Genomic DNA, 46631 nt, shown 5'->3' on the forward strand with positions numbered 1-46631 from the left:
ACCGGACGGCAACGTGACATTGACGGCCTCCAGCACCTCCACCGGCGCCCCCGCCGCACGGGCGGCGGCATCCAGCGCCACATGGAGACGGAAACTGGCCCGCTGATGGCGCAGCCCCGGGGCGGGGGACATCAGGAGCGACTCAGCCGGCAGTTCGTCGTCAGGCCCTCCGGTCGGGGACCGGTGGCCCGTCCGCCGCGCGGGTCGCCGCCACGTAGGCCTGCGACAGTGCCTCGAACTCGGCGGCCGGTTCCCGAAACGGCACGCAGTCCTCGTCCAGCGCGAACGTCCACACCGCGCAGGCCCAGGGCGGACCGTCCGCCGGAGCGGATCGTCCTCGCTCCGGCCTGCGTGCTCCTGACATCCACCACCCCCGAGGAGGCGACCTCGTCGATCGCCTCCTCCTCGCTCGGTACGCCTCCTCGACGGGCCGGCTTCCGCAAGCGCCCGGCAGGCACGATGGCCGCTCCCACGTCCGAGGGCGTCCGGTCGACGCCTCGACGTAGGGGACAACGACGGGGCTCAGCGGGGGGTCACCCGACGTACCGGTGCCTGTCCTTCAGGTCGCCTGGTGGCGGGCGTGGACGGTGAGGCGGCGGTGACGGCGGGTGGCGTCGAGGAGGGCGGCGAAGCCGGCGGCCGAGAAGGCCGCACCGGCTGCGATGTCGGAGGACGCGTCGTCCTCGGGGTCAGCGGTGGTCGGCTGGGTGCGGTCGTCGGCGGCGATCGAGACGACCTCGTCGCGCCAGACCCGGCCGATGACCGGGTCCCCGTCGTGCAGCCGCCGCAGCACGGGCCCGTCACCGTGGAAGTGGACGCGGCCGCCCCCGCCGGTGGTGCCTTCGAGGCGGGCGGAGAACTCCTTGCCCCCGCCGCCGTCGCCGATGCGGACGTCCCGGGCGCGGAACAGCGCCTGGTGGATGCATTCGGGGAGTTGCGGGTCCGGGACGGGGCTCCACAGGTACCGCATCTCGGGCTCGGGCGCCGCCGCGGCGTCGGCATCCGCACACTCGGGGGCGGCCCGGTAGGCGCGGGCCGCGGCGCGGTCGACGGGGGCCTGGGTGAAGGCCACCACGGCGAAGAGGGCGGCCACGGGTATGGCGAAGAGGTATGCGATCACCAGCCGGCGGTCGCGGCGACGGAGCAGGCGCGTGCGGCGGGCGGCCTCCCGGAGCTGCTGCGCCGTCGCGAAGCGGGCCCGGCGGGCGTGCCGGTCGCGTGCGGCGTGCAGCCGGCGGCGCCGGGCGGCAGCGGCCGGGGTCTGACGGTGGATCTGCGGCACGGTTCCCCCAGGTGGCGGGCAGGCGTCAGCTGCTTGCCGACCAGGCTTCCCGGCACACCGGGTGGGAGCGTAACGGGCCCCGGCCCCGGGCACCCAAGGGTTTCCCCGGCGCGCCGGGCAGCACCGCCGGCCGCAGGCCCTCCCCCACGGCGGCTTACCGGGACGGCACCCGAAGGAGTCGCCCATGGCCCCGGTCTACAGGTCGGAGTACGGCGGAATCACGCGGACGGCGGCGATCAGGCCCAGGCGCGGGAGCGGCAGGGCGTAGAACCAGCCGTCCTCGAGGAGAGGGATGCGCCGGACCCCGCCCGGGACTCCCTTGCGACCGCCCTCACCGATGTCGGTGACATCGACGCCCACGTCGGCCAGGGCGACGAGCTCGTGGGCGAGCCGTTCGACCTCGGCCGTGACATGGGCGGGCAGGCCCTTGATGACCTCATCGGCGTTGGGGTCGTACTCCCAGCGCCAGCTCGTCACCGGGCTCCGCCGGTGGGGATGCCGGCCTCGGCCGCGGCCTTGTCGATGATGTGCCCGATCTCCGCGGCGATGGCCCTGGCCTCGTCCGCGGCCGTCGTGTGGGCGGCCCGCTCCTCCAGTACGCGCAGGCGGGCGGCCTGGTCGGGGTGGCGCTCGATGGCGACGTACACGGCCCACTGCCGCAGGAAGCGGCGCATGGGCGCCGAGCTCACCTGCTCCCTGGCGCGGGCCACTGCGGTGGCCCGTTCGGCGTCGAAGGTCGGTACCGCATCGGGGGCGATGCGGGTGAGGGCGGCCCTCAGATCCTCGGCGGTGGCGGGAGGCTGCGGTCCACGGGCACCGTCGGACGGGTTTTCGGGCGCGGTGCTCATGCCGGCCCCGCCGCGTCTCCGGCCGGGCCGCGGTGGTACGCGGCGGGGCGGGCAGGCCGGGCGGGTGCGGTCATGACCACCACACTGCCGCACCCGTCACCGTGGTCGCAACCGTGCTGGACACCGGTGTCGCGCTCGGCCTGCCGGGTCCCCCCGCTCTGCCCCGGAGCACCCCCTCACCCCGTCCGCCGCAACCAGATCGCCCCCAGCGGCGGCAGGGTGAGTTCCAGCGTGGGCGGGGTGCCCTCGGCTACCAGGGGGCCCGGGTTGGTGTGGGCGGTGCCGCCGTAGGTGGGGGCGTCGGTGTTGAGGAGTTCGGTCCAGGTGCCGGGGGTGGGGACCGGCAGGCGGTAGCCGGGGCGGGGGGTGGGCTGGAAGTTGTAGACGCAGACGAGGGTGGAGCCGTCGGCGGCGGTGCGGGTGAAGGAGTAGAGGTTCTCGGCGGCCGCGTCCGCCTCGATCCAGCGGAAGCCGGCCGGGTCGCTGTCGCGGCTCCACAGCGCGGGAGTGTGCTGGTAGGTCAGGTTGAGGTCCCGGACCAGGTCGCGGACGCCCTGGTGGGGGGCGTCCTGGAGGAGGGCCCAGTCGGGGCCCCGGTCGTGGGACCACTCGGTGTCCTGGGCGAACTCCTGGCCCATGAAGAGGAGCTGCTTGCCGGGGAAGGCCCACATGAAGGCCAGGTACGCGCGCAGGTTGGCGAACCGCGCGGCGCGGTCGCCGGGCATCTTGCCCAGCAGCGAGCCCTTGCCGTGCACGACCTCGTCGTGGCTGATGGGCAGCAGGTAGTGCTCGCTGTACGCGTAGACCAGCGGGAAGGTCAGGGCGTGGTGGTGGTACTGCCGGTGCACCGGGTCCTGGGAGATGTACGACAGCGAGTCGTGCATCCAGCCCATGTTCCACTTCATGGCGAAGCCGAGGCCGCCCTCGTCGGTGGAGCGGGTGACCCCGTCCCAGGCGGTGGACTCCTCGGCGACGGTGATCGTGCCGGGGCAGCGGCGGGCGACGGTGGCGTTCATCTCCTGGAGCAGCGCGACCGCGTCCAGGTTCTCCCGGCCGCCGTGGGCGTTGGGCAGCCACTGGCCGTCGGGGCGGGAGTAGTCGAGGTAGAGCATGGAGGCGACGGCGTCCACCCGCAGGCCGTCGACGTGGAACTCCTCGCACCAGTGGACGGCGTTGGCGACGAGGAAGTTGCGGACCTCGGGGCGGCCGAAGTCGAAGACCAGGGTGCCCCAGTCCGGGTGTTCGCCGCGGCGCGGGTCGGGGTGCTCGTACTGGGCGGTGCCGTCGAAGCGGGCCAGCGCCCAGTCGTCCTTGGGGAAGTGCGCGGGCACCCAGTCGACGATCACGCCGATGCCGGCCCGGTGCAGGGCGTCGACCAGGTGGCGGAAGTCGTCGGGGTCGCCGAGGGCGGCCATCGGGGCGTAGTACGAGGAGACCTGGTAGCCCCAGGAGCCGCCGAAGGGGTGCTCGGCCACCGGCAGGAACTCGACGTGGGTGAAGCCGAGGGCCTTGAGGTAGCCGGGCAGTTCGCGGGCCAGGTCGCGGTAGCCGAGGCCGGGCCGCCAGGAGCCCAGGTGCATCTCGTACACGCTCATGGGCGCTTCCTCGGGGCGGCGGGCCGCGCGCCCCTCGAGCCAGGTGCGGTCGGTCCAGGTGTGCCGGGAGGTGAAGACCAGGGAGGCAGTGCCGGGGGCCGGTTCGGCGCAGGCGGCGAGCGGGTCGGCCTTCTGCCGCCAGTGGCCCTCGCGGGTGAGGATCTCGTACTTGTAGCGGCAGCCGTCGCCGACGCCGGGGACGAACAGCTCCCAGACGCCGCAGTCGCCCAGCGAGCGCATGGGGTGGGCGGCGCCGTCCCAGTGGTTGAAGTCGCCGACCAGGCGGACCGCGCGGGCGCCGGGGGCCCAGACGGCGAAGGAGGTGCCGCGGACGGTGCGGCCGTCCCGGGCCAGGTCGCGGACGTGGGCGCCGAGCACCCGCCACAGCTCCTCGTGGCGGCCCTCCCGGATCAGGTGCCGGTCCAGCTCGCCGACGGTGGGCTCGAAGCGGTACGGGTCGTCGTAGGCGAAGGTGTGCGGGGCCGGGTCGGCGTAGTCCACCTCGACCCGGTAGTCGGGCCGCCCGGCGCTGGCCAGCAGCCCGCTGAACAGGCCCCCGCCGACCGGGTCCAGCGCGGCGAGCGGGCTCCCGTCGGGGCGGACCAGCCGGACGGCCCGGGCCCCGGGGCGCAGCACCCGCACGGTGGTGCCGCCCGGGCCCGGGTGCGGTCCGAGCAGGGCGTGCGGGTCGACGATCTCGCCCGAGGCGGGCAGCGCGGGACGCGCCGGCGCGGCTGGTCCGGCGGCGGGCCGGGCCACCGGCAGCGGCGCGGGGCGGGCGGGGGCGGTGGTCACGGCCGGGCCTTCCTGTCCGTGGGGAGTTTGGTGCCGGTGAGGATGTGGGCGACGTCTTCGCGGGGGTCCAGGCGGACGTAGTTGTCGCGGCCCCAGCGGTAGCTCTCGCCGGAGAGGGCGTCGTGCACCTCGAAGGTCTCGGACCATTCGCGGCCCAGCTCCGGCAGGTCGAGGCTGACGGTGGCCTCGCGGACGGAGTGCGGGTCGAGGTTGAGGACGACCAGCACCCAGTCGTCGGTGCCGTCCTCGGCGACGGCGCGTTTGGAGAAGCAGACCACGGCGTCGTTGTCGGTGCGGTGCAGGCGCAGGTTGCGCAGCCGGTGCAGGGCCGGGTGGGCGCGGCGCAGTTCGTTGAGGGCGGTGATGAGCGGGGCGAGGGAGTTGCCGGCGGCCTCCTCGGCGACCCAGTCGCGGGGCCGGTACTGGTACTTCTCGGAGTCCAGGTACTCCTCGCTGCCGGGGCCGAGGGCGACGTTCTCGTACAGCTCGAAGCCGGCGTAGACGCCCCAGGAGGGGGCGGTGAGGGCGGCGAGCACGGCGCGGACGGCGAAGGCGGGCCGGCCGCCGTACTGGAGGTAGGCGTGCAGGATGTCGGGGGTGTTCACGAAGAAGTTGGGGCGCAGGTAGGCGGCGCTCTCCTGGCCGTCGAGGCCGGCGAGTTCGGCGAGGTAGTCCTCGACCTCGTCCTTGGAGTTGCGCCAGGTGAAGTACGTGTACGACTGGTGGAAGCCGGCCCGGGCCAGGGCGTGCAGCATGGCGGGGCGGGTGAAGGCCTCGGCGAGCAGCAGGACGTCGGGGTCCTCGGCGTGCAGGGCCTCGATGAGGCGTTCCCAGAAGGCCAGCGGCTTGGTGTGCGGGTTGTCGACGCGGAAGATCCGCACGCCGTGGGCCATCCAGTGGCGCAGCACGCGCAGGCATTCGTCGAGCAGGCCCTCGGGGTCGGTGTCGAAGTCGATCGGGTAGATGTCCTGGTACTTCTTGGGCGGGTTCTCGGCGTAGGCGATGGTGCCGTCGGGGCGGTGCCGGAACCATTCGGGGTGCTCGGTGGCCCAGGGGTGGTCCGGTGAGCACTGGAGGGCGAAGTCCAGGGCCACTTCCATGCCGAGGGCGCGGGCGCGGGCGACGAAGTGGTCGAAGTCCTCGATCGTGCCGAGGTCGGGGTGGACGGCGTCGTGGCCGCCGTCGGCGGAGCCGATGGCCCAGGGGGAGCCGGGGTCGTGGGGGCCGGCGGTGAGGGTGTTGTTGGCGCCCTTGCGGTGGGTGGTGCCGATGGGGTGGATCGGCGGGAGGTAGACCACGTCGAAGCCCATGGCGGCGACGGCGTCCAGGCGTGCGGCGGCGGTGCGCAGGGTGCCCGAGCGCGGGGGGTCGAGGAGGCCGTCGGCGTCGGGGGCGGGCAGGCGGGCGCCCTCGGAGCGGGGGAAGAGTTCGTACCAGGAGCCGTAGAGGGCGCGTTCGCGGTCCACCCGCAGCGGGAGTTCGGCGGAGCGGGTGACCAGGTCGCGCAGCGGGCGGGCGGTGAGCAGGGCGGCGACGCCCGGTTCGGTGGCGGCGGCGAGCCGGCCGGGTCCGGGGCGGCCGGTGTCGCGCAGGGCGTCGGCGGCGCGGAGCAGGGGGGCGCCCTCGCGGGGGGTGAAGGCGTCGGCGGCGCGTTCCAGGAGGCGGGCGCCCTCTTCGAGGACGGTCTCGGTGTCGAGGCCGGCGGGGACCTTGATGCCGGCGGTGTGCCGCCAGGTGGCCCAGGGGTCGCTCCAGGCCTCGACGCGGTAGGTCCAGTCGCCCTCGCGGTCGGGGGTGACCTCGGCGGCGTAGCGGTCGGTGCCGGGGGCGAGCAGCCGCATGGGGACGGGGTCGCGCTCCGCGCCGTCGGGGCCGGTGAGGACGACGTGCGCGGCGACGCCGTCGTGGCCCTCGCGGAAGACGGTGGCGGAGACCTCGAAGCCCTCGCCGGGGACGGCCCGGGCGGGCCGGCGGCCCTCTTCGACGCGGGGGCGGACGTCGACGACGGGGATGCGGCCGAAGACGGGGGTGAAGGCGCCCGGCGGGGCCGGTTCGGGGTCCGGCAGCGGCCGGGGGCGCGGTGAGGGGTGCGCGGTCGTGGCCCCGGCCGTGGCGGGGCGGGCGGGGGCGTCCTGCCACGTGCTGCTCTGCTGCATGGTGCCCTGCTGCATGATGCTGTCCTCCTCGCACCGGGGGTGCGGTCGCTGGAAGGGGGGCCGGGCGGGTCAGCGGCGCAGTCCGGTGGTGCCGCGGCTGATGGCGCCGATGATCCGGCGGTAGCCGGCCACCAGGGGGTGGTGCGGGTAGGCGGTGGTCAGCAGCCGTTCGCCGGCCAGGGCCGCCATCTGCGGGGCGTAGGGCAGGACCGCGGTCAGCGGGGCGTCGTACGCCGTCTCCAGATCGGTGCGCAGCCGGTCGGGGAGGGTGCCGTCGGGGACCATGTTGACCGCGAGGCTGAGCCGGCCGCAGCCCAGGCGGCGGGCGAGGGAGACGGTCTCCTGGGCGCCGGCGAGATCGAGCCGGTCGGCGCGGGTCAGGACGATCAGGCTGTCGGCGCCCGCCATGGCGGTGACGGTCTCGTTGTTGAAGCCTGCGTGGGTGTCGAGCAGCAGCACGTCCAGGGCGAGGGTGTCGATGAGCCGGTCGAAGCCCTCGCGCAGCAGGCCCACGTCGTAGCCGCGGCCCATGAGTTCGTTGCCGGCGCCGGTGCGGGTGCGGGCCGGGACCAGGAAGAAGCCGTCGTGGCCCTGGCCGGTGTCGGCGGGGGCGGCCGCGTCCTCGATCTCGCAGCGGCCGATGAGGTAGTCGGTGAGCGAGCGGTGCGCCGGGGCTCCGGGGAAGAGGACGTGCAGGGCGGGGGTGTGGATGTCGGTGTCCACGAGGGCGACCCGGCGGCCCGCGGAGGCCAGCAGCAGGGCGAGGTTCGCGGCCGTGCTCGACTTGCCCGTGCCGCCGCGGTAGGAGTGCACGGTGACGATCTGTGACATGGTCCCATCCGGTCGGTACGGGCGCCCCGGTGCACGGCGCGGGGGTGGCGGCGTCAGGCGGGGGTGGGCCCGCCGGTGGGACGCCAGTGGACGGCCAGCATGGTGATGTCGTCGGACTGTTCGGCGGGTCCGACGAACTCGCTGAGCGCGCCGTCCATGTGGTCCAGGAGTTCGGAGCCGGTGACGCCGGCCTCGCCCAGGCGGCGGATCATCTGCTCGTCGCCGAAGAACTCCCCGGAGACCGAGCGGGCCTCGGGCACCCCGTCGGTGTAGATGTAGAGGGTGTCGCCGGGGCTGATCTGGGCGTAGCCGAGGGAGAAGGCGACGTCCGGGATCACGCCGACGGCCGGTCCCGTGGGTTCCAGGAGGACCGGCTCGGCTCCGCTGCCGCTGACCAGGACGGGCGGGTTGTGGCCGCCGTTGATGTAGACGAGGCTGCCGGTCATCGGGTCCAGGACGCCGAAGAACATGGTGGCGAAGTAGCCCTGCCTGATGTGGTTGCGGGTCAGGTAGTTGTTGGTGCCGACGACGGCGTTGAGCAGCGGGGTGGCGCCGACGACCGGGATGGCGCGGCTCTGTTCGTGCCAGCCGGCGTCGGGGCCGCCGTCGGGGCCGCCGAGCAGGTCGGCGGCGATGAGGTTCTGCAGTCCGCTGTGTTCGGCGGTGTGCCGCAGCAGGCTGCGGATGAGGGCCATGAAGAGGGCGGCGCCGACGCCCTTGTCGCAGACGTCGGCGACGACCAGGGCGATGCGGCGCCGGTTGACCAGTTCGAAGACGTCGTAGAAGTCGCCGGCGACGGTGCGGGCGGGCCGGAAGCGGACGTGGATCTCCCAGTCGTCGGGGCTGGGCAGGGTGTCCGGCAGGAAGCCCATCTGGATCTCGCGGCCGATCTCCAGTTCGCGTTCGTAGCTGAGGAGTTCCGCGTGGGCGGCGACGTCCTCCATGGTGCGGCCGAGTTCGGCCCGGTCGTGGCAGTCGCGCAGCCGGGCCCGGATCAGCTCGGGGTAGAACGGCGGCACCAGGTAGTCGGAGCCGGCGTGCACGTGGCTGCCGAGCAGGTGCAGGTCGCGTTCGGCGAACGCGACGACGGTGGGCCGGGGGCCCTCGTCGTCGAGGCGGCGGGCCACCGAGCGGACCGTGTGGGGGCTGAGCCCGGCGTACGCGAGGAGCACGGTCGCCTCGGGCAGCCGGCCCGGTTCGGCGCCCAGGACCTCGCCGGGGGTGCGCACGTGGACCTCGGCGCCGACCTCGTCGAGCGCCTTGAGCAGGTCCGGGGGCACGCTGTGGTGCTCGTCCAGGACCAGCACCTTCGTCTGCGCCATCTCTTGGCCTCGTCTATTCCGCTGCCGGCCGACGCATCCCGAGGGTGCACACGTTGCGTCCGGCAGCCAGCTCGTATTCGAAGGTGTCCACGGCCGTCAGGGCGAGGTAGACGCCCAGTCCGCCCAGCGGCCGCTCGGCGAGCGGGGTCTCCAGGTCGGGGGGCCGCATGCCCGCGCGGGGGTCGAAGGGCGGGGCGGTGTCGGTGAAGCGCACCCACACCCGGTCCGGTGCGGCGCCCGCGTCGACCGTGATCTCGCCGGGTGCGCCGCGGTAGCCGTGCACGACGATGTTGGTGGCCAGTTCGTCGGCGGCGAGCCGGAGCCGGTAGAGCGCCTCCTCGCCCAGGCCGGCCCGGGCGCCGTGGCACAGGACGAACTCGGCGACGGCGTCGAGGCGGTCGAGGGTGGCCGGCACCCGGAGTGCGGGTGTGCCGGCGAGCCCTCCGGGGGCGGCGGCCTCCAGGTCGGATGTCATGGCGCTCCCGGCCCCTCAGGCGTCGACGAGGTCGATGCTGCGGTCGAACCCGGCCATCCGGATGGTGCGGGCGACCGGCTCGGCGGCGCCGACGAAGGCGATGCGCACGTCGTCGCCCATCTTCTGGCGGGCGAAGACCAGGGAGCGCAGGCCGGCGCTGGAGAGGTAGCCGAGCTGTTCGGCGCGGATGACGAGTTCGAGGGCGCCGGAGCGGGCGGCCTCGTCGATGACGTCGTGGAAGCGGGTGGCGGTGGAGGCGTCGAGTTCGCCCTGGAGCACGAGGGTGGCGGTCTTGTCGTTGACCCTGAGCTTCACGTCGAAGGACACGGCATTCTCCTTGGTGGTCGCGGGGTGGTGACGGACGGGCCGGGCGGGTCAGGGGCGGTGCGGGCCGGTGGGGCGGCCGGGGCTGCCGGTGGGGCGGCCGACCAGGACGACCACCGCGTGCGGGCCCAGGTGGTAGCGGCCCGGGTGGTGCAGGGGCGGTTCGGCGCCCAGCGGGTGGGCGGCGTCGGCGGTGGTGTCGGCGAACAGGTGCCAGGCCTCGCCCTCGGGGAGGGTGGGCAGTTCCAGGTCGTGGGCTTCCCAGTGGGCGTTGACGGCGACGTAGACGTGGTCGTCGGGGGTGGTGCCGCCCTTGGCGTGCCGGCCGCAGCGCATGACGCCGAGCAGGCGGCTGTGCGGGGCCCAGTCGGGGTGCCAGGCGCGGACCCCGTGCCAGCTGATCTCGGGGAAGCCGCTGCCGACCCGGTCGGTGCCGTGCGGGTGCTCGGCGGTGCGCAGGACGGGGTGGGCGTGCCGGAAGGCGATCAGCGCGCGGGTGAAGGCGTGCAGGTCGGCGTTGTCCTCGAGGAGGGTCCAGTCGAACCAGGAGAGGGCGTTGTCCTGGCAGTAGGTGTTGTTGTTGCCGTGCTGGGTGCGGCCGGCCTCGTCGCCGGCCAGCAGCATGGGCACGCCCTGGCTGGTGAGCAGGAGGGCGAGCAGGTTCTTGGCCTGGCGGCGGCGCAGGTCGCGGACGTACGCCAGGGTGGTGGGGCCCTCGGCGCCGCAGTTCCAGCTGTGGTTGTCGTCGCCGCCGTCGTGGTTGTCCTCGCCGTTGGCGTGGTTGTGCTTGTCGTTGTACGAGACGAGGTCGGCGAGGGTGAAGCCGTCGTGGGCGGTGACGAAGTTGACGGAGGCGGTGGCGGTGCGGCCCTGGTAGAGGTCGGGGGAGCCGGCCAGCCGGGTGGCGAGTTCGCCGGCCAGGCCGCTCTCGCCCTTGATGAAGCGGCGCAGCGTGTCGCGGTACTTGCCGTTCCATTCGGACCAGCGGCCGTAGTTGGGGAAGTGGCCGACCTGGTAGAGGCCGGCCGCGTCCCAGGCCTCGGCGATGAGCTTGGTGTGCCGCAGCACGGGGTCGTGGGCGAGCTGTTCGAGCAGCGGCGGGTTGGGCAGCGGGGTGCCGTCGGGGGCCCGGTCGAGGATGGCGGCGAGGTCGAAGCGGAAGCCGTCGATGTGGTACTCGGAGACCCAGTAGCGCAGGCAGGAGAGCACGAAGTCGCGCACCACGGGGTGGTTGCAGTTGACGGTGTTCCCGGTGCCGCTGAAGTTGTAGTACTCGCCGCGCGGCGTGAGCATGTAGTACGTGGCGTTGTCCAGGCCCCGGAAGCTGATGGTGGGGCCCTGCTCGTTGCCTTCGGCGGTGTGGTTGAAGACCACGTCGAGGACGACCTCGATGCCGGCCCGGTGCAGGTCGCGCACGAGCGTCTTGAACTCGTCGGCCTGCATGCCGAAGCGGCCGGTGGCGGCGTAGCCGGCCTTGGGGGCGAAGAAGGAGACGGTGTTGTAGCCCCAGTAGTTGTGCAGCCGCTCGCCGGTGGCCGGGTCGGTGCGCGGGTTGTCGAGCTCGTCGAACTCGAAGACCGGCAGCAGTTCGACGCAGTTGACCCCGAGGTCCTTCAGGTAGGGGATCTTCTCGCGCAGGCCGGCGTAGGTGCCGGGGGCGGTGACCCCCGAGGAGGGGTGCCGGGTGAAGCCGCGCACGTGCGTCTCGTACAGGACGAGGTCTTCGAAGGGGATCCGCAGCTGGGTGTCGTCGCCCCAGTCGAAGTCCTCGCTCAGGACCTGGGCGCGGTACTGGTAGGCGGCGTTCCAGTCGGGTTCGGCGCCCCAGACGTCGCGGCCGGAGACCTGCCGGGCGTAGGGGTCGCTGAGGATGGCGCGGGCGTCGAAGCGGTGGCCGGCGGCGGGGTCGAAGGGGCCGTCGGCGCGGAAGCCGTACTCCAGGTTCTCCTCGTCGAGGCCGAAGACGGTCATGGCGTAGACGCTGCCGGTGCGGAACTCGGGCGGGAACTCCAGTTCGGCGGTGGGCCGGGCGGCGCCGCGTTCGAAGAGCACCAGGCTCATGGCGGTGGCGCGGTCGGAGTACACGGAGAAGTTGACGCCGCCGGGGACCGGGGTGGCCCCGTACGGGAAGGGCCGCCCGGCCCGTACCCGGTAGGGGCCGATCCGGCGGGTGGGGAACGCGTCCACGCGTTCGCGGGTCTCCGGGGCGGCGGTCATCGGGGGGCGCGCCCCAGTCCGGCGTCGACGGTCTCGGCGATCCGGAAGAAGTCGAGGAAGCCGGTGGCCGACATGACGAAGGTGACCTCGTCGGACAGGCCCGCCAGGGTGATGCGGGTGTCCATCTGCTGGGCGTGCCGGTGCACGATCAGCAGGGTGCGCAGGCCCGCGCTGGAGATGTAGGAGACGCCGGTGAGGTCGATCAGGACCTCGGTGGTGTCGCCGATCCGGGGCAGCAGCTGGGCCTGGAGGCCGCCGGAGGTGGTGGAGTTGATCTCGCCTTCGAGGGCGATGACGGTGACCTCGCCGACGGTGCGGGAGCCGAGTTTGACGGTCATCGGCCGGCCTCCGTGCGGTCGTCGGCGGCGACGGGGGCGAGGGTGACCCGCACCTTGACCCGGCCGTCGGCCTCGGGCAGGTGCACGGTCAGGGCGGCCGCGTCGTAGTCGGTGTGCTGCTGGCCGTCGATCTCGACCGCGGTGATGCGCACGGCGCCTGCGGGCAGCAGGTCCGGGGAGACGCGCAGGGTGCGGCCCGGCAGGTCGGCGGGGTCGGGCTTGAACCAGAAGTCCATCGCCTTGCCGCCGATCAGGAGGTTGTTGTAGACGGCGGCGAGGTAGCACAGCTCGGCCGAGTGGTACATCGACATGGAGTGGCTGCCCTTGAGCCGTTCGACGCCCAGCAGGTAGGGCAGGCCGTTGGCGAGGGTGTTGAAGTAGACGGCTCCCTCGTCGTGGTCGAGGAAGAAGGCGTTGTAGAAGGACTGGGCGTCGCGGGCCTCGGTGCGGAAGTCCGGGCGGCCGGTGATGCCGTGCAGGATCAGGTACGCGAGGATCGCCTGCTCCTGCTGCCACCAGGCCTTGCGGTCGTGCCAGGCGAAGCGGTGCCGGTCCTCGCCGTCGGCCTTGAGGCGTTCGACCACGTCGTACCAGCCGCCGCGCTGCCGGTCGCCGCCGACCTCGGGCATGGTCTCGCCCAGGGAGACGGCGGTGGCCAGGTACTCCTCCTTGGGGCGCAGGGAGTGCATCCGCATCAGGTTCCAGGCGATCTTCAGGTTGTGGCCGACCACCGCCCGGTTCTGCTGCCAGCCGTGCGTGGTGTCGTGCGACCAGTCCCGGTGGAAACGTTCCTGCACGAAGGGGCTGTGCTTGGGGTCAGGGAAGCGCTCCACGATGGTGTCGAAGGTGTACTCCAGCATGTCGGCGTAGGCCTGCTCGCCGGTGGCCAGGTACAGGTTGATCAGGTAGGCGGGGGCGTGGTCGCCGACCGAGTTCCAGTTCTTGCGGGCCCGGTTGGGGCCCAGCGACTCGTGGTCCGCGGAGAGCAGGATCGGGTCGATGTGCGAGTAGTAGCCGCCCTGCTCGGGGTCGAGGTAGTGGCGCTCGAACAGGCGCAGGGTGGCGTCCGCGTCCTGCTTGATGCGGGGGTCGCCGGTGATCCGGTACGTCTGGACCGGGCCGGCCAGGGCGTAGATCTGCTCGTAGGCCGGCAGGGCGTCGTAGTCGTCGGAGAACTCCGAGGTGAAGAGCTTGCTCTCGGTCTCACCGTCGACCTTGAGGCCGTGGTACCAGTAGACGAGGTCCTCGTCGGCGTCGGCGAAGCGCAGGTGCTCGCGCAGGTACTCGGTACCGCGTTCGGCGACCTCGAGGTAGCGCTCCTCGCCGGTGAGGAGGAAGGCCGAGGCCATGCCGTAGACCAGCCGGGAGATGGTGTCGGTCTCCTGGACGTGGCTGGCGGTCTTCTCGCCGCCGAGCCGGATCTCGGTCCGGTACTCGGTGAAGTCCACCGGCCCGTCGCCGAACTGCGCCTTGAGGTAGAAGGCGGCGATCTCCTCGATCTGCCTGACCCACCAGGTGCGTTCCTCGAAGCGGTGGTCCTCGGGGCCGCGGCCGACGAAGACGATCCGCTTGGCCTCGAAGCGCAGGCCGCCCCGCTGCGGGTAGAAGACGCCGTGCACCAGGACGAAGCGGCCGTTCTCCAGCAGGTCGTCGATGTGGCCGGAGGCGTCCTGGTAGGGCTCGCCGAGGTTGTGCAGCAGCTCGGCGGCGGGCCCGCCGGTCAGGTCCACGGCGAAGAGCCGGCCGTCGGCGGTGGCCAGGGTGAAGGAGCGGGCGTCGGCGTCGAAGCCGGTGATCCGCCCGGCCAGGGTGTCGGAGAAGGTGAAGTCCACGGTGTCGTGGGTGGCAGCGGCCATCGGGGTCACACCCTTCGGAGCACGAGCTGGTCGATGAGGGTCCGGGCGAAGAGGTGGCAGTGGTCGCCGGTGCGGGCGGTGACCAGGTCGCCGTCCACGACCACGTCCTGGTCGACGTAGTTGGCGCCCATGTTGCGGACGTCGCCGATCAGGTTGTTGTGGCAGACGACCTTGCGGCCGCGGACCGCGTACGGGATGGAGGAGGCCAGCCACATGCCGTGGCAGATGATCCCCTTGAGCACCGACGGGCGGGCGAAGGCCCGGCGCAGCAGGTCGGTGGCGGGGGCCAGGTCGTCGACGTCCTCGGTGTAGCGCAGCCGGTCGGCGACCATGCCCGAGGGCACGATCAGCGCGTCGTAGGCGCGCAGCCGGCGGTCGTCGAGCTCGGCGAGGTCGCGGGTGACGGTCAGCGGGGCGCGGTGCTCGTGCCCGGTGAAGGTCAGTTCCCTGTTGCCCCACAGGCGGGTGAAGAGGTGCACCTCGGCGCCCTCCTCGGCGAACCGCCGGGGGTAGTAGGCCATCTCGGGCTCGTAGTAGTCGCTCTCGGCGAGGACCGCGATCCGGGCCCCGGACAGGGCCCCGTCGCGGGCCGGCGTGTCAGTCACGGCCGTCGCCTCCTTCGGCGGTGCGCAGGTCGATGAGGAAGGGGCGGTCGTCGGCGAGCATCGCCTTGACCGCGTCGGCGGCCTGCTCCGGGGCGTCCACCCGCAGCGCCTCGACGCCGAAGCCCCGGGCCAGGTCGGTGAAGCCGAGGGCCGGGTGGGACAGGTCGAAGGGGCTGGGGTAGGCGTGCGCCGGGACGTCCCGCTCGCGCCAGTACTGCTCGATGTTGAGGTCGAGCAGCTTGTAGCTCTGGTTGTTGCAGACGACGAACTTGGCGCCGATGCCGTACCGGACGGCCGTGTAGAGGGCCTGGAAGGTGTACATGGAGCCGCCGTCGCCGGTGAAGCCGATGACGGTCTTGTCCGGGTGGGCGAGCTTGATGCCCAGCGCGCCGGGGATGCCGACGCCCAGGGAGCCGCCGCGGGTGGAGAACCAGTGGCCGGGCAGCCGGCCCGGCAGGTGGGCGTTGACGTGACCGGCCGCGGTCAGGGCCTCGTCGAAGACCATCAGGTCCTCGGGGGCCTGGGCCGCGACCTCGCGCAGGAAGGCGGCGAGGGTCGAGCCGTCGTCGGCCGGGTGCTCGGGCTGGGCGATGCGGCGGGCGGCCAGGTGGGCGGCGGCCCGCTTGCGGTCCCGGTCGGTCAGCCGGCGCTCGATCTCGGGGGCCAGGGCCGCGAGGGTGGCCTTGGGGTCGGCCACCAGGCCCAGGGAGACCGGGTGGTTCTTGGCGATCTCCCAGCCGTCGAGGTCGACGTGGACGATCCTGGCGTCGGGCCGGAAGGGCGAGGCCAGTTCGGGGAAGACCTCGGGGAAGACGTAGGTGCCGACGATCAGCACGGCGTCGGCCTCGCGCACGACCCCCGCGCTGACGTGGCCGAACATGTGGCCGAGCTGGCCGCGGTAGAGCGGGTGCCGGGCGTCGAGGTTGACCTCGGAGAAGTCCACCCCCCACACGTCGGCGCCCAGTTGCTCGGCCAGGGCGGCCAGCTCCTGCTGGCCGCCGGAGGCCGAGACGCCGTCGCCCACCAGGACCAGCGGCTTCTCGGCCCCGGCGAGCAGGGCGGCGGCCTTCTCGACCATCTCGGGCACCGGCAGGGACCGGGTGTCCAGGAAGGTGCTCGGCACGACCGGTTCGTCGTTGGGCGCGTCCAGCACGTCCATCGGGAGGGCGACGAAGACCGGTCCCCGCGGGGCCGTCATGGCCGTCTTCATGGCCCGGCGCAGCACCCGCAGGACCGAGCGGGGGTCGGTGACCCGGGTCGCGTACTTGGTCACCGGCTCGGCCATGGCGACCAGGTCGGCGGCCATCTGGGCGTCCATGGACTCGTACCGGACGCCCGCCTCGCCCGCGATCACCACGAGCGGGGAGTGCCCGCGCTTGGCCTGGTAGAGCATGCCGATCGCGTTGCCCAGGCCGACGCCGCTGTGCAGTTGCAGCAGCGCGGGGCGGCCGGTGGCCCGGGCGTAGCCGTCCGCGATGCCGGCGGCGACCGTCTCCTGGAGGGTCAGGATGTACTGGAGCTCGTCGTACCCCTCCAGTGCGTCGAGGAATCCCTGTTCCACGGTGCCCGGATTACCGAACATATAGGGAATTCCGTCGGCGATGAACTGTTCGAGGATCGCCTGATTGCCCTGCCTGGCCATGTCTTCCTTCTCCCCGGTCGGATTGCGTCGCGCGGAATTACCAGCCGAAGCGGCGGAGCCCGTTCTCGAGGACTTCGACGATCTTCTCGCCGGTCAGATAGGAGTCCGGGGTCGAACGGCCCGTGATGAACGGGTAGTCGACGATGACCGAGGTCTCCTTGCCGAAATTGCCGATGTAGGCGCCGTCGGGGCCGGTGGCGTCGCGCAGGATGTACTCCAGCGGGTACGGCGGCGGGCCCATGACGAAGTCGGTGCCCAGGAAGCCGGTGCCGTCCTTGTAGTCGTACTCCTTGCAGTGCCCGGTGACCCGCTTGCCGCGGATGATCGAGGCGCGGTCCTCCCAGTCGCGGGCGAAGGCCAGCGGGGCGACGCCGTAGCACTCGCCGGCGATCGGCTTGTCGGCCCGCAGGAAGGCCAGGATGATCTCGTGCACCCGCTCGTTGTTGGCCAGGTCGACGATGGGGCCGGAGCCGCCGACGATCAGCAGCGCGTCGTACTCCTCCAACTCCGCGGCGACGGTGTCCACGGCCCGGTGGTAGGCCTCCAGGCGGCGCAGGTAGTCGTCGTCGGAGGTGTACGGGCGCTCCGGGAGCCAGCGCGAGATGTCGATGGGGTCGTCCAGGCGGTCGGACTCCTCGACGCGGCGGGTCAGCTTGGCGACCTCCTCGGAGGTGACCGAGCGGCCCAGCGGCGGGTCGACGTAGGAGGGGTCCATGGACGGCGGCAGCGCGTGCGCCCGCTTGCCCGTGGGGGTGGCGAATTCGACGTCGTAACCGCGCTGGTCGAAATGGTGCAGGGGGCCGATGAGCTCCTCGCCCCAGTACCCGTACTCCGAGAGAATGACGAGGATCTTCTTGGCGTTCCTTCTGGCCACGCCGCGCTCCTAGGGTTTCGGGGGTGCCGGTTCCTTCATTTCGGGCGCGTTCATCATGTCCAGCCGGCGGGGCCGCGGACAAAGGATTGCGCGGGACTTTCGTATGTATGGGACAGGGGATTGCGGGGCGGCACGGCCCGGAAATCCGGGAGGAAATGCGAAAGGGCGGGGGCGGGCGCGGTGTGCGCCCGTCCCCGCCCTTTCAGGCGGTGCGGGTGGCCGTCAGCGGCCGGTGGCGGGGGTGGCGGCCCCCGGGGCCCGCTCCGGGGCCGCGGCGGCCGCCGGACGGGCGGCCATCAGCCGCAGCGCCCCGACCGCGGCGACGGCGCCCAGCAGCGGCACCGCCACCAGGACCCCGATCGCCCCGGACAGGCTCATCACCCCGGCCATGCCGCCGACGGCGGCCGAGCCGAGCGAACCGCCCGTGATGAACACCAGTTGGAAGACGCCCACCGCGGCGCCCTGGACGGAGGAGTCGACCAGGTGCGGCACCGAGGCCATCAGGGCGACCTGGCCGGCCGAGAAGCCCGAGACGCAGGCCGCGACGGCGATGACCAGGGCGACCGGGTTGCGGCCGGCCACCGCGGCCAGCAGCAGTCCGGCGGCGCTGAGCAGTCCGAGGAAGGCCACCAGCCGCAGCGGCCCCACCTTGTGGGCGAGTCCGCCCGCGACCCGGGACAGCCCCGCACTGCACAGGCCGGTGGGCAGCAGGATCAGACCGATCTGGGTGACGCTCAGGTCGTGCTCGGCCAGGATCAGCCGGGGCGCGGCGAACTGCACGACCAGGTAGCCGGCGAAGAGCGTGAAGCCGGCCGCCGCGGCGAGGGCGAACCGCGGGTTGCCCACCACGGGCTTGGGCAGGAAGCCCGCCGGGACGTGCGCCACGTGCCGCAGGACCAGGACCACCAGGACCACGGCCAGCGCGGCGTAGGCCAGGACCACGGCCGTACCGGGATGGGTGGACGGCGCCTGGAGCAGCAGCGCCAGGACGGCCGCCAGGGCGAGGCTGAGGACCGCGCCGCGGGCGTCCAGCTTCTCCTTGCGGGCCTCCACGGCCGGGGCGATGCGCAGCACCCAGACCGCGGCGAGAGCGGACAGGCCGGGCAGGGCCAGGGCGGCCTGCCAGCCGATGAGGTCGGTCAGGGCGCCGCCCAGCAGGGCGCCGCCACCGGAGACGATGCCGACCAGCGCGCCCATCGTGCCGACGGTGCGGCCGCGTTCGTGCGGGTCGGTGAAGAGCCGGTTGGCCACCCCGAAGGACAGCACCGCGGCGACGCCGGCGCCGCAGCCCTGCAGGAGCCGGCCGCCGATCACGGCCGGGTACCAGGGGACGGTCACCAGGGCCGTGCCCAGGACGAGCAGGGCCATGCCGCCCACGATCGGCAGGCGCAGCCCGCGCATGTCGGCCAGCCGGCCGGCGAGCGCGGAGGCCACCGAGAGGGTGAGGGTGTAGGCGGCCAGGACCCACGCGGTGGAGCCGGAGGCGACCGACAGTCTCTCGCCCAGCGCGGGCAGGGCGATGGGGGTCGCGGACATCCCGAGCGCGCTGGGCGCCAGGAACGCTCCGAGGACGAGGCCGGCGGCTAAGGGGCTGGGGCGATTCTGATTGGGCATGCGTATCTCAATCGACGTTGACGTAGATCGTCTTGTACTGCAGGTATTCCTCGATGCCCTCGGGGCCCAGCTCCCGGCCGAAGCCGGAGGCCTTGTAGCCGCCGAAGGACGTGCTGTTCTCGAACGCCGCCCAGGTGTTGACCCAGACGATGCCCGCCTCGAGGCGGCCGGCGACGTTGTGCGCCCGCTTGAGGTCGCGGGTGTGCAGTCCGGCCGCGAGGCCGTAGGGGGTGCCGTTGGCGATCTCCACGGCCTCGTCGTCGGTGTCGAAGGGGATCACCGTCAGCACCGGGCCGAAGATCTCCTCCTGGGCGATCCGCATGTCCGCGGTGGCGCCGGTGAAGACCACGGGCCGGTGGTAGAAGCCGGGGCCCTCGTGGCCCGGCTCCCCGCCGTAGGCGAGGGTGGCGCCCTCCGCCGTGCCGATGGCCACGTACTCGAGGACCTTGTCGAGCTGCGCGCGGTGCGCCAGGGGCCCCAGGACGGTCGCCTCGGCCAGCGGGTCGCCGACCGGGATGACGTCCAGGATCGCCGTCAGCTTCGCCACCAGCTCGTCGTGGACCGAGCGGTGCACCAGCAGCCGCGAACCGCTCATGCAGAACTGCCCGGTGTTGAAGAAGCCGGCCTGGAAGGCGGCCTGGGCGGCGGCGTCGAGGTCGGCGTCGGCGAAGACGATGTTGGCGCCCTTGCCGCCGAGTTCGACGGTGACCTTCTTCAGCGTGGCCGAGGCCGCGGCGATCAGCCGCTTGCCGGTGGCGGTGGAGCCGGTGAAGGAGATCTTGTCGACCCCGGGGTGCTCCACCAGGGCCGAGCCGACGGTGGCGCCGTCGCCCAGGACGACGTTGTGCACGCCCTCCGGCAGCCCGGCCTCCGCCATGATCTCGGCCAGCTTCAGCGCCGTCAGCGGGGTCTGGTCGGCCGGCTTGTGGACGATCGTGTTGCCCGCCGCCAGGGCCGGGGCGATCTTGTTGACGGCCAGGTTCAGCGGGAAGTTGAACGGGGTGATGGCGCCGACCACGCCCAGCGGCTCGCGCCGGATGTACTGCAGGGAGCGGGCGCCGGCCGGGCGGGCCGCGCCCTCCAGCATCTCGACCATGCCCGCGTAGTACCGGAAGATCTCGGCGGCGGCCCGGACGTCGAAGCCGCGGGTGAAGCTGATGGGCTTGCCGACGTCGAGGGTCTCGCGCAGCGCCAGCTCCTCCCCCGCCGCCTCGATGCCGTCCGCGATCCTGAACATGATCCGGGCCCGCTCCTTGGCGGGCAGCGTCGGCCAGGGACCCTGGTCGAAGGCGCGGCGGGCGGCCTGCACGGCGCGGTCCAGATCGCTCGCGTCGCCCCAGGCGACCTTGCAGATGGCCGTCTCGGTGGCGGGGTTGACGATGTCGACGGTCGCTCCGGACGCGGACGGGACCCATTTCCCGTCGATGAACAGCTCGCCGTCGCTGACGGTCTGGGCGGGCTGGGTCGTCATCGGACCACTCCTCTCGGACGGACACCGGGACCGGGGCCCCTGCCGCCGCGTCGTGTCGGCACTCTCGTGCCGCACTCTCCTGGCGTACGGGATGCGGCGGCGGGGCGGGGCGGGCGGCGGACAGACTGCGTCAGGTCGAGGGGGACATCTCCGCGAGTTGCGGTACGGGCGTCCCGTCCCGGTCGGCCACCCGGCGCCGGTGCGCGGGCTGTTCGACCAGGACGCCGACGGCCAGGATCAGGGCCAGCAGGCCCAGCGCCGCGGTGGTCGGCATCCGGGGCGCGAGCGGGATCATCACCAGCACCCCGGCGGTGACCGCGAGCCGGATCCGCACCACGGTCTCGCCGAACCCGGTGAACGCGGCGCGCACCAGGGCGCCGACCGCGTGGAAGACCGCGATGCCCCCGCCCACGCAGGCGGCGGCGGCCGGCGACAGCTGGCTGACCTGCCCGGACACCACCACGCCGAGGGTGCCGCCGAGCACCGCGAGCCCGCACTGCATGGGCAGGTGCCCGTAGACGAAGGCGTGCCGCAGCCAGGGTCTGGAGGCGAGCTGGGCGTGGCTGCCGGGCCCGCTGCTGCTGGCATTGAAGTACGCCCACCACAGGCAGGCGCACAGCGCGAAGGCCAGCACGCCGGCCAGCGCCGCGGCGGGCCCGGTGCGGGTGTGGCTGAGCCCGCCGACGAAGCCCAGCACCATCTCGCCGAGCATGATGATGGTGAACAGGCCGAACCGCTCGGTGAGGTGGTCGGCGTCGCTGGGCACCGCCGCGGTGTAGCGGCCGGCCAGGAACGGCAGCGCCAGCTCGACCAGCATCCCCGCGCCCCAGGCGGTCCAGCGGGGCGCGCCGTCCGGCAGCGCCAGGCCCCCCGCCCACAGCAGCGAGGAGAGGGCCGAGCAGGCCGCGTACGAGCGGGCCGCGGCCTTGAAGCGCGGATCGCCCCGGCCGGCCCACGCGTACAGCACGGTGACCATCCAGCGGGCCAGCAGGTACGACAGCACGAAGCCGATGTCGTCGGAGGTGCCCTTGCCGACCTGGCCGATGAAGACGGCGATGCCGCAGACCCCGGCCATCCCGGTCATGGTGAGCAGCCGGTCGACGGCGTTGTCCTTGTCGAGCCGGTTGGCCCGGTCCGCGTACAGCACCCAGGTCCACCACACGGGCAGGAAGAGGGCGGCGACCGCGAGCACCGAGCGGGCGTCGGGGGCGGTGCCGAGCCGGTGCGTGACCTGGCCGACGGCGGCCACGAAGACCAGGTCGCAGAAGAGCTCGAACCAGGTGGCGCGGCGTTCCCGCTCGCAGGCGTCGCCGTCCTCCGGGGCCCCGCCGGGCGGGGCGTTGACCACGTCCGTTACCGCCATGGCCGGCCGCCCCCTCAGCCGAGCGCCGGGAGGACGACGCCGGTCAGCCGCTCGCTCAGCTCCCGCAGCCGGGCCCGGGCCACCGGGTCGTAGGCCTGGGCGTGCGCGCGGGTGCGGTCGGCGCGGTTGAAGTAGGCGCCGCTGACGCCCTCGAGCTCCGGGTCCTCGATCAGGCGCAGGGTGTGCCCGACGCCCTCGGCCAGGGAGGACTGCGGGGTGAAGAGATGCGTGACGATCTTGGTCGGCATGTAGGACGCCGGGTGCAGGGCGTTGACCGTGACACCGGTCCCCGCCAGCTGCTCGGCCTGGTCCATCGTCATGGTGATCTCGGCGAGCTTGGCCTGGCAGTAGGACTGGCCGCCGTCCCAGCGGCGCTCCAGCATCACGTCGTCGAAGTCGAGCGGGGCCTGGCCCGCGGAGCTGACGTTGACGATGCGGGCCGGGGCCGAGGCGGCGAGCAACGGGGCGAGCAGGCAGCTGAGCACGTAGGGCGCCAGGTAGTCGACCTGGAAGAGGAGTTCGTGGCCGTCCCGGCTCTCCCGGCGGGCCAGCTCCACGCCCAGGCCGGCGTTGTTGACCAGTACGTCGAGCCGGTCGTGGCCGGCGGTGATCCGCGCGGCCAGCTCCTTGACCTCGGCCAGCGAGGCGAAGTCGGCCCGCTCGAAGCTGAGGTTCTTGTTGCCGGTGGCGGCGGTCAGCTCGTCCAGCAGCTGCTCGCCCTTCTCGGCGCTGCGGCCGTGCAGGATCAGCGAGGCGCCCCGGGCGGCCAGTTCCCGGGCGAGCCCGCGGCCGAGTCCGTCGGTGGCTCCGGTGATCAGGACGGTCCGGGCTAAGCCCTCGGTCATGGCGGTTCCTTCTCTCGACAGGTGGTGGAAAAGCCGGAGCGCCGGCCGGGCTCCCCGAACGGGTCCCGGCCGGCGGACAAGGTCAGAGCCTCCCCCGGAAGCCGTCAATGGTAACGGGCAAGTTCTTCCGGGCTCTGGTCCGTGTAGCCCTGGCTGACCTCGATGACCACGCCGTCCGGGTCGGCGATCCAGACGGTCTTCCAGCCGGGGATGAAGGTGTCGAACTCCAGGGGCCCGAGGGTGACCTGAAGGTCCGGGCCGGCCGCGGCGACGAAGGCGTCCACGTCCTCGACCTGGAAGGCCAGGTGGCGGGCGGTGCCGGGGGCCGCCGGGCCGTCCTTCTCGGTCTTGACCAGGGGCTCCTCGGCAGTGGCGAACAGCTCCAGGTAGACGTCCCCGCTGCGCAGGAACACCACCCGCTCGCCGTCCGCCTCCACCACCCGGGCCCGGCGGAAACCGAACAGCCGGGCGTAGAAGTCCTCGGTGGCCCGCTGGTCGCGGCAGTTGAGTCCGACGTGCGCCCAGCGGGCGGCCGGGGCGGGGGCGCTCATTCCTTGCCCAGGACGGCGGCGAAGGGGGCGCTGTCGTGGTAGTTGGCGAAGTAGACGATCTGCCCGTCCACGACCTGGAAGTAGTTGCACACGTCGGCCTCGACGGTGGCGCCGGCGAAGGTGCGGCCGGAGATGTGCGAGATGACCGCGGCCTGCTCGCCGTTCACGACGAAGTGCCGCGGGACGTTGGCGAAGCGCTCGTAGGCCTCGGGGAAGCCCTTCATCATCTCGCGCAGGGTCTCGCGGCCCTCGACCCGGCCGGCGAGCTGCTCGTCCATGGCCGCGTCGGCGGCGAACAGGTCGCACCAGGCGTCCCAGTCGCCGGCGTTGGCCAGCTCGTAGTAGCGGTGGACCAGCGTGTCGGTGTCCATCGGGCTCCTTCCTCGGGGTGCGGGCGGTTACGGCAGCGGGACGTCGAGCTGGCGCATCAGGCCGGTGGTGTCGGCCTGCACCCAGCGCTCGACGACCTTGAAGTTCTCCAGGCGGTAGACCTCCAGGCTGGTCCAGGAGACGTCCTTGCCCGTCGGCTCCTGGCCGAAGAACGGCGCCACGTGCCGGCCGTGGAAGGTGATGTGCATGATCACCTTGTCCGGGGCGGCGGCGTAGAGCGCGTCGAGGTGGACGGTGAAGTCCAGCGCCTCGTGGGCGGCCTTGATGATCTCCTTGAGCTCGGCCAGGCTGGCCACGCTCCACGCCGGGTTGTTGTCGTGGAAGGTGGGGCCGAAGAGGTCGTCCAGGTCCTCGTAGCGGCGCTGGTTGACGGCGTCGCTGACCTGCTGGACCACCGCGACGTTCTGCTCGTCGGCGGAGAGCTGGGCGCGCAGCCCCAGCAGGTTGTCCTGGGCCCAGCGCTCGACCAGCCGGCCGCCCTCGACCCGCCAGATCTCGGTGGTGCTCCACTCCACCTCGCGGCCGGTGGGCGCGAGCCCCATGACGTTGCCCAGGTGGGTGCCGGTGAGCTTGACGCGGGTGATGACCCGGTCGCCGGCGGCCAGCACCTCCTCCAGCTCGGCGCGCAGCGCCAGGGACTTGTGGGCCTCGCGCAGCGCGTCGAGGTAGGAGTCCAGGCCCTGGATGTCGAAGCCGGGGTGGTGGTCGGTGAAGGCGTCGCCGACGACGGCGGCGACCTCGCTGTAGTCGGCGGCGTTGAACGCGGTCAGGAAGCGCTCGTAGAGCGCGATCCCCGCGAGTTCCTCGGTGGTGGGCATCGTGGTCCTCTCCTGTCTGGGGCGGGTGGCGGTCAGCGCTGGGGCGGTGGCGGTCAGCGCGCGGGCGGTGGCGGTCAGCGCGCGGCCCGCAGGACGAGATCGGCGGCCTTCTCGCCGATCATCACGCTGGGCGCGTTGGTGTTCCCGGCGACGATCGACGGCATGACCGAGGCGTCCGCGATCCGCAGCCCCTCGACGCCGTGGACGCGCAGCTCGTGGTCGGTGACGGCGTCGCCGTCGGTGGCCGGTCCCATCCGGCAGGTGCCGACGGGGTGCCACAGGGTGGTGGCCCGGTCCGCGACGTAGCGCCGCAGCGCGGCCCGGCCGGTGACCCCGGCGCCGGGGCCCAGCTCCTCGCCGGTGAACTCGGCGAAGGCGGCGGAGCGGGCCAGTTCCCGGGCCAGTTCCACCCCGTACACCAGGACGTCCAGGTCGGCCGGGTCGCTGAGGTAGCCGGCCCGGACCACGGCCGTGGCGGCCGGGTCGGCGCTGCGCAGCCGCACCCGGCCGGTGCTGCGGGGCAGCAGGGCGATGGGCGCGAAGGTGAAGCCGGGGCCGGCGGCCTGCGCGGCGGGCGCGTCGGGGGCCAGGAACTTGACCGGCCCGAAGGTGAACTGCAGGTCGGGGGCGCCGGCCGGGTCGGCGGCCGGGGTGTGCGTGAACAGCCCCGCCTCGGAGAGCAGGGCGTCCTCGGGGTGCTGCTGGCGGGACTGGTAGCAGACCGGGGTGAAGAGGTGGTCCTGGAGGTTGCCGCCGACCCCGGGCAGGTCCCGTACGCAGTCGATGCCGTGGGCGCGCAGTTCGTCGGCCGGGCCCAGGCCGGAGAGCATCAGCAGCTTGGGCGTCTCGAAGGCACCCGCGCTGACGACGACCTCCCGCTCGGCGCGCACGGTGTGGGTGCGGCCGTCGGCGGTGTACTCGACGCCGGTGCAGCGGCCGCCCTCCAGGAGCAGCCGGGTGGCCCGGGCGCCGGTGGCGACCGTGAGGTTCGCCCGGCCCCGGTTGGGGTGCAGGTAGCCGGTGGCGGTGGAGCAGCGCTCCCCCGCGGGCGTCCGGGTGGTCTGGTAGAGGAAGCCGTACCCGCTCTGCTCGGCGCCGTTGTAGTCGGCGCCGTCGGAGGCCTTGTACCCGAGCTCGGCGGCGGCGGCGACGAAGGCGCGGGCCAGCGGGGTGGGGTCGGTGTGGTCCCGGACCGCGACCGGGCCGCCCTGGCCGCGGAGCGGGCCGGCGCCGGCGCCCCGGTAGTCCTCGGAGCGGCGGAAGTACGGCAGCAGGTCCTCGTACCCCCAGCCGGGGTTGCCGCGCTCGCGCCAGCCGTCGTAGTCGTGCCGGCTGCCGCGCACCCACATCAGGGCGTTGACGGAGCTGCAGCCGCCGACGACCTTGCCGCGGGCGACGGGTACGGTGCGGCCGCCCAGGCCCGGCTCGGGCTCGGTGGCGTAGCCCCAGTCGATGCCGGGGCTCCACTCCGAGGTGAGCAGGGCGAGCACGGCCGCGCCGTCGCCGCGGTGGATCTCGGGGCGCTCGTCCCAGCCGCCGGCCTCCAGGAGCAGGACGCTGCGGGTGCCGTCCTCGCTGAGCCGGGCGGCCAGCGCGCTGCCGGCGGAGCCGGCGCCGACCACGACGTAGTCGTGCCTGGCCTGGGGGCCCGTCACGCGACGGGGGTGAAGTCGCCGACGCGGTAGGTCGTGATGACGGGCAGCACCGCGCCGGGCCGCATCGCCAGGCGCCACTGCTGGTCCACGCGGACGGCGGTCAGGGAGCCGTCGGCGGTGTTCTTGGCCCGCCAGACGACGGTGACGGCCACGTCGACGGCCTCCACGTCGTCGGCGGCGGGCCGGAACTCCAGCCTCTCGATGTCGTGGCTCTGGTCGGCGAAGGCCTCCCCGACCACGGCGTACCAGTCGCGGAAGTCGGCGTGGCTGCGCAGGGTGCGCTCCGGGAAGGCCATGTCCAGACCGGCGTCGGCGACGAAGGGCAGCATCTCCTCGACCGGGTCGTGCCGGCTGAGCTTGTCGAACCACTCCTGCGCGAAGCCGGCGAGCTCCGTGTGTTCCAGTGCCTGGACGCTGGTCATGGTGGTCTCCTGTCTGGCGGCGGGGGTACGGGCGGGGGCGGGGCGGGCTGCCGTGACGTGTCCGGGTGCCCGGCGGTACGGACGGCCGGCGTGCCCGGCGCTACGACCGCGCGGGCCGCCCGGCCGGGCACGGCCGCCCGGGCCGCGCCGTGCCGTCCCGATGACGCCACGCCAACCCCTCCCCCCGCCCCACCGACCCCGGCCCCGCACCCACTGCGCGAAGTGAGGAGGTGGACTACGGCAACTCGGGCCCGGATCTGGGGGGATGCGGGGGCGGCGGGGGGCACGGCGAGGCGTGCGCGTCCCGCTCCGGCGGGCCGCGAGGCCTGTTACGGTCGTCCGTTCGCCGAGGAGGTCGTGATGAACGGATCCCTGCCCGCCGCCACCCAGGTGGATCTGCGCAGGCAGCCGGTGGAGGACGTGCTCCAGCGCGTGGAACGGGCTCTCGACGTACGGGTGGATCGGGGAGCGCTCGTACGCAAGCGCCGCTCCCTGGGCGGCCGTACGGAGCAGGGCACGTGGGTGCGCATCGAACGGCGCGGCTTCGAACGGATCGGCTCGCAGGGCTGGAACGGAGCGGAAGCCGCCGCCGTGCTGCACGGCGTCGCGATGCCGCAGTGGCACCGGGGACTGGCGTGGCGCGAGCCGGGCGAGCCGGTGATGTGGCGCGCGGACGAGCTGGAGCTGATCGCATCGCCGTCGGTCGCCAAGGGCGCCCTGCTGCTCGAGGACCCGGGCCTGGACGCCGCGACGCTGTGGGGCAACGCACTGGCCGTCCCGGCCCTCACCGCCCGCGTCCACCGGGAGCGGCGTGCGGACTTGGAGAGCCGGGACGGCAAGCTGATGTCCCTGTACTTCCTGTCGAAGATCGTCGGCCCCCACGCATACGAGGAGGATCCGCTACTGCCCCCGGCCCGCCAGCAGGCCGAACGACTACTGGCCGACCTCCGGTCGTGACGGCCCTCGATCCGCGTCAGCGGTCCGGGTCATCGCCGGCGGCACCACGGCCCGGCTGACCCGCGAGCAGAAGAGCCGCTTCGTCGCGACCTGCTGGACGGCCTAGATGTTCAAGCACTTCGACGACCCGAAGCCGGGCTACGTCGCCGACTGGCCGGACCTCCCGACCTGGCAGCAGGAGACGGACGCGGACATCTTCGAGGCCATCGAGAAGGCGCTGCGCTGACCACACCAAAGCATTCGCCGTCGCCAGCCGCGACCGGACCCGTGTCTGCTTCGACGCAGGTCCGGCCGGCTGCCGTCGGTAGCTGGCTGGCGTCGCGGTCACCTTGCTGACTTCGCCAAGTACCCCAGCGGGGCCGACGGGGCGGGGTGCTTCGACGACTACGCTCAAGGCCTCGAAGCCGTCTCGGCTGTTGCGCGGACCTGGAGGGGGACTACCGCACATGGGCAGGACTGAGTACTACAACGACCCGACGGCCCCGAAGGCGAACACCCTCATCCCGGCGAGCAACCTGCTCGTCGTCGACGACGAGGGCGCGATCCTCCTCCAGCGGCGGCGTGACACCGGTCAGTGGGCGCTGCCCGGCGGCGCCCAGGACATCGGGGAGACGGCGGCCCAGTGCGCGGTCCGAGAGTGCCTGGAAGAGACCGGCATCGTCGCCGAGATCACCGGATTCCTCGGCGTCTACACCAACCCGAACCACATCGTCGCCTACACCGACGGCGAGATCCGCCAGCAGTACGAGAACACCTACATCGGCCGACCGGTGGGCGGCGCCCCGACGATCAACGACGAGGCCGACGGCGTCGGATTCATGCGGCCCGCCGACCTCGACCAGTACGACATCCACGCCAGCATGCGGCAGCAGATCGGCGACTACCTCGCCGGCACGTACCCCTACCTCGGCTGAGCCGGCGGCCGCTACACCGCCCCCCGTTCCCGTCGGTCCCCCGTGTCCCGTTCGCCGTGCAAGGACGTGAAGCCCAGGGCGGCGGAGGCCAGGGTCGCGTGGTGGTGCCAGCCTCGGAAGGAGCGGCCTTCGAAGTCGTTCAGGCCGTGGTGGTCCTGGAGGCGGGTGAGGGCTGCGCGGGCGGGTTCGCGGAGGTGGGCCAGGGCGACCGTCTCGGCGAGGCGGCGCGGGGGGAGGTTGGTGAGGCGGTAGGAGCGGGGGGCCGGGCGGCCGTAGGGCCAGTCGACGACCAGGTGGCGGGGGGCGGCGCGGAGCCGGACCGGTTCGGCGGCGCCGCCGAGGACCACCGGCAGGGTGAGGAACTGCGACTGGCGGCTGCGGCCGGTGTGCGGGTCGGGCCACATCAGTTGGCGGCGCACCCCGGTGGCGGGCCCGGCGCAGGCGGCCTGTTCGGCGAGTTCGGCCAGGGTGCCGTAGCGGCGGCCGGTGGTCGCGGAGGGGCGGGGCAGGGCGGCGCCCACCGCCCCCGACACCTCGATGACGTAGCCCAGGCCGCGGGCCTCCAGCCCGTACAGCAGGGGTTCGACCTCGGTGTCGTGCCGCCAGTCGGCGAGGACCGGCGCGGGGGTCAGGCCCCAGTCGTCCAGCATCTCGTCCAGGGCCTCGACCACGTACCGCCAGCGGGGCCGGCAGCGCTCCTCCTGCGGCAGGTGGGCGCCCTTGCGCAGGGACTCGTCGGTGTCCCAGCGCTGCGGCAGCACCAGCCGCCAGTTCACGGGTACGCCCGCCCCGTCGGCGGAGACCAGGGAGGTGACCAGGGCCAGCTGGCAGTTGACGGTGCGCTCCTGGCTGGGGGCGAACTGCCGGGCCACGCCCACCGAGCGGTCGCCGCTCTTGGTGATGACGGCCTCGTCCACGCACCAGGCGCGGGGCGGCTGCTCCTGCGCGCAGCGGTCGGCGACGTAGCGGCGGACCGGGCCGCACTCCCAGGGGCTCTGTCCGATGAACTGCTGGAGCTGCTGGACGGCGGGGCGGCCCAGGACGTGCGCCGAGATGGTGCTGGGGGTCTTGCGGCCGGGGGCCTCCAGGAGGCCGCGCACGTACACCTCGCCCCAGCGGCGCTGGTCGGAGCGGGGCAGTACGGCGAACAGGCCCCGGCAGTAGGCGGACAGCTCGTGCGGGTCGGCGGGCCGGGGGGCCGGGCGGACGGGGGTGGCCTGGGGCAGGTAAGCAAGTGTGGACATAAGGGTTCCTGAGGACGTCCTGGTCTGTCTGGGTCGGTGCGGCGGACGGCGCCGGGGTCGGAGCGGGTGGGGCCGGGTCCTGCGGTCAGCCCGCCTTCAGTTCGGGCGGGTGCAGGAAGTAGTGGGCGGCCGAGGCGGCCTGGGCGCCTTCGTGGACGGCGGCGGCGACCTGGTGGGAGTGCAGGGCGGTGAGGTCGCCGGCCGCGTACACCCCCGGCACGGAGGTCTTCTGCTCGGTGTCGACCGCCACGTAGCCGCTGGGGGTGAGGGCGACGCTGAGCCGGCGGGCCAGTTCGGTCTCGGGGGTGGCGCCCTGGACGGAGAAGAGGGCGTCCAGCTCCAGGCGCAGGCCCCGGCGGGTGACCACGGCCTCGAAGTGCCCCTCCTTGCCCTCGGCGGCCTTGATCCGGTCGTGCAGGACGGGGATCCCGGCGGCGGCCAGCCGGCGGCGCATCAGGGGGCTGATCTCGTCGCTGCGGCTGTTGGTCAGCAGCCGGACCTGGTCGGAGAGGGCGTGCAGCTGCATGGCCTCGCCGGCGGCGGCGTCGGTGTGGCCGACGACGAGGATGCGCCGGCCGCGGTTCTCGTACCCGTCGCAGGCGATGCACCAGAACATGGAGCGGCCGGCGTACTCCTGCCAGTCGGGGAAGTGCGGGAAGTGGTCGAGCACCCCGGTGGCGAGCATCAGTGTGCGGGCCTGCCAGTGGTGGCCCTGGGCGTGCAGGGTGAAGCCGCGGTCGGCGTCGCCCTCGAGGTCGGTGATGCGGTGGTGGACGATGCGGGCGTGCGGGTAGTGGGCGAGCTGGCGGCTGCCCAGCTCGCGCAGGTCGACGGTGGCGATGCCGTCGGGGAAGCCCAGGTAGTTGTGGTTGACCTGGTGGTGGGTGGAGCGGCCGTGGCCGGTGTCGAAGACCAGCACGGTGCGGTTGTAGCGGGCCAGGTAGAGGGCGGCGGACAGGCCGGCCGGGCCGCCGCCGACGATCGCGGCGTCCACGGGGGCGGCCGGGGCGGCCGGGCGGGCGCTCACTGCTGCTCCAGCAGGGCCAGGACCTCGTCGCGGAGCCGGGTCGTGGCGGCGGCATCGGCGCTCTCGGCGTTGACCCGCAGGACCGGTTCGGTGTTGGAGGCGCGCAGGTTGAACCAGCTGCCGTCGGCGCGGGTGACGGTGAGGCCGTCGAGCCGGTCGGTCTCGGTGCCGGGACCGGCGAAGGCGCGTTCCGCGGCGGCCAGCGCGGCGGCCGGGTCCTGGACGCGGACGCTGGTCTCCTCGGCGGTGGCGTACAGGGCGTAACGGGCCATCAGCTGGGAGAGCGGGCGGTCCTGCTCGGCGAGGGCGGCCAGCACGTGCAGGGCGGCGAGCATCCCGGTGTCGGCGTACCAGAAGTCGCGGAAGTAGTAGTGGCCGGAGTGTTCGCCGCCGAAGACCGCCTGGTGTTCGGCCATGAGGGCCTTGACGAAGGAGTGGCCGACGCGGGAGCGGACCGGCTTGCCGCCGCGGGCGGCGACCAGCTCGGGGACGGCGCGGGAGGTGATGAGGTTGTGGACCACGGCCTGGCCGGGGTGGCGGGCCAGGGCGCGCTCCGCGATCAGGCCGATGACCTGGGAGGGGCCGATGCCGCGGCCGTGCTCGTCGACGACGAAGCAGCGGTCGGCGTCGCCGTCGAAGGCGAGTCCGAGGTCGGCGCCCTCGGCGACCACCCTCGCCCGCAGGTCGGCGGTGTTGGCGGGCTTCATGGGGTCGGCCTCGTGGTGCGGGAAGGTGCCGTCCAGCTCGAAGTAGAGCGGTACGACCGCCAGCCCGGGCCGGTCCAGCACCAGGGGCGCGGTCAGGCCGGCCATGCCGTTGCCGGCGTCGACGACGACCTTCAGGGGGCGGCCGGCGGCGGGCGGTACGAGGGCGGCGAGGTGGGCGGCGTACCCGGCGAGCAGGTCGGTGCTGGTGCGGGTGCCGCGGCGGGCGGCCGGGGCGGGGGCGGGCAGCTCCCCGGCGAGGGCGGCGCGCAGCACCTCCAGGCCGGTGCCCTCGCCGACCGGGACGGCGCCGGCCCGGCAGAGCTTGATGCCGTTGTAGCGGGCCGGGTTGTGGCTGGCGGTGAACATGGCGCCGGGCAGGCCGAGGCTGCCGGAGGCGTAGTAGAGGTAGTCGGTGGAGCCGAGGCCGGCGTCCAGGACGTCCGCGCCCCGGCCGGTGGCCCCGTCGGCGAAGGCCCGGGCCAGGGCCGGGGAGGTGGCGCGCATGTCGCGGGCCAGCACGATCCGGTCGGCGCCGGTCAGGTCGGCGAAGGCGGCGCCGAGGGTGTGGGCGGCCCGCTCGTCGAGTTCGTCGGGGACGACCCCGCGGATGTCGTAGGCCTTGACCACCTGGGCGGCGCGGCCGGGCGAGTCGGTCATCGGTCCTTCTTCTCGTCTCGTCGTCTGGCGTCGGGGCGTGCCGGGTTCTGGCGCGCGGCCCCGCGGGTACGGGGCCGGGCGGGCGGGTCCGGGGCGTGGGGTTCCCGGGCGTGGGGATCGGGTCCTGAAGAGCTCCGGAGCAGGCTGCGGGGACGGCTCAGGACCGCGGGGGTCTGCCCGCGGGAGGCCCCGGGCGGGTCAGCCGGTCCAGGGCGGCGAGCGGTATGGAGAGCCAGGCGGGCCGGTTGCGGGCCTCGTAGACGGCTTCGTAGACGGCCTTGTCGGCTTCGAAGGCGCGCATCAGGTGGGGGTGCGCGCGGGGGGCGGGGCCGCCGGCGTAGGCGTAACCGGCGCCGAAGGCGCTGCGGTTGCGGTCGGCCCACTCGCGGGCCCGGCGGGCCCGGTGGGCGGCCCGCGCGTCGGCGGGGTGCGGGGTCCCGGCGGGGCCGGTGAGGGCGTGCCGGGCGGCGTAGTCGTAGGAGCGGAGCATGGCGGCGACGTCCCGCAGCGGGGGCCGGGGGCGACGGCGTTCGGCGAGCGCGTGGCCCGGTTCGCCCTCGAAGTCGATCAGGGCCCAGCCGCGGGGGGTGCTCAGCACCTGGCCGAGGTGCAGGTCGCCGTGGACCCGCTGGAGGTGCAGCGGTCCGGTGCGGTGGGCCCCGGCCAGGGCGGCGTAGGCGGTGCGCAGTTCGGCGGCGTAGACGGCGAGGGCGGGCAGCTCGGCGACGGCGTCGTCGAGGCGGCGGGTGAGTTCGCCGGCCAGGGCGGCCGCGCCGTCGGCGTCGAGGGTACGGCTGCCCAGGCGCTGGGAGAGGGCGCAGTGGACCTTGGCGGTGGCCTGGCCGAGGGCGAAGGACTCGGCGGTGAAGGTGCCGGCCGCGTCGGGGCGGCCGTCGGTGCCGTCGATGTAGCGGGCGGCCTCGGCGACGGCCAGCTCCCAGCCGTCGCCCTGGTTGGGCAGGTACTCCTGGAGGACGGCGAGGGTGGCCGGGCCGGCCGGGTGGGCGGGGTCGGTGGCGATCCAGCCGAGGGGGGCGGCGCCGAGCACGCCGGGCGCGGCGTCGAGGGCGGCGAGCACCTCCAGTTCGGGGCTGGTGCCGGAGACCGGGCGGCGCAGCACCTTGAGGACGGCCCGGTCGCCGAAGACCAGGCTGGTGTTGGACTGTTCTGCGGTCAGCAGGCGGCCGGCCAGGCCGGTGGGCAGGACGGCGCCGGGTGCGCGGTGGAAGCGGACCGCGCCGGGGCCGGGGCGGTCGTCGTCGAAGCGGTCCAGCAGGCGGGCCGTCAGTTCCGGGTCGGCGGCGGCCTCGTAGAGGGTGACGGGCTGTCCGTCGGGGCCCTCGCCGTGTCCGATGACCGCGCCGGCCAGGGCCTCGGGCAGGGTGGCGCGGACGCCGACCAGGAGTTGGTAGGCCTCGTCGTGGCCGGTGTCGACGAGGGCGAGGAAGAGGGCGGGGTCGCCGGGGCAGACCAGTTCGACCAGGAGCGGGGTGACGGCCGGGCGGCCGTGGCCCTTGCCGGCGAACCAGCGCTGCGCGCCGAGCCAGCCGGGCAGCAGGCGGCGCAGGTCGGCGGCGATGCGGTCGTGGTCGGCGCGGTCCAGTACGGGGATCATGCGGCGCTCGCCCTCAGGGTGCGGGGTGCCGCGCGGAGCCGGTCGGCGGCGGGCGCGGCCGCCAGGACGGTCAGGGCGTGGGCGAGGGAGACCATCGTCATGTGGTGGTGCCAGCCGCGGAAGGTGCGGCCCTCGAAGTCGCGGACGCCCAGGCCGTCGCTGACCCGGTCGAGGTCGTGGTCGACGCGGCGGCTGAGCATGGCGGTGCGGTAGACGGTGCCGAGGTGTTCGCCGGCGAGGCTGGAGAGCCAGAACTCGGTGGGTCCGCGGCGGGCGCCGGGGGCCCAGGCGCCGAGCAGGACGAGCTCTTGGCGGCCGGTGTGGGGGGCGTGCGGCAGGGCGCGGGGGCCGCGCAGCCGGACCGGGACGGAGCCGACGACGGTGGCGCGCAGGGTGCCGGTGGCCGGGTCGGGCCATTCGACGGGCATCCGGCGGCGGCCGATGGCCTCGCCGAGGCCGTCGGCCGCGCCGCGCCAGGCGTCGGCGGTGCGGTGGCCGGGTTCGAGCAGGAGGCGCGGGTCGGCGGGGTCGACGCGGGCGACGAAGGGCAGCCGGGCGGCCATCAGTTCGGCCAGCGGCGCGGGTCCGGCGGCGCGCAGGTCCATGACGACGGGCCGGCGCCACAGGCCCCAGTCGCGGGCCATGCGGTGGACGGAGTCCAGGGCGCAGCGCTCGGGCGGGCAGCCGCCGACGTGTTCGGGGATGGCGGCGCGGCGGCGCTGTTCGGGGCTGTCGGCCCAGCTGCCGGGCAGGGCCAGGCGCCAGTCGACGGGGCAGCTCTCGTCCTCGCCGGCCAGCCAGACGGACGTGCTCTGCTGGCAGTTGACCAGGCGGCCGGCGTCGGGCACCCACTGGCGGTCGACGCCGACGGAGTGCCGGCCGTCCTTGGCGACCACCAGCGGCCGGACCACCCAGGCCTTGGGGGCCATGGCGTCCTGGAGGGTGCGGGCCAGTTCGCGGCGGACCGCGCCGTTGCTCCAGGGGGACTTGGTGATGAACTGGTAGAGGCTCTTCTCGGCGGCGCTGCCGGCGCCGCCGGCCAGGGCGCGCATGGTCTTGCGGCCGTCGACGGAGAGGAGCCCCCGGACGTACAGCTCGCCCCAGCGGCGCTGTTCGCTGCGCGGCAGGTGCGCGAGCGTCTGCGAGAGAACCTCGGACACCATCGGTGGCTCGTCCACGGACATCGCTCAGCACGCTCCAACGGTCGTGTGGGTGGACACCCCGGAGGGGGACCCGGGTCGGCGGGCGGCCCCCGACAGGCCCCGCGCCGTCCCCGGATCCCGGTCCGCCGGCGACGGGGGACGTACACCGGCGGACCTGGCGGGGCGGGGGTCTAAGGACTCCCGCCGTGGCCGCATCCCTCACCGCGCTGGTCCTGATGGCACCCGCGGCCGTCGCCGCCGGTCCCGGTGGCGGGCTGGGACCCAAGGAGGACCGCCTCTGGTCTCCCCCGGCGCTGCGGGAGGTGCCGTCGGTACCCGGCCGCCCCGCCCCCAAGGCGCGCCCGGCCGCCCCGCCGGGCGACCGCGCCCCGCACTGGCGCACCCGCCCGAGCCGGTGGCCGGCGGCAACCGCCGCCGAACTGCGGATCCCGTCGGCCGGACGGTCCGCGCGGGCGGCGGGCGTCCCCGTCTCGGTGACCACGGCGCCGAGCGCCGCGGCAAACGCAGCCGGCGCACGCGATGCCGGACCCGGCGTCGCCGCGACCGGCGCCCGGGTCGGGGTGGCCGTCGCCGACCGCGACGCGGCCCGACGCGCGGGCGTGGAGGGCCTGTTGGTCTCCCTCACCCCGCGGGACGCGGCGGCGGCCGGCCGGGTGCGGGTGGGCCTCGACTACACGGCCGTCCGGGCCGCGTACGGCGGCGACTGGGCCGCGCGGCTGCGGCTGGTGGCCCTGCCCTCCTGCGCGCTGACCACCCCGCAGCGCGCCGCGTGCCGCACCCAGACGCCGGTGCGCGGCGCGCGCAACCTGGTCAAGGACGGCCGGCTGACCGCCGAGGTGCTGCTCCCGGCGGGTGCCCCCGGAGCCACCGCCCGGACCGGATCGACTGCCGGACCGGCTTCCGGAGCGCCTTCCAAGGCGGTCACCGCGGCAGCCGCCGGCGCGACCGTCCTCGCGGCCACCGCGGCGCCGTCCGGCTCGGCCGGTGACTACACGGCGACCACCCTCTCTCCCACCGGAGCCTGGTCGGCCGGCGGCAACACCGGCACCTTCAGCTGGGCGTACCCGCTGACCCTGCCCCCGGCTCCGGGTGGCGCGGCCCCTTCGGTGACGTTGTCGTACGACTCCGCGAGCGTGGACGGCCGGACCGTCAGCCGCAACGCCCAGTCCTCCTGGATCGGCGACGGCTGGGACTACAGCCCCGGCTACATCGAACGCTCCTACCAAAGCTGCAAGCAGGACGGCAAGGACAACACCGGCGAAGCCTGCTGGAGCGGCAAGCAGCCGGTCACCATGTCCCTCAACGGCTCTGCCACAGCCCTGATCCAGGACGACACCACCAAGCAATGGCGCACCGCCGACGGCTCCCAGACCAAGGTCGAACTCGCCACGCTGCCCTCCGGCCTCTCCAACGGCGACAACGACGGCGAGTACTGGAAGATCACCACCACCGACGGCATCCAGTACTACTTCGGCGCCGAAACCAAGCCCGGGACCACCACCGGCCCGGCCTCCCACGCCACCTGGACCCGCCCCGTCCACGCCAACAACACCGGCGAACCCTGCTACCGCAGCGACTTCGCCACCTCCTGGTGCCAGCAGGCCTGGCGCTGGAACCTCGACTACGTCGTCGACACCCGCGCCGGCCTGGTCACCTACACCTACGCCACCGAGACCAACCACTACGCCCGCAACCCCGACACCGCCCACCCCGACGGCACCCTCACCCCCTACACCCGCGGCGGCGTCCTCACCGAGATCGGCTACGGATCGAAACTGACGGACACCACGGGCCCGACCGCCCGGATCCTCTTCACCTCGGCCGAACGCTGCGACCCCGCCCTCAACGTCCAGGCCGACTGCACCAAGCCGCCCGTGAAGGCCACCGCGACCGCCTGGCCCGACGTCCCCTTCGACCAGAACTGCGACCCGGGCTCGGCCGTCAAGGACTGCAAGAGCCACGCGCCGACCTTCTGGACCACCAAGCGACTCGCCAGGATCACCACCCAGTCCCTCACCGGCGGCACCCCCACCACCGTCGACGAGTGGACCCTCAGCCACGAATACCCCGACCCCCAGGACGGCAGCACGCCCTCCCTCTGGCTCGCCTCCATCGCCCGGACAGCACATGACGGAGCGGCCGAACTGGCGCTTCCCGCGACGGATTTCGCCGGTCGGCTGATGCCCAACCGGGTCGACACCGGCAAGGACAACCTCCCGCCCCTCAACCGCCGCCGCATGACCGCCATCACGACCGAGTCGGGCCTGCGGGTCGCCGTCGACTACGCCCAACCGGACTGTGCACCAGGCCAGTTCCCGGCCCCCGACGCCAACGGAAAGCGCTGCTACCCCGTCTTCTGGAACCCCTCCCCCGGTACCCCGATGGACCCCACCCTCGACTGGTTCCACAAGTACGTCGTCGCCGGCATCTCCGAGGTCGACGCCACCTCCGCCGGAGCCGACCCCTCCCCCACCCGCACCACCCGCTACGAATACCTCGGCCCGGCCGCCTGGCACCGCGACGACAGCGAACTCACCGAAACCAAGTCCCGCACCTGGAACGACTTCCGCGGCTACGCGGAAGTCATCGCCCGGAAGGGCAACACCCAGGCCAACCCCGTCGACAAGACCACCCAGTCGTCCACCGTCTACCTGCGCGGCATGGACGGCGACTACAAGGCCGACGGCACCCGCCGCTCCGTCACGATCCCCGACAGCAGCACCGCGGACGCCCCCCAACTCGCAGGCTTCGTACGGGAGACGCGCAGCTTCACCGGAGACGGTGGCACCCTGGCGGCGAACACCGTGAACGAGCCCTGGACCGGACCCGTCACCGCCCGCCGGGCCCGGGGCAGCGGCCTCCCGGACCTGACCGCCCAGTCCGTCCGGACGGCCGAGGTGACCACCAGATCCCGCCTGGCCAACGGGAGCTGGCGGACCACCTCGCAGTCCACCACCTTCGACGGTGCCTCCGGCCTGCCGATGGCTGTGCTCGACTCCGCGCAGGGCCTGCCCGACTTCTGCACGAAGACCTCGTACGCCTCGAACGCGTCGGCCGGCATCCTGAACCTGCCGGTCGAGACCGTGTCCGTGACGGGTGACTGCGGTACTGCTCCCGGCAAGGACACCACCTACGCGCACACCCGCACCCTCTACGATGGCAAGCCCTACGGCGAGATCGGCAGCGTGGGCGCCGCCACCACCCAGCAGGTCGTGGACGCCTACGACGGCGCCACCCCCACCCACACCCTGGACACCGTCACCGACTACGACGGCTACGGCCGCACGGTCAGACTGACCGACTCACTGGGCAACTCCACCAGCACCGTCTACACCCCGGCCACCGGCGCGCCGCCGACGAAGGTCGCGGTCACCGGTCCCATGGGCAGCGGCTGGACCACCACCGTCGAGTACGCGACCAGCCGCAACCTGCCGGTGAAGACCACAGACCTCAACAACCACGTGTCGGAACTCGCCTACGACCCGGCCGGCCGGGTCACCAAGGTCTGGCAGCCGGGCCGCAACCGAGCCACCCAGACCCCCAGTCTCGAGTTCGGGTACGCACTGAGCCGGACCGCTCCCACGGTGGTCACCACCAGGACGCTGCGGGACGACGGCCGCTACCAGACCGACTACCAGATCCTGGACGCCTTCCTCCAGGTCCGGCAGGCCCAGGCCGCGCCGATCGACGAGTCCCCCGGCCGCATCCTGACCGACACCTTCTACGACTCCCTCGGCCGGGTCGTGAAGACCAACCAGCCCTACTGGGACAAGACCACCGCCCCCTCCGGCACCCGCTTCCTCGCCGAGGACACGGCGGTGCCCTCCCAGAACGGCACCTTCTACGACGGCCAGGGCCGCGCCACCGCCCAGACGGTCTCCTCCCACGCCGTGGAGCAGTGGCGGACCAGCACGACGTACGCCGGCGCGGACCGCACGACCACCGTCCCACCACTCGGCGGCACCGCCACCACGGTGCTCTCCGACGCCCGGGGCCACACGGCGGAGCTGCGCCAGTACAAGAACCGGTCCGACGCGGGCAGCGACGACGCCGCCGCCTTCACCGCCACCACCAACACCTACGACCCCCGGGGCCAGCTCAGCACGGTCAAGGACGCGGCCGGCAACACCTGGTCCTACGGCTACGACCTGCTGGGCCGCCGGGTGACCGAGCAGGACCCGGACAAGGGCCGCACCGAGACGCACTACGACGCAGTGGGCCGGGTCGCCTGGACCAAGGACGCCCGCGGCCAGGTCCTGCACACCACCTACGACAAGCTCTCCCGCAAGACGGGCCTCTACAAGGACGCGGTGACGGACGCCAACCTCCAGACCTCCTGGTCCTACGACCGCCTCGCCAAGGGCCAGGCCGACGGCTCCACCCGCTACGTCGGCGGCAAGAGCGGAGCGGCGTACACCACACAGATCACCGCTCTCGACACCGGCTACCGCCCCCTCGGCAGCAAGCTGACCGTCCCCGCCGCCGAAGGCAAGCTCGCCGGCACGTACCAGACCAGCACCGCCTACACCCCGGTGACCGGCAAGCCCGTGTCGGTGACCATGCCCGCGATCGGCGGTCTCCCCGCCGAGACCGTCACCACCGGCTACAGCGCCACCGGACTCCCCGTCACCTTGTGGAGCGAGGAGACCGATTACGTCAACCGCACCAGCTACGACCCCCTCGGCCGCGTCCGCCGCGCCGTCTACGGCGACGTCCCCAAACAGCTCGCGTACACCCCTCAGTACGACGAAGCCACCGGACGCCTGACGGCCACCAACCTCGACCGCCAGACCGGCCCCGGCGACACCCAGGTCACCGGCTCCGTCGACGCCACCACCTACACCTACCAGCCCTCCGGCAGCCTCACCTCCGTCAGCACCCGCCGGGACGACGGACCGGCCGGCTTCACCACCGACACCCAGTGCTTCACGTACGACCACCTCCAGCGGATGACGGAGGCCTGGACCGACAAGAACACCGCCTGCGCGTCGGCCCCGAAGACCGCGGACATCGGCGGCCCGGCCCCCTACTGGCAGTCCTACTCCTTCGACGTGACCGGCAACCGCACCAAGCTGGTCGACCACGACCCGGCGGGCGGGCAGGACACCACGACCATCTACACCAACCCGGCCCCGGGCGCCGCCCGCCCGCACGGCGTCACCGGCACCACGGTCACCGGTCCCGCCGGCACCACCTCCGGCGCCTACACGTACGACGCGACCGGCAACACCACGACCCGTCCCGCACCGGCCGGCAAGCAGACGCTGACCTGGGACCCCGAGGGCAAACTGGCCGCCAACACGGGCGCGGCCGGCACCAGCACCTACCTCTACGACGCGGGCGGCACCCGGCTGCTCCGCCGCGACCCCGACAAGGTCACCCTGTACCTGGGCACGGACGAACTCACCCTGACCCTCTCCTCCCAGAAGGTGACGGGCACCCGCTCGTACAGCGGTCCGGACGGTTCGCTGGTCATCGTCCGGAGCACCGGCACCAGCGGTGCCGACACGCTGTCCTACATGGCCCGGGACCACCACGGCACCGGCACCACGACACTAGACACCGCCACGCTGGCGATCAGCCGGCGCGCGCAGAAGCCGTACGGTGAAGAGCGCGGCCAAGCCCCGGCGACCTGGCCCGACGACAAGGGCTTCCTCGGCAAGCCGAAGGACAACACCGGCCTGACCCACATCGGAGCACGCGAGTACGACCCGTCCCTCGGCCGCTTCATCAGCGTGGACCCGCTGATGAACCTCGCCGACCCGCAGCAGATGCACGGCTACGCCTACGCCCACAACGCCCCGGCCACCAGCAGCGATCCGACGGGCATGATCGACCCGGACTGCTGGCGCGGGCAGTGCGCACCGCCGCCGCCGAAGTACTGCGGCAACGTGCAGGTCTGCGACGACGGTCCGTCGGGCCAGACCACCACCTCGCCCGCCACACCAGCGGGACCGCGCGTCGCACCGGGTGCGGACGAGTGGCAAGACGCGCGCAACGCCGGCTGGGGCAAGGTGCAGAAGGGCGCGAAGCGGGTCAACATCGGAACCGGAACTCCTGGCCCCGACTACGGCATCATCATGATCCGCTTCTTCATCCACGACAAGATCGCGGGCGGTGTGCCCGGGAATCCGATTCCCGGTCTCTACGGTGACAACCGCGACTTCAGTACAGATCCGGAAGCCGACTCCCGAATGGTGGTGTTCATCAACACCGCCACCGGAGAAGCGACCTTCACGGTCTCCCCGTCCACGTCGACCAACGGACGGTTGGTCGACACGGTCGAGAACTACGTGGACAAGCTGTTCGGCGGCAAGGGCGGCGACGGCGAGATGATTCCAGCGCACGACATCAAGATCGGGCCACCGCCGGATCGCCGTCTCGGCGACCTGCACAACTACATCGATCCGTCGATCGTCGTGGCCGGCGATACGGTGACGATCGACGCAAACGTGTCCGGGCTCAACAGCAAGATGCCCTGCTGCGCGGCCGACAACCACGTCGTCGTGCAGCTGCGAGGCCAGAACAGTTTCGTGTCCCGCAGCAAGGACGCGTACCCCGACATGGAGATCGTGCAGTACCGGCCCGGCATGGCACCCAACGTTCTTGCCCTGAACGGGATGGCATCAAGCAACGGAACCGACTCGATTCCGGGACACTCCAACGACGACGGGCAGCCCAAATACTGGGCCAACGGCCGACGGCAGTAGCCGCCGCCGGGGCCCCCGTACGCGACGTGCGTACGGGGGCCCCGGCGTTCGGGCGGCGGGTCAGAAGTTGCCGTAGTTGACCTGCCAGGTCGGCAGGCCCATGTGGCGCCACAGGGCCACGACCCGGTCCCGGTCGTCCAGCGAGACCCGGACCGCGTACCGGTGGCGGACGTGCGCGTCGAAGAGCTCCGCCTTCACCACGTCGTCGCTGCGGCCGTCGCCCGAGGCCCGCATCCACAGCTCGTCGTACGGGACTTCGTGCTCGGCCAGCCAGGCCTCGGTCAGGGCGCGGTGGTCCTCGCTGCGGCCGGACAGCAGCACGATCGTGTCCCCGTCCGCCGCCCGGAAGGACGCCAGCGCGCCGCGTACCGAGACGTTGATCAGGTCCTGGTCGCAGCGGCTGAAGTCGTAGGGGCCGCGGTCGCCGCGCAGCGCCAGCGTGCCGTCGATGTCGCAGAGCACCGCGGCCGGCAGCGCCGGGTCCGCCACGTACGGCACCGCAGCCGGGCGGGCGTTGAGCCACTCTGCGGTCAACTGCCAGCCGCCGCGACGGGACTTGGCGTGCTTGTCCGCGAGGATCCGGATGATCTCCTCGCCGACCGGCCGCTCCCGGGCCGCGTCGCGCCGCAGGCACTCCTCCAGCGGTACGTGCGTGAAGTCGTGCACGACGAACTCCGCGTCGAGGCCGTTGACGGCGGCCTTCAGGCGCCGGGGGATGTGCGGGGTCAGGTGGGTGTTGTCCACCACCACGTCGAAGCCGTCCTCGACGGCCGCCCGGACCGCGGCGTCCTGGACGGCCAGGACGGTCTGCTCGTGGGAGTGCGAGCGGCCGCGCTCCGGCGCCGGGACGTCCAGCATGGTGCGCAGGTCGTCCAGGTTGACCCGGCGCAGCCGGCCGTCCGACTCCGCCTGGAGGGCGCGGGCGGCGGTGGTCTTGCCCGATGCGGGCAGCCCCGTCATCACGTGTACCTGGGGCACGTCGATCAGTTCTCCTCGTCGTTCTTGAAGGGGTCGGCGGCGGCCGGCCGGAGCCGGCGCCACGTGTGCAGTTCGGTGGAGCGGCCGTCCAGCCGCTGGAAGAGGGCGGCCCGCAGCTCCCGGTCCGGCAGTCCGCGCGCGGCGCGCGCGAAGGCGGCCCGGTCGGAGGCGAGATGGACCAACGAGGCGTACGCCTCGTCGATGGCGCGCTCGTGCTCGGCGAAGGACTTCTCCAGGCCCTCGACCAGCCCGCGCACCCAGGCGTCGAACTCGTCCGGCACCTGCTCCAGCAGGGCGTCCAGGGGGCGGCCGTCCTGCGACCGCGATCCCGAGAGCTCCGAGACGGACAGGCCCAGGCCCTGGGCGAGCCGCTTGGCGGAGACGCCCGCGAACCGCTGGATGCCGTGGCCGCGCCAGATGTCGCGCTCGGTGACTCCGGTGAGCACCTTGTGGAGGCGTACGTACTCGGCGATCTTGGCCTTGGCGCGCACTCCCGAGGCGAACCGCAGCACGAACCCCTCGGCGTCCATGCCGGTGGACCGGCCGCCCCCGGGCAGGGTGTTCGAGGCGGTGAGCCGCAGCAGCTCCGGCAGCGGCATCGCGGGCCAGCGGCGCACGACGGTGCCGATGCCGGTCCAGGCCGGGGCGGCCTCGTCGAGCGGCACCTCGGTGCCGTCCGGGGCCTGGGCCGCCAGCAGGACCAGGTCGCGGCGGTCGCCGTAGTCGACGACGATGCGGTTCTCGGGGTAGACGATCTCGGCGAGGTACGTGACGCCGGGGACCAGCCGCGCGGTGTCGGCCGCGTCGAGCCGGCGCTGCGCCCAGCGGGCCTGCTGGCTGGTGAAGGACCCCTTGGAGGCGACCCGCCAGCGGTCCGCGTAGTGGAAGACCACCGCGAGGCTGCCGTCGACCTTGTCGAACACCTCGAAGGGCTCGTCCGGCAGGGCGGGCGCGTAGGGCTGGCCGGTCTCGTGTTCGCCGACGTTGAAGAACTTGGGCAGGGGGAGGGCGACGACCGCGCCGCTGACGTCGTCGGCCACCAGTCCCCGGCAGCGGACGGTGACCCGGTTCCAGACGCGTGCGTACTGGCAGACGCGCGTGTAGGTGTAGATCGACAGCGGCAGTTCCGGGTGCGTCTTGCGGCTGACCTGCCCGGCCTCGATCGCCGCGGCGAGCTCGTCGGCGGGCATCAGGTCATGCAGAGTCAGGCGGTCCTGGCTCATGGGTCCCTCCCTCAGATGATGCGCCATCCTCCCCCGCCCGCCCCTTGATCCGGAAACGAATATCCCCAGGCCAACCACCCCCAAGACGCCGAACCTCAACCCTCGGTTCCCCCCGCCCCCACCTTCCCCGCACCGGGCGCCCTCCCACCGGCGGTGCTCGCGACCGTGATGGGCCGGGAGCGGAATGACGGCTTCGGCCGTCAGTCGTCGTAGAAGAAGGCCTCAAGGTCCTCCACCGATCCGGGACCGGTCAGGAACGCCTCGGCTCGCGCGATGTCGCGCTCCGGCGGTACGCGGCGCTCGCGGAGGAGTTGGCGCATCCACTCCTCGCCCTGCTCGCCGATCGCGTAGACGGCGGACAGCAGCTCGGCCATGCCGGCGGGGTGTGCGGGGGCGCGTCCGACGACGGGCCGGAGTTCCCAACCCCCCGCCCGGGCCGCGAGCCGTAGCACCCCGGCCCAGTTGGCGATCCGCCCGATGCGGACGTGCCAGGAGTCCTCCGTGAACGGCGGCAGCCGACCCCCGTGCAGGGGATTGGTCGCCGCCCCGATGTCGGCCACGACCTGCCGCTCCAGCGCATCACGGACCCAGCGCCCCTCCTGCGATTCCTCGACGGCGGCCGCCCACCACTCTCCCGCGGCATCAAGCCGCGTCCCGAACGTGTCCATCGCTGCAGAATCGCACGCGGCGGCCGGTGCGGGGCGGGAGGGCCGTGCTGCGTTCCCGGGGGCGGGACGGGATCCCGTCGGCCGGATGTGCGGGGGCGGCTGTTTGGATGGTGGGGTGATGGAACAGTGGACGCCTGCGCACCATGCTGTCGAGCACGAGGATGCGGAAGGCCTGGCCCGGCTGCTCGCCGGTGGTGCGGATCCCGACGAGGTGCAGATGGGCATGACGCTCCTGACGCATGCGATCGACGCGGAGGGCGACGGAGCCCTCCAGGGCGGCCTGCCGCTGACGGTGCACACCACCGCCGTCCTCCTCGCCTTCGGGGCGGATCCGGAGCTCGCGGATCCGAGTGGCACCACACCGATGCGGTTGGCGGACCACTACGGCCACGCCCCGGCGGCAGAACTGCTGCGGGCCCACATCGCGGGCCGGAGGGGCTGAACCTCCAGGTCATCCCCCGTCATCGCCGCCCGGGCGGCTGTGTTGCAGGGTGGGCGGGGGCTTCGATTGACGATCTCCGTCAACTGACGCGACGGATCCGGGGCGGGGCTGCACTCTTGTCGCCATGCCGAACGCGCTCATGATCCGCTCTCGTGCCCTCCTCCAAGCCTCCGGGGGCCCCCGTTATGCCGTCGCGCTGGTCGTCGACGCCCTCGGCACCGGCCTGTTGCGGCCCTTCCTGCTGCTGTACGGGGTGATGGTGCTCAAGCTGTCCGCGCCGGACACCGGCATCGCCATGACGGGCGGCATCGTGGTCGGCCTCGGGTGCACGCCGGTGGTGGGCCGGTGGCTGGACCGGGGCGCCCGCAGCGCGGTGGTGGCGGCCTCGATCCTCGTCCGGGTGGCGGGTGTGGCGATCCTGCTGGCCACTCCCGAGGGGCAGGTCTGGCCCTTCGCCACGGCGGCGCTGTTCCTGGGCATCGGCAACCAGGCCTTCCCGGCCGCGCATGCGGCCGTGGTGGCCACGGTCTCGCACGGCCGGGAGCGGGACGCCGCGCTCGCGGCCTGCCGGTCCCTGCGCAACGCCGGGCTCGGCGTGGGCGCGCTGATCGCCACCGCGGGCCTGGCCGGCGGCACTTCCGCGTTGCGGGTGATGGCGGCCGTCACCGGGGTCGCGTACCTCGTCGCGGCGGTCCTGGTGTGGTCGGTCCGCCTGTCCTCGCGCGCGGCGGCCGGGCAGGCCGGGGCGGCCACCGGGCCCGCGCCCCGGATGCGGGCGCTGCTGAGCGCGAACGTGATCTACGCGTTCTGCTTCAACATCCCGGAGATCGCGATCCCCCTGGTCCTGGTGACCCGCATGGACGCCTCGCCGGTGTGGCCGGCGGCGGTCTTCGTGTCCAACACGGTGCTGGTGGTCACCCTTCAGGTGCCGGTCACCGTCGCGCTCTCCCGCTTCACCCGGCGGACCAACTTCATCCTCGGCGGTGTGCTGCTCGCCGTCTCGTACATCGGCTTCCTCGGGGCCGCCGCGCTGGGACCCGACTGGGGCGCACCGGCCGTCGCCGCGGTGTCCGTGGTGTGCACGCTCGGCGAGATCGTCTACACCGGCAGCTCCACCGCGCTGGTCACCAGCCTCGCGCCGGCGCATCTCCTGGGTCGCGCGGTGTCCCGCCTCGAGTTCTCCACCGGCCTGGGCATGGCCGTCTCGCCGGCCGTCATCACCGCCCTCGCACCGCACGGCGACGCCGCCCTGTGGGGCACCCTCGCCGCCGTCACCCTGCTGTCCGCCGCGGCGGTCGCCACCGAGAAGGACCCGGACGACGCAGAACACCGGAAGCACCCGGCGGAGCAGGACACCGACGCGCTCCTGACGGGCCCGGAGACCTCACCCGACGGCCGTCGCTCGCCCAGCCCGGCCGGGGCTCCGGGCGCCTGATCCGCCGTCAGGCCACCGGGTCGGCGTCGAGTACGAGGACCTGGGCGGGGCCGGCCCGGAAAGCCGGGCCGGCCGCGTCGGCCTCGACCATGTGCGGGGTGACGTCGTGGGCCTCCAGCGCCGCCTGCGAGGCCCAGCGTTCGATGAGCACGAAGCGGTCGGGATCACCGCTCACCCGGTGCAGGTCGTACCGCAGGCACCCCGGCTCGGCCCGCACGACCGGCGCAAGCCGCTCGAAGGCCTCGACCTGCTCCCGGCCCCGGCCGGGAAGGGTGGTGATCAGGATGACGAGTTGTACCGGCTGCGGCTGCGACATGCCCGGCAGCGTAGCCAGCCCCCTGCTCCGATGATCCCCTTGATCACATCCTGGACGACTCCCCTACCGTCCGAGCCCCCTCAGCCACCTCTCCGGTGGCCGATCGTGCACGCCCCAAGTCGGTACGCCCCGCGCGGGTGGGCGTGGTGTGTGGGGCAGCCCCTTGACGCCCCGTGGCAGGCTGGTCCGGAGGCAGGCCCGGGCCTGGGATGCCCGAAGGGCACGGCGAAGCCGCGAAGTCCCAGGGGTGGGCCTGCGCACCCAGCTGACCTCGCCGGTGGCCGAG

At 73.4% G+C, this 46631-nt stretch carries 38 protein-coding genes and 1 pseudogene; 6 read left to right on the plus strand and 33 right to left on the minus strand.

Going from position 1 to position 46631, the window contains the following annotated elements; genetic code table 11:
* Positions 1–559 precede the first annotated feature (559 nt).
* From AB0O40_RS24610 to AB0O40_RS24725, 24 genes are all read right to left on the minus strand, one after another.
* Positions 560–1282 (minus strand): hypothetical protein, encoded by a 723-nt coding sequence (locus tag AB0O40_RS24610; protein WP_365045602.1) that lies wholly within the window; start codon positions 1280–1282, stop codon positions 560–562.
* 195 nt (positions 1283–1477) lie between these two features.
* Positions 1478–1759, minus strand: a complete 282-nt coding sequence (locus AB0O40_RS24615) for a hypothetical protein (RefSeq protein WP_365045605.1) — start codon at positions 1757–1759, stop codon at positions 1478–1480.
* Positions 1756–2130: a DUF6247 family protein gene (locus AB0O40_RS24620; RefSeq protein ID WP_365045608.1), complete on the minus strand. Its 375-nt coding sequence runs from the start codon at positions 2128–2130 to the stop codon at positions 1756–1758. Before AB0O40_RS24620 ends, AB0O40_RS24615 begins: the two co-directional genes overlap by 4 nt.
* A 176-nt stretch (positions 2131–2306) precedes the next feature.
* Positions 2307–4520 (minus strand): 1,4-alpha-glucan branching protein GlgB, encoded by a 2214-nt coding sequence (gene glgB, locus AB0O40_RS24625; protein ID WP_365045610.1) that lies wholly within the window; start codon positions 4518–4520, stop codon positions 2307–2309.
* A complete protein-coding gene (locus AB0O40_RS24630) occupies positions 4517–6691 on the minus strand; it encodes an alpha-1,4-glucan--maltose-1-phosphate maltosyltransferase (RefSeq protein WP_365045613.1) in 2175 nt (724 codons plus the stop codon). Before AB0O40_RS24630 ends, glgB begins: the two co-directional genes overlap by 4 nt.
* Positions 6692–6745: 54 nt before the next feature.
* Complete coding sequence (locus tag AB0O40_RS24635) at positions 6746–7507, minus strand: MinD/ParA family protein (protein WP_365045616.1); 762 nt, start codon at positions 7505–7507, stop codon at positions 6746–6748.
* A 53-nt stretch (positions 7508–7560) separates the two neighbouring features.
* Entirely contained in the window at positions 7561–8829 is a 1269-nt protein-coding gene (locus AB0O40_RS24640; protein WP_365045619.1) for a PP2C family protein-serine/threonine phosphatase, read from the minus strand.
* A 13-nt stretch (positions 8830–8842) separates the two neighbouring features.
* Positions 8843–9304: an ATP-binding protein gene (locus tag AB0O40_RS24645; protein ID WP_365045622.1), complete on the minus strand. Its 462-nt coding sequence runs from the start codon at positions 9302–9304 to the stop codon at positions 8843–8845.
* A 15-nt stretch (positions 9305–9319) separates the two neighbouring features.
* On the minus strand, positions 9320–9631 hold the full coding sequence (locus AB0O40_RS24650) for an STAS domain-containing protein (protein ID WP_365045625.1): 312 nt from the start codon (positions 9629–9631) through the stop codon (positions 9320–9322).
* 48 nt (positions 9632–9679) lie between these two features.
* Entirely contained in the window at positions 9680–11845 is a 2166-nt protein-coding gene (gene glgX / locus AB0O40_RS24655; RefSeq protein ID WP_365045628.1) for a glycogen debranching protein GlgX, read from the minus strand.
* Entirely contained in the window at positions 11842–12183 is a 342-nt protein-coding gene (locus AB0O40_RS24660; RefSeq protein WP_365045631.1) for an STAS domain-containing protein, read from the minus strand. The genes glgX and AB0O40_RS24660 overlap by 4 nt, the downstream gene beginning before the upstream one ends.
* Positions 12180–14039 (minus strand): AGE family epimerase/isomerase, encoded by a 1860-nt coding sequence (locus AB0O40_RS24665; RefSeq protein WP_365045634.1) that lies wholly within the window; start codon positions 14037–14039, stop codon positions 12180–12182. Before AB0O40_RS24665 ends, AB0O40_RS24660 begins: the two co-directional genes overlap by 4 nt.
* A gap of 5 nt (positions 14040–14044) precedes the next feature.
* Complete coding sequence (locus AB0O40_RS24670; protein ID WP_365045637.1) at positions 14045–14644, minus strand: DJ-1/PfpI family protein; 600 nt, start codon at positions 14642–14644, stop codon at positions 14045–14047.
* Entirely contained in the window at positions 14637–16286 is a 1650-nt protein-coding gene (locus tag AB0O40_RS24675) for a thiamine pyrophosphate-binding protein (protein WP_365045640.1), read from the minus strand. The genes AB0O40_RS24670 and AB0O40_RS24675 overlap by 8 nt, the downstream gene beginning before the upstream one ends.
* A 37-nt stretch (positions 16287–16323) precedes the next feature.
* Positions 16324–17160 (minus strand): type 1 glutamine amidotransferase domain-containing protein, encoded by an 837-nt coding sequence (locus tag AB0O40_RS24680; protein ID WP_365045643.1) that lies wholly within the window; start codon positions 17158–17160, stop codon positions 16324–16326.
* A 222-nt stretch (positions 17161–17382) separates the two neighbouring features.
* Positions 17383–18774 (minus strand): MFS transporter, encoded by a 1392-nt coding sequence (locus tag AB0O40_RS24685; protein WP_365045646.1) that lies wholly within the window; start codon positions 18772–18774, stop codon positions 17383–17385.
* A gap of 7 nt (positions 18775–18781) precedes the next feature.
* Positions 18782–20245 (minus strand): aldehyde dehydrogenase family protein, encoded by a 1464-nt coding sequence (locus tag AB0O40_RS24690; protein ID WP_365045649.1) that lies wholly within the window; start codon positions 20243–20245, stop codon positions 18782–18784.
* Between the two features lie 130 nt (positions 20246–20375).
* Entirely contained in the window at positions 20376–21608 is a 1233-nt protein-coding gene (locus AB0O40_RS24695) for a low temperature requirement protein A (RefSeq protein ID WP_365045651.1), read from the minus strand.
* 14 nt (positions 21609–21622) lie between these two features.
* Positions 21623–22453: an SDR family NAD(P)-dependent oxidoreductase gene (locus AB0O40_RS24700; RefSeq protein ID WP_365045654.1), complete on the minus strand. Its 831-nt coding sequence runs from the start codon at positions 22451–22453 to the stop codon at positions 21623–21625.
* A 104-nt stretch (positions 22454–22557) separates the two neighbouring features.
* Positions 22558–23004, minus strand: a complete 447-nt coding sequence (locus tag AB0O40_RS24705) for a VOC family protein (protein ID WP_365045657.1) — start codon at positions 23002–23004, stop codon at positions 22558–22560.
* The gene (locus tag AB0O40_RS24710) at positions 23001–23375 is read right to left on the minus strand and encodes a nuclear transport factor 2 family protein (RefSeq protein WP_365045660.1); all 375 of its coding nucleotides are present in this window, start codon (positions 23373–23375) and stop codon (positions 23001–23003) included. The genes AB0O40_RS24705 and AB0O40_RS24710 overlap by 4 nt, the downstream gene beginning before the upstream one ends.
* A 27-nt stretch (positions 23376–23402) precedes the next feature.
* Positions 23403–24212, minus strand: a complete 810-nt coding sequence (locus tag AB0O40_RS24715) for an ester cyclase (RefSeq protein WP_365045662.1) — start codon at positions 24210–24212, stop codon at positions 23403–23405.
* Between the two features lie 74 nt (positions 24213–24286).
* Positions 24287–25867 (minus strand): GMC family oxidoreductase N-terminal domain-containing protein, encoded by a 1581-nt coding sequence (locus AB0O40_RS24720; protein WP_365045664.1) that lies wholly within the window; start codon positions 25865–25867, stop codon positions 24287–24289.
* Positions 25864–26289 carry a hypothetical protein gene (locus AB0O40_RS24725; protein WP_365045667.1) on the minus strand — a complete coding sequence of 142 codons (426 nt, stop codon included), beginning with the start codon at positions 26287–26289 and terminating at the stop codon, positions 25864–25866. Before AB0O40_RS24725 ends, AB0O40_RS24720 begins: the two co-directional genes overlap by 4 nt.
* A gap of 360 nt (positions 26290–26649) precedes the next feature.
* On the opposite strand from AB0O40_RS24725, the gene AB0O40_RS24730 reads away from it, so the two are divergent.
* The 3 genes and pseudogenes from AB0O40_RS24730 (at position 26650) to AB0O40_RS24740 (ending at position 28160) form a co-directional block, all read left to right on the plus strand.
* A complete protein-coding gene (locus tag AB0O40_RS24730) occupies positions 26650–27246 on the plus strand; it encodes a hypothetical protein (RefSeq protein WP_365045669.1) in 597 nt (198 codons plus the stop codon).
* Between the two features lie 31 nt (positions 27247–27277).
* Positions 27278–27472, plus strand: a pseudogene (locus AB0O40_RS24735) (hypothetical protein); the annotation flags it as partial.
* 220 nt (positions 27473–27692) lie between these two features.
* Positions 27693–28160 (plus strand): NUDIX domain-containing protein, encoded by a 468-nt coding sequence (locus AB0O40_RS24740; RefSeq protein WP_365045672.1) that lies wholly within the window; start codon positions 27693–27695, stop codon positions 28158–28160.
* A gap of 11 nt (positions 28161–28171) precedes the next feature.
* On the opposite strand, the gene AB0O40_RS24745 is transcribed toward AB0O40_RS24740, so the two are convergent.
* From AB0O40_RS24745 to AB0O40_RS24765, 5 genes are all read right to left on the minus strand, one after another.
* A complete protein-coding gene (locus tag AB0O40_RS24745; RefSeq protein ID WP_365045674.1) occupies positions 28172–29404 on the minus strand; it encodes a transposase in 1233 nt (410 codons plus the stop codon).
* 85 nt (positions 29405–29489) lie between these two features.
* Complete coding sequence (locus tag AB0O40_RS24750; RefSeq protein WP_365045677.1) at positions 29490–30431, minus strand: NAD(P)/FAD-dependent oxidoreductase; 942 nt, start codon at positions 30429–30431, stop codon at positions 29490–29492.
* Complete coding sequence (locus tag AB0O40_RS24755; RefSeq protein ID WP_365045680.1) at positions 30428–31795, minus strand: phosphomannomutase/phosphoglucomutase; 1368 nt, start codon at positions 31793–31795, stop codon at positions 30428–30430. The genes AB0O40_RS24750 and AB0O40_RS24755 overlap by 4 nt, the downstream gene beginning before the upstream one ends.
* 157 nt (positions 31796–31952) lie before the next feature.
* Positions 31953–33410: a maltokinase gene (locus AB0O40_RS24760; protein ID WP_365045682.1), complete on the minus strand. Its 1458-nt coding sequence runs from the start codon at positions 33408–33410 to the stop codon at positions 31953–31955.
* Positions 33407–34573: a transposase gene (locus tag AB0O40_RS24765; RefSeq protein ID WP_365045685.1), complete on the minus strand. Its 1167-nt coding sequence runs from the start codon at positions 34571–34573 to the stop codon at positions 33407–33409. Before AB0O40_RS24765 ends, AB0O40_RS24760 begins: the two co-directional genes overlap by 4 nt.
* Before the next feature lie 185 nt (positions 34574–34758).
* On the opposite strand from AB0O40_RS24765, the gene AB0O40_RS24770 reads away from it, so the two are divergent.
* Positions 34759–41283, plus strand: a complete 6525-nt coding sequence (locus AB0O40_RS24770) for an RHS repeat-associated core domain-containing protein (RefSeq protein ID WP_365045688.1) — start codon at positions 34759–34761, stop codon at positions 41281–41283.
* A 60-nt stretch (positions 41284–41343) separates the two neighbouring features.
* Here the strand turns inward: AB0O40_RS24770 and AB0O40_RS24775 are convergent, their stop codons facing one another.
* The 3 genes from AB0O40_RS24775 to AB0O40_RS24785 all read right to left on the minus strand — a co-directional run bounded on the left by AB0O40_RS24775 (position 41344) and on the right by AB0O40_RS24785 (position 44152).
* Positions 41344–42261, minus strand: a complete 918-nt coding sequence (locus tag AB0O40_RS24775) for an AAA family ATPase (protein WP_365045691.1) — start codon at positions 42259–42261, stop codon at positions 41344–41346.
* A gap of 5 nt (positions 42262–42266) precedes the next feature.
* Complete coding sequence (locus tag AB0O40_RS24780; RefSeq protein ID WP_365045694.1) at positions 42267–43484, minus strand: RNA ligase; 1218 nt, start codon at positions 43482–43484, stop codon at positions 42267–42269.
* Positions 43485–43684: 200 nt separating this feature from the next.
* Positions 43685–44152 carry a hypothetical protein gene (locus tag AB0O40_RS24785; RefSeq protein WP_365045697.1) on the minus strand — a complete coding sequence of 156 codons (468 nt, stop codon included), beginning with the start codon at positions 44150–44152 and terminating at the stop codon, positions 43685–43687.
* A 115-nt stretch (positions 44153–44267) separates the two neighbouring features.
* Between AB0O40_RS24785 and AB0O40_RS24790 the strand changes: the two genes are divergently transcribed.
* Both AB0O40_RS24790 and AB0O40_RS24795 read left to right on the plus strand, forming a co-directional pair.
* Positions 44268–44594, plus strand: a complete 327-nt coding sequence (locus AB0O40_RS24790) for an ankyrin repeat domain-containing protein (protein ID WP_365045699.1) — start codon at positions 44268–44270, stop codon at positions 44592–44594.
* A 124-nt stretch (positions 44595–44718) separates the two neighbouring features.
* Positions 44719–46029 carry an MFS transporter gene (locus AB0O40_RS24795; protein ID WP_365045702.1) on the plus strand — a complete coding sequence of 437 codons (1311 nt, stop codon included), beginning with the start codon at positions 44719–44721 and terminating at the stop codon, positions 46027–46029.
* 7 nt (positions 46030–46036) lie between these two features.
* On the opposite strand, the gene AB0O40_RS24800 is transcribed toward AB0O40_RS24795, so the two are convergent.
* Positions 46037–46345 carry a putative quinol monooxygenase gene (locus AB0O40_RS24800; protein ID WP_365045705.1) on the minus strand — a complete coding sequence of 103 codons (309 nt, stop codon included), beginning with the start codon at positions 46343–46345 and terminating at the stop codon, positions 46037–46039.
* Positions 46346–46631 lie beyond the last annotated feature (286 nt).

Source organism: Streptomyces sp. NPDC089919 (assembly GCF_040684615.1).
Taxonomy (GTDB): domain Bacteria; phylum Actinomycetota; class Actinomycetes; order Streptomycetales; family Streptomycetaceae; genus Streptomyces.

What these genes read in the sequence shown, in the direction of transcription:
- AB0O40_RS24620 (WP_365045608.1), bottom strand. Translation starts at nt 2,130, where the DNA reads ATGAGCACCGCGCCCGAAAACCCGTCCGACGGTGCCCGTGGACCGCAG.
- AB0O40_RS24630 (WP_365045613.1), bottom strand. Translation starts at nt 6,691, where the DNA reads ATGCAGCAGGGCACCATGCAGCAGAGCAGCACGTGGCAGGACGCCCCC.
- AB0O40_RS24635 (WP_365045616.1), bottom strand. Translation starts at nt 7,507, where the DNA reads ATGTCACAGATCGTCACCGTGCACTCCTACCGCGGCGGCACGGGCAAG.
- AB0O40_RS24640 (WP_365045619.1), bottom strand. Translation starts at nt 8,829, where the DNA reads ATGGCGCAGACGAAGGTGCTGGTCCTGGACGAGCACCACAGCGTGCCC.
- AB0O40_RS24645 (WP_365045622.1), bottom strand. Translation starts at nt 9,304, where the DNA reads ATGACATCCGACCTGGAGGCCGCCGCCCCCGGAGGGCTCGCCGGCACA.
- glgX (WP_365045628.1), bottom strand. Translation starts at nt 11,845, where the DNA reads ATGACCGCCGCCCCGGAGACCCGCGAACGCGTGGACGCGTTCCCCACC.
- AB0O40_RS24660 (WP_365045631.1), bottom strand. Translation starts at nt 12,183, where the DNA reads ATGACCGTCAAACTCGGCTCCCGCACCGTCGGCGAGGTCACCGTCATC.
- AB0O40_RS24665 (WP_365045634.1), bottom strand. Translation starts at nt 14,039, where the DNA reads ATGGCCGCTGCCACCCACGACACCGTGGACTTCACCTTCTCCGACACC.
- AB0O40_RS24675 (WP_365045640.1), bottom strand. Translation starts at nt 16,286, where the DNA reads ATGGCCAGGCAGGGCAATCAGGCGATCCTCGAACAGTTCATCGCCGAC.
- AB0O40_RS24685 (WP_365045646.1), bottom strand. Translation starts at nt 18,774, where the DNA reads ATGCCCAATCAGAATCGCCCCAGCCCCTTAGCCGCCGGCCTCGTCCTC.
- AB0O40_RS24690 (WP_365045649.1), bottom strand. Translation starts at nt 20,245, where the DNA reads ATGACGACCCAGCCCGCCCAGACCGTCAGCGACGGCGAGCTGTTCATC.
- AB0O40_RS24695 (WP_365045651.1), bottom strand. Translation starts at nt 21,608, where the DNA reads ATGGCGGTAACGGACGTGGTCAACGCCCCGCCCGGCGGGGCCCCGGAG.
- AB0O40_RS24700 (WP_365045654.1), bottom strand. Translation starts at nt 22,453, where the DNA reads ATGACCGAGGGCTTAGCCCGGACCGTCCTGATCACCGGAGCCACCGAC.
- AB0O40_RS24705 (WP_365045657.1), bottom strand. Translation starts at nt 23,004, where the DNA reads ATGAGCGCCCCCGCCCCGGCCGCCCGCTGGGCGCACGTCGGACTCAAC.
- AB0O40_RS24710 (WP_365045660.1), bottom strand. Translation starts at nt 23,375, where the DNA reads ATGGACACCGACACGCTGGTCCACCGCTACTACGAGCTGGCCAACGCC.
- AB0O40_RS24715 (WP_365045662.1), bottom strand. Translation starts at nt 24,212, where the DNA reads ATGCCCACCACCGAGGAACTCGCGGGGATCGCGCTCTACGAGCGCTTC.
- AB0O40_RS24725 (WP_365045667.1), bottom strand. Translation starts at nt 26,289, where the DNA reads ATGACCAGCGTCCAGGCACTGGAACACACGGAGCTCGCCGGCTTCGCG.
- AB0O40_RS24730 (WP_365045669.1), top strand. Translation starts at nt 26,650, where the DNA reads ATGAACGGATCCCTGCCCGCCGCCACCCAGGTGGATCTGCGCAGGCAG.
- AB0O40_RS24740 (WP_365045672.1), top strand. Translation starts at nt 27,693, where the DNA reads ATGGGCAGGACTGAGTACTACAACGACCCGACGGCCCCGAAGGCGAAC.
- AB0O40_RS24745 (WP_365045674.1), bottom strand. Translation starts at nt 29,404, where the DNA reads ATGTCCACACTTGCTTACCTGCCCCAGGCCACCCCCGTCCGCCCGGCC.
- AB0O40_RS24755 (WP_365045680.1), bottom strand. Translation starts at nt 31,795, where the DNA reads ATGACCGACTCGCCCGGCCGCGCCGCCCAGGTGGTCAAGGCCTACGAC.
- AB0O40_RS24760 (WP_365045682.1), bottom strand. Translation starts at nt 33,410, where the DNA reads ATGATCCCCGTACTGGACCGCGCCGACCACGACCGCATCGCCGCCGAC.
- AB0O40_RS24765 (WP_365045685.1), bottom strand. Translation starts at nt 34,573, where the DNA reads ATGGTGTCCGAGGTTCTCTCGCAGACGCTCGCGCACCTGCCGCGCAGC.
- AB0O40_RS24780 (WP_365045694.1), bottom strand. Translation starts at nt 43,484, where the DNA reads ATGAGCCAGGACCGCCTGACTCTGCATGACCTGATGCCCGCCGACGAG.
- AB0O40_RS24785 (WP_365045697.1), bottom strand. Translation starts at nt 44,152, where the DNA reads ATGGACACGTTCGGGACGCGGCTTGATGCCGCGGGAGAGTGGTGGGCG.
- AB0O40_RS24795 (WP_365045702.1), top strand. Translation starts at nt 44,719, where the DNA reads ATGCCGAACGCGCTCATGATCCGCTCTCGTGCCCTCCTCCAAGCCTCC.
- AB0O40_RS24800 (WP_365045705.1), bottom strand. Translation starts at nt 46,345, where the DNA reads ATGTCGCAGCCGCAGCCGGTACAACTCGTCATCCTGATCACCACCCTT.